A 57,671-nucleotide genomic window follows, 5' to 3' on the forward strand; every position below is an offset into this window, starting at 1 on the left:
ACTTTTCTGAGAATCCTAATTTATCCGATGACCATGTGGATGCTAATGACAAAGCATTTTTAACATCTTTCCCTTACTTGGCTTCGCCATGGTAAGATTATAAACAATACCCACTAAGGGTGTGCCTGCTATGACATGCCCTTATATTTTTTAATTACGCATACATAAAACATAAAAATTTAACATATTATGAACTCAAAACATATATTAACAGCTATTCTAACGTTGACCATTTTAATTGGCTGTACAAAATCAAACGATAAAATTACAGATACTAAAGACTACAATAGCTATTTAGAAACCAAAGAAAATACTGCGTTGGCATTAGCCAACAGAGAATATAAATTTTGGACTGAAAAACTGGAAAAAACCCCAAATCAATATCCATACTTAGGGAAAATTGCAAGTGCCAATGCACAACTTTTCTCGACTACTGGCGAAATAAACTACTTAATTGAAGCCGAAAAGAAATTACTATTGGCTAATGAAAGAACAAATTACAATAATGCGAGTTACTTAAGGGGCTTAGCAAGAAACTATATTTCACAACACAGATTTAAAGAAGCGTTAGAGCAGTTGTTAAAGGCAGAAGAAAACGGTGAAAAATTGATCCAAACGCAACAAATGTTATTCGATGTGTACTTAGAATTTGGGAATGCGAAAAAAGCAAAGTACTATTTAAACGAAGTAAAAGACCTTGGCGATTTCGGTTATTTAATTCGCCTATCAAAATGGAGTGACCATGAAGGAGATTTAGATGCTGCAATCAAATACATGGAAAAAGCAAAGGACATTGCAGAATCTTCTAAAAATAAAGGATTGATGCAATGGTCATATACCAACTTGGGAGATTATTACGGTCATGCCAATCGTATTGAAGATTCTTATCAAATGTATTTAAAAACATTGGCAATGAATCCCAATGAGGCATACGCAAAAAAAGGAATTGCTTGGATTGTGTATTCATATGAAAGAAATCCTGAAGAAGCATTGCGAATTTTAGACGCCATAAGCACACAGCATAAATCACCCGATTATTATTTGCTCAAAGCAGAAATTGCTGAATTTCAAAATGATAATGACAAAAAGGAAGAAAATATCAAGGCTTATTTAGGTGCAGTTCAAAACAAACAGTACGGAGCGATGTACAACAAATACAATGCACTATTGTTTGCGGAGGAATTGGACAACGTTGATTCTGCCTTACAAATTGCAAAAAAAGAAATTGAAAACAGGCCAACACCTCAATCGTATGATCTATTAGCTTGGTCATATTATCATAAAGGTGAAGCTAAAAAAGCTTTAGAAATTGTAGAACAACACATTGCCAATAAAACGTTTGAGCCAGAAGCTCAATACCACATGGCTGCCATTTACAAGGCGAACGGATTGGGAAAAGATGCTAACCAATTGAAAAAGGAATTATTAGAAAGTGCCTATGAGTTAGGCCCAGTTTTAGAGCAAAGCATTAAAAATTTATAAACCATGAAACCAATCATAAATAAATGTATAATAAATTTTGTGATGATGGTTTGTTGTGTAACAAATTGGGCTCAAAATAATATTGGTGCTGAATTTTTAGAAACACAAGAAAATAAAAGAAGTATTTCTTTTTACCAAAATGATGCCGATGATGAGTTTAATGTTGGAATAACTTTTGAAGGAAAAAAGAATATTGGTTTTGACTTGAAAATCTTATATGATGCTGATTTTGCCAATGATTTTGAAACCTATAGTTTAAGGGACCTTTTTGTTTTGGATTTTAACCTAGTAAAAAGCATTGGTAGTTTTGACATCATATTGTCTATAGAAAACGCTATCAATTATGGTGATACCGAAGTAACCAATGAACCTGTACTTGCACAAAATAATGACATTACGTATTTGAGTGAATTTGAACATGAGGCTGGTTTTGTAGCCCTATTAGGTATCAGCTATACCTTTTAAAAACTAATATAAATAAAATGAAAAAGCAAAAAGGAAATAAATTATTATGTTGATGTTTTGAGTTTTATGTTAGTAATGGGAAGGTGTCCGTCTTAATTGATGGACATTTTCTTTTGGGTATGGTAATCACTTTATGCTACTTTCTAGATTCTCAGATTTGCTCCTCATTTTTTCAAGAACTACTTTATAATCAGGATTGTTTTTTAAATTTTCTAATTGATTAGGGTCTTTTTGTAAATCATATAAATACTCATATGGCGGATTTTGTTCATAATAATTGGCATATACATACTGTTGCCCATGAATTCCAACATATTTTGGTAGTTTATCATGTTCCATTCTATGTTCGATAAGAAAACTATCTCGCCAAGTTTCAATTTTTTCATCTTTTAAAATAGGTAGAAGACTTTCTCCTTGATAATGTTGAGGTATAGAAACTCCAGCAAAGTCAAGTATAGTTGCCGGAATATCAATATTGAGGGCTGTTTTATTAGATTTCTTTAAAATAACATTAGTCGGCATTCTCGGATCATAAATTATTAAAGGAACTCTTAATGATTCTTCGTAATGCGTCCATTTACCTGCAAAACCTCTGTTACCCATATAATAACCATTATCTGAAGAGTAAATAATTACAGTATTTTCATCTAGATTTTTTTCTTTTAAAGTTGCAATTACCCTATTCATTACATTGTCATATCCACTAATCATGCGGAAATATGCTCTTAAATTAGATTGGTATTTTTCTTCGGTATCCCACCGCCAAAAATAACGTTCTCTGTTTAACGAATTTTTTAAAAATTCAGGATGATTTTCATAAATTTCTGAATCTGATAATTTAGGTTTTGGCATTTCTACTTTTTCATACAGTTCAGAAACCGCTTTTGGGTATGGGTAATGCCCTTCGTTACCGGGAGTTAAATTTCCATCAACTGCATGTACAGCATTAAAACTTATGGAGAGACAAAAAGGTTTTTCAGACGTTTGATTTTTAATAAATGTTACGGCATCATCACCACGAATTTCAGCTGAGTGTCGCATACTTCCATCAGCAAGTTTTTGAAAATGTGGTGTGTTTTTAAATGTAGGCTTAAAAAAATCAAACATTTCTGAAATTTTCTGGTCTTGCATTTCTAGTTTTACGCCAAGTTTGCCTGTAAAACCAGTAACGTATCCTGATTTTTTCAGCAAATAAGGATATGAATTATTGATAAACTCTTTTTTGAGTGGATTTTTACCGAACGTATAATTATGTTTACTTTCATATAATCCTGTAAGAATAGAAGCTCTACTTGCTGCACAGATAGAAGTGGTTACATATGCATTTGTAAATGTAATTCCACCTTTAGCAAGTTTGTCAACTGTTGGCGTTTTTACAATGGGATGACCTGCAGATGAAATAACATCATTGCGTTGGTCGTCAACTAATACAAATAAAATATTGGGTCTTTCTTCTTTATTTGTAGTATTCTTTTTGCATTGACTAGATACTACCAGTAGTATTGAATAAAAGAGTATTCTAAATGTATTTTTCATATTTGGTCACTTGTCATAGCAACTTTAGTCAGCGATAGCTGAATGAATTCCAACGGTTAGTGTATGCGTCGTGGTGACCGAATGGGAGCCATAATCGACATACACATTGTTCACCACTCGCCTTTTTTATCATAGCCATTTCTTTCTCTTAAAGTAAATTAACAAACCGACAAAAATAACGACTATAAATCCCCAGAATGCAAAGTATCCATACTTCCATCGAAGTTCAGGAATGTTTTCAAAATTCATTCCGTAAATCCCTGCTAAAAAAGTTAAAGGGATAAAAATCGTTGCTACCAGTGTAAGCATTTGCATGACTTGATTCATTTTAAAACTCACCTCTGAAATGTAGAGATCTTGTAAGCCGTTCAACAAATCCCGAAAAGACTCCACCGTATCCATTACTTGAATAGTGTGATCATACAAATCTCTAATAAATACAGGAGTATCTTTTTCAACTAATGGGCTATCTGTTTTAGCAAACCGCCCTATGGCTTCTCTCAGAGGAGCAATTGATTTTCGTATGGTTAGCAACTCTTTTTTGAGTCGGTGAATTGCGGATTTATTATTTGAATCTTGGTTGTCAAGCATGCGATCTTCAAGTGATTCAATTTCTTCACCTATATCTTCCAGCAAAAGAAAGTAATTGTCTACAATTACATCTATGAGTGAATAAGCAAGGTAGTCCGCACCTTTTTGTCTTATTCTACCTTTCTTACTTTGAATCCGTTTTCTTACAGCTTCAAATAAATCACTTTCAGTTTCTTGAAATGAAATCACGAAACCCTTTCGAAAACATATTGCAACCTGCTCAATGGTTATCTTTGTTTCAGTTTTGTCAAAGGCTAAAGCTTTGATAATTATAAAAATACCATTCTCATATTCTTCACATTTTGGTCGCTGGTATGTATTAGATACATCTTCGAGAATTAAAGGATGGATATTGAAGGTGTGGCCAAGTTTTTCAATTAAGACTGTATCATGAACTCCCCGTATGTCATACCAATCAACTTCCTCTTCAGGAGATTGGTGTAAGATGATTTTGTCATGATTACTAAGTGTTTTTTCTTCGAATAATTCATTATCATATTGGATATAATGAATTTGGACTTTTTCCATTTTTTTATTTCCAGTAAACACAACAGAACCAGGAGGTAATCCGATTTTATTTCTTTTTTTGCTCATAGAATTCAATTCAGATATTAGTAGGATTATTCTTGTACACAAGGGTTCTATGCGGGAACGGTATCTCTATTCCTTCATTATCAAATCTCTTTTTAATAAGCTCAAATAATTCACATTCCATTTTAAAAGCATCTACCGGATCTTTAGCCCAGGCCCAAGCTCTTAGATTAACTGATGATTCTCCAAAACCTATAATTCTAACTGGAGCTAATTCCTCGCCCTCCATCAATTGTTCCTCTGTTCTTGGGTCAATATGAAGGGGGTGTTTTAGTACTTCTTCTTTGAAGATGGCCTTTGCTTTTTTAAAATCTGAATCATAGCTTATTCCTATTTCAATCAATTTACAAATTCTCTCATCCCCATAATTTGAATTCACTAATATTTCATCACTTATTAATGAATTTGGAATGATAATCCTTTTGTTTTCAAAATCCCGAATAACGGTATGTCTCAAAGTAATATCTTCCACGACGCCCCTCAGTTCTCTTAGGTTTACTCTGTCATTTACTCTGAACGGTTTAAAGATAATTATAAAAACACCACTAATAATATTACTCAGAGCATGCTGAGAAGCAAAGCCTACGGAAACTGCCAAGATGCCCGCACCTGCTAAAAGAGAACTTGCTAGTGCTCGCAAATTTGGCATTGAGTAAATAGCTATACTAAACCCGATGATATAAATTATTGCATTGATTGCATGACGCAAGAATTTATAATTTGTTGGATCGTTTTTCATTTCTTCCGTCGAACGACGAATTAGTCGTTTGAAAAATCGATTGATCAAAAAAGCTACAACAATTGTTATCAGTAGGATACAAATAAAAATTCCGATGTATTCAATGCTGCTTAGTATTTGTTCTTTCATTGTTGATTATTTATCTAACTTTTTTTGGTGGTGCGGAACGGTTTTGTGTATGGTTAGTTCCGTGTTTCAGCAACTAATTTAGTAAACAAAAACGAACGCGAGAAAATTCCGAAGGAATTTTCCAAATAAACAACGACCAAAGCAATTAATTATACACGTTGTTGTAGCACGTTTTTATTTTACGCAACACTCAAAATATTTATCAATCCTCCAATGACAATTAAAAACAACATTGTCAAGTAACTTCGCTTGATTGAAATTTTTCCATTTATTAATTTTATTCCAAAATATAAGTTAATACAACTTAATGTAATATTTGAAAATATAACCCAGTTCGGATAGATAAAGAGGAAAGCGATGTTTGGATTTTGATAATCTATGTAAAGGGAAATTATATGATATAGCCAATAAAGAGATAAAGAAGATTGAATTAAGCCCAGAATTATGTGTATATTCTTTTTCATCTCCAATTCTTAACTCAACTTTTCATTTTCTAATTCCGAAAATTTTTGTTTGTCAGTTGGATTTACATCAATCAATTCAAATCGGTTTTTATCCAAAACATTGAAATCAACCAGACTTAAATAAAGGTCAACAACATTTCGGTCAATCATAATTTTTCCACCACCAGCCCAATGTCGGTCAGTTCCATTTTTCTTAATTCCAGAAACCCAATATTCCTCTCCAGTCTCAATATCATAATGATTACCACCTTCAATTCCCATTGCATTGGCGTTTTTCAAGGCCTTGCCATTAAAATACACAGTTCTTCCAGATTTAGAGAATTCCGCTATTCCAATCCAAGCTGGTCCATTGTCTCCAAAACCGCTTTTCAATTCAATATATTTTAATTCAGGTTTCATAGTTCCTCAAATGTGCTACAACGTGTTCGTGTATGGCTTGTTGCGTTGGCGAGAACTAAGTTAACAAAAGAAACCGAACCAGTAGGAAAATCCGCTAGGATTTTCCGAGTACACACAAAACAAGCAATTGGTTATACACGTTGTTGTACAACGTTTTTAATCAGTTTCTTTGTTAGAAAGCTCCTGTATGTATTGCTTTTCTATATATCCATTTAGAATTCTCTTTATAAAAAATAACATAGCAGGTATATCCGCAATTAGGATCTCCTAAATATGTATAATGAAATATACCAGTATTATACTTCTCAGAGAATACAACTCTTGAAAAGCCCATAAATCCAATGTTTAAAATTGTGTCTTTTTTTCCATAACTTAATGGGTTGAAACCTCTTTTTCTTGCAGAAAATTTGGTTAGAAATTCTATTCCATCTTGTTCTATTAATTCCGTTTTTAGTTTTTTAGAATTTAATTCCGTTTTAAGATTTTTGATAAAATTGAACTCATTAGATAGAGTATCAAGATATTTTAAAATATAACCTCTATTATTCTCAATATTAAGAGAAGTTAATGAATCAGGAATCGTTACGAATTTCTTTATTGTATCTCTGTCTCTTTCAGATACAAGATAACGTTTTTCCATTCTATCGATTAGGACTGAATCCGCTTTTTTAGGTATTTTTCTAATTGGATGACAGTAATCTACTTTATAAATACTATCCAACATATTACTTATAATGTTATGTTCATCATCATAAGTTATATTGCTTTCTAGTCTCGGTTCTAAAACCATTGCAATATTTTCTGGACTTTCTGAATATTTATTTTGGACATGAAAAAACAAAAAAATCACATAAGCCATTGCAGCAATTACAGCGAATGCGAAAACAAATATTAATATGTCTTTAGTTTTTCTCAAATGTTGTACAACATATGTATAACCGCATTGCGGTTATATCCGTTATAGTTGCAATATACAAATTCTGAATAATTGTTAAAAAAAAGTAAAAAAATTAAAGTTACGGTGCAGCATTTACAACCCCTAATGTATACAACTGTTCTAACGTAGGTACTTCACTACCGCCTTCAGGTTCAAGAGTAATACCAAAAGCTTCTGACTCATTATTGTTGCCTAAGGCAAATACTTTGTTTTCGTCTTCGGTAAATTGGTCTAATACACCAATGCTTGTTGGGGTAAGCGGATCCAATTTTAAAGACCAAACTTGATAGACCTTACCAGCGGGAGGGTCAGGTAGGCCTTGAACATCTACATATACTTGGTTGTCAGATTTGTTCCAATAGACCTTGGCATACGAATTTGGTGAAACGGTTTGCCCACCCAACGGAACTGCTAAAATGTCTTTATCTCTAAGAATGGTATTTAGCTTTTTTGTCTCAGCCAAACTGGAATTGGCTTTAAAAATCTGTTCTTCTAATTGTTGTTTTTCTAGTTCAGCAGATTTTAACTGTGTACTCAAATTGTTGTTTTGTACCATGGTCCAAATAAAACCACCTAATAACAGTACCGCAGCTGCCCAACCAGTGTAAGATAACCAGTTTGTAGATTTTTTGGCTAACTGAACAACTTTGGGTTCGTTGGTATTTGCATCACTTATTTTGGCTTTAATTTTTTGAAATGAAGTGTTAGAAGTAGGGGCTGTTGCTGCGGTCAATTTTAGAACAGCAGCTTCTATCTCGGCAACTTCCTTGGCAATTTCAGGATGTTTTTGAACCATAGCAAATACCTCTCGGTTTTCTTTTTCAGAAAGTACACCAGCTACATAAAGCTCTAAAATTCCGGACGCTATGTATTCTTTAATTTCCATTTCTAATTCAAAACTATAACTCTTAGTTCATTAATGCAGTTTCTGTTGCGTGTTTTAACCGTACCAATTGGCATTTTTAATGTTTCTGCCGCTTCTTTTTGGGTATATCCTTTAAAATATAATAGGTTAATTACTTCTTTACATTTTTCAGCCAGTTTATCTACAAATTTTTTAATCCCAATGCTATTTGTGGTAACATCAAGATTGTCATAAGTCTCCAATATATCTACGAAATTATCGGTACTTTGGTTTTTTTGACTGTTCTTAAAATTTTTGGATCTTGTTTTGTCAATAGCAGCATTTCTGGCAATATTTAACATCCAAGTAAAAAACCTGCCCTTACTTGAGCTGTAGGTATCTGAATTGTGCCAAGCTTTTATAAAAACATCTTGTAGTATTTCTTCAGCAATAGCATCGTCTTTAACAATTGAAAAAATAACACCTAAAAGACTTTGCTTATAATTATCATAGAGATATTCGAAAGCCTTTACATCTTTTTTCTGAAATTTTAGTACAGATTCTTCTAAGGTCATTGCCATTTTTTGGAGCTGTAATATAGCTATTTAAACTAAAACATCGACTATCTTATTTTTTCTATTCTTTTAGTGGTAAAGCCGTTGGCGGTCTAAATTCAGTCAACCCTTTTTCTTTAATAGTTTTTTCAACATCTTTAATACTTGATGGAACAAAAGCACTCATGTTTTCCACTCCCGTTTTGGTGACCACAGCCATATCTTCAATACGAATATAAAGTCTTTCATCTCGAAGCCAAATCATAGGGTCTATGGTAAAAACCATACCTGGTCTTAGTTTTACATTACCTCTTACCCTACCAACATCATGCACCGCCATACCCACAGGATGTTGAAAATGCCCACGAAATACCAAACCTTCTTGTACTGCTTTTAAATGAGATGGCTTTACAAATTTTGCACTTGCTACATATTTCTTCATGTCTTCTGCCGCTTTATCAAGTACTTCATTTGCAGTTACGCCCGGTTTAATATACTTGAAAAGAGCATCGCGATAAGCAACAATAAAATTATACAGTGCGGTTTGAGCTTTGTCAAATTTTCCGTTTACGGGCCAAATTCTTGTAACATCACTAGTATAATAGCGATAATCAGGTGCGTAATCCATCAGAACTAAATCACCATTTTTGAGCACATCTTTTTTATGGAAATAATGACCAAAGTAGGCATTAGTTCCTCCACCGATTATTGAGGCATAGCCATCGCCTCTGGCTCCATTTAAATAATATACATACTTAGCTGCTGCATCCAATTGATATTCATAAAGACCGGGTTTGGTAGATTTCATTGCCTCAATAATACCTAGACCAGCAATTTGGGTGGCTTTACGGATAAGGTCAATTTCTTCAGGACTTTTAATCAATCGCATGGCATCTAAAATAGGTGAGAGATCCCTGATTTCTACTTGCGGGAAGCGTTCTTTAATTTTTTGTTTAAATCTAGATTCTCTAGATTGTTCTCCATCCCATGGATCCGCAGCTTTTCGTGCTTGTCCGAATAGTAATTCATCACGACTGTCATTTCCGGTTTCAGCAGGACTTAATGGCGTGTAAAGAACTGCACCAGGTGGTCTGATTAAACCCGTACCAACAATATCCCTCGCTAAAAATTCAATTCCACGTACGCTATCAACTCCAGTTAATTTTTTAACGAGTTCGGCATCTTCAGCAGATAATACTTTTCCTTCTCCTTTTTCTCTACCTTCGTCTCTATGGGGTAGATAAAGTGTTGCTGTTTTATTTTTTCCATTTAACAATAAATAGGAATGAGCAGTTTCGAGTCCACAGAGGTAGTAAAAACTATTGGATTGCCTAAATACACTAAAGCCTGGTACGCCAGCAGACCCTTGTATTAATGCAACTGCATTGTCTCCAATTTCGGTGAATATTTTAAATCTTCTTTCGTTAAAATTTTCAACTGAAAAATCTGTTTGATAGTGATGTTTTTCTTGAGCTGTAGCTACAGAACTTAAAGTTATTAACAGTAAGGCTGATAAAAAGAGTGTTTTAAAATGTGTCATAGATTGGTGTGGTTATTAAAAAGAAAAAGCTGATTGTCTGCAATTTACAAATTTTAATAGATGTAAATGGACTGTATCTTACAGATTTTATTATCGTATCTTTACACACATGATAAAAGACATAAAATTAGCCGTTTTGATTGATGGCGATAATATTCCATCAAAGTATATAAAAGAAATGATGGAGGAAATTACCAAATACGGAACACCTACCATTAAACGTATATATGGCGATTGGACTAAACCGCACTTGAATAAATGGAAAAATGTGTTATTAGAAAATGCAATTAATCCGATACAACAATACGGATATACTACAGGTAAAAATGCTACCGATTCTGCTATGATTATTGATGCTATGGATATTTTATATTCAAAAAATATTGATGGTTTTTGCTTGGTTTCTTCGGACAGTGACTTTACAAAACTGGCAACCAGGTTACGAGAATCAGGTATGCAAGTAATCGGAATAGGCGAAAAGAAAACACCGGATCCGTTTATTGTAGCATGTGATAAATTTATTTACCTCGAAATTTTAGAGACATATACCGAACAACATGATGGTAAAAAAGATGCTAAAAAACCAAGTTTAGATAAAATAACCCCGAAAACAATCCGACTATTAAGACAGTCTGTAGATGATGCTGCCGATGAAGATGGATGGGCATTTTTAGGTGATGTAGGTTCGCTAATTATTAAAAAACAACCGAATTTTGACGCTCGGAATTTTGGTTTTGAAAAATTAACGCCACTTTTTAACTCCCTTAATCAATTTGAAATTGAACAAAGAGATCAGGGTAATAAACGCTTTAAACTGATTTATGTGAGGAATAAATAGATTCTTCTTGATTTGTTATAAAGCTTGTCCGTTCGAGCGGAGTCGAAACCTATTTATTATGTTCTGACCAATTAGTTCTCGAATCCGCTCGAACTGACAATATGGTTTAACCAATTCAAAGTCTAGATTCTAACATCTAAAAGTCCCCGCCAACAAGCGGGGACGGTCTAGCGTCTTTTTAATTATGCCCCACCACACACCCACACCCTGGTTGTGAAAAACTTTGAGCCGCTTCGTGCCATGGGAAAGCTTGGTTATAGTTGTTGTTTTCCCAATAGAATTTAGTTCTGTTTTTAATAGTATTACCAATTTCATTCATGGTTTCGGTATCGTATAACCTTCCATTTACCATAGTATATTTTACACTATTGGTGTTCTGAATATCCTCTAACGGATTTTTATCTAACACAATTAAATCAGCCAATTTACCTACTTTTAAAGAACCGATGTCGTTCCCCAATCCTATATATTCTGCTCCATTTATTGTCGCCGCTTGTAGAGCTTCATGATTGGTCATTCCACCTTGTTGTAGCATCCACAATTCCCAATGGGCACCTAAACCTTGTAATTGACCATGAGCTCCTAAATTCACTTTAACTCCGGCATCCGTCAAAGCTTTACAGGTTTTGGAAGTCAAGATGTGTCCATTGTCATATTCTTCCATAGGTACCATGGTTCTGTGTCTAGATCTGGCATCAACAATACTTCTTGGGGTATATTTTAACAGTTTTTCATTTTCCCAAACATTAGTAGTCTGATACCAATAATATTCGCCGCTCATTCCTGCATAATTTACAATAAGTGTTGGCGTATAGCCCGTTTTGCTATTGCTCCATAAAGTAACTACATCTTTGTAAACTGGAGCGATGGGAATATTATGTTCAATGCCCGTATGCCCATCCATAATCATAGTCATATTATGGTAGAATGTTGAGCCACCTTCAGGGACAACAAAAATACCTTCCTCACGAGCAGCTTGTAAAATTTGCTGTCGTTGTTCTCTTCTAGGTTGATTATAACTTTTCACCGATGTTGCACCAAATGCTTTCGTCCTTCTTATCGAGGATCTTGCATCTTCTAAATTGTTAACTACAGCTTTAAAATCGCCATCTGCTCCATACAGAATAAAACCAGTAGAGTATAGGCGAGGACCGACCATTTCACCACTTTTAATCATTTCGGCCAAAGTAAAAACAGTTTCGGTATTGGCAGAAGGATCATGTGCCGTAGTAACACCAAAGGCTAAATTTGCATAAAATTGCCAGTGTTTTTGATTGTTGAGACCATATCTAAATCCACCAATATGTGCATGAGCATCCACAATACCTGGCATAATAGTTTTACCAGAAACATCATAAACTCTGGTATTTGAATCAAGCTCTATATCAGCAGTTTTACCTAGAGCGGTAATTTTATTTTCTTGAATAACTATAGTTCCACTTTCAATAACTTCATTGCCTTCCATAGTAATAATTCTAGCATTGGTAAAAGCAATTTTTCCTTTTGGTTTGTCCATTTTTGAAACCAAATTAATACTCATACCTTTCTCTTTAGGAGGAGCAATACTATCTGGAGCATTTTCTAAGAATTTGAATCGTTCATTAATTTTATTGCTAAAGTACTCTTCTCCCATGGTAAAATGTATGGTTTTGCTATCTTCAGACCAATGTAAATTTGTGCCTGCATCTTTAGAAATTTGAGATACAGGAACCACTTTGGTTTTATTATCTAAGTCAAGTGTTTTACCAGTGATAGGCATAGGTGCTAAATACACTTTGTGTAGGTTGCTAAACGCTAACCACTTATTGTCAGGACTTGGCACTAATCTATTTGCATATTTTGAGGTAATTAGTGTTTTTTCATGTTGTCCGTTTAAATCAACACTTTTTAAAGATTTGGTTAAATTGCCAAAGTAGGTACCTCCAGTTTGATACAATATTTTTTTATCATTGGCTGAGAATTGCGGATATTCACCACCAACTTTTAACCATTTAGTATTTGAACCGTCTTTATTAGTAACATAAAGACCTGACTTTTTTGAAAACGTTCTGCCTTGTTCATTATTTCCTCCTTCTTTTACATAAACAATTTTACGACCATCATTACTAAACGAAGGCATTCTGTAAATGCCTTTTTGGTTGGTTATTTTAGTAGATTTCCCTCCTTTAGTTGGTATGATATGAATTGCTCCTAAATTTTCGTCATTCCAAGTTACATACACAATTTCTTTTCCATTGGTTGAAAATTGTGGTTCAGCTTCTAAGTCAGAACCTTTTGTTAATCTTTTTGGTTTGCCATTTGGTAATTTTTTAGTGTAGATATGTCCCAAAGCATTAAAAGCTATCATTTTTCCATCAGGTGAAGTAACCGCATTTCTAATTGCTTTAGCCGTAAAGTTTTCTGTAAAAGCAGGATATTCAAATTCCACCGTTTCAGCAATTTTTATATTAGCCTCTGCTTCGAAAGGAATATTAGTAACCGCTAATGTTTCAATATTTAGCTTATTAATTTTTCCGCCCGACCAAAACACTAATTCTTTATTATTGGGCATCCAGCTGAAACGTGTATAAACACCAAAAACAGCCCAAGCTTCCTGTTGGTCTTTGTTTAATTTATCATAAACAGGATATTCTTCACCAGTTTCTAAGTTATGAATGTAGAGCACTGATTTTGTTCGTACACGCTTTACAAAAGCTAGCTTCTTCCCGTCAGGAGAAATTTGAGGTCGAGCTGCTCCACCTGGCCCACCAGTAATAGTTTGGTTGCTGCCATCTTCAAAGCTATATCTTTTTATGACATAAATTTGGCTGTTTGGATCTTTGTTATATTGAAAAAAACCACCGGGATAAACATCTTCACTGTAATATAAATGCTTTCCGTCAGGTGAAATAGTAGGTTCATTTACATCTTGCTGGTCGTTTTTTCGTTTGGTCAATTGTGTTCCAGAACCTCCCGTTTTATGATACATCCATAGTTCCCCAGCTCCTAAAGAACGACCAGATGTAAAATGTTTTCTGGCCACAATATAATTTCCGTCGGGCATCCAAATAGCATTGTTTAATAATCTAAAACTTTCTTTAGTAATCTGCTTTGCTTCAGAACCATCAGTGTTCATTGTCCAAATATTATCACCACCTCCTGCATCACTTGTAAAAAGTATTTTCTTTCCGTCTGGACTAAATTGCGGTTGAATTTCAAAAGGTAGTCCTTCCCTTAAAAGTGTAGCTTTTCCACCAGAAATTGGCATTTTATAAATATCTCCCAATAGATCAAAAACAATGGTTTTGCCATCGGGACTTATATCTAAATTCATCCAAGTACCCTCATCGGTAGTGAGTTTTACTTCTTTAAAATTCCAATCGCCTTCAGGGTTTGAAACGTCCCATTTTTTAGATTTTTTGTCTTGGGCGATTAGGTTCAGTGAAATTAAAATACAAAGAATAAGGGATAGGTTAATTTTAGACATTTTGGAAAGTTTAAATTAGAAATGCTAATATAATTATAATCCACAGATTAAAAAACAATAGTACTGAAAGGCTTGTTTTGGGTAAAATTATTACTTTTGATAAAACGCAACAATCAAAACTTTATATTATGGATTTCCCTAATATTTTCACCAAAGAAATTTCGAACCAAGTTATAGGCCGAATTAATAATCTAACACCAGAAACAAAAGGACAATGGGGAACCATGAATGTGGGTCAAATGTTAGCCCATTGCAGTGTAGCTTATGAATTGCATTATGATAATAAACACCCTAAACCTAATGCTTTCACAAAGTTTATGATTAAACTGTTTGCAAAGAAAATAGTAACGGGTCCTGCACCATATAAACGAAACTCCAGAACGGCCCCCATGTTTGTGATGAAAGAGGATAAAGATTTTGAAAAAGAAAAAAAGCGATTGGTTGATTACATTCAAAAAACTCAGGAATTGGGCGAAGCTCATTTTGATGGGAAAGAGAACCTTTCTTTTGGAAAATTAACTAAAAACGAATGGAATAATTTGTTTTATAAACATTTAGATCATCATTTGAATCAATTTGGGGTTTAGAAATCGTTTACAAATAGGAGGTCATTTTGCCAATATTCACTTTTTCTGCTTTGGTAAAACAAATTTCTCGTACATATTCCATATCTCCCCAAAGGTATTTATTGCCTTTTAGACTATTGGTGGTTTTCATTCTACGTTTTAGTCTGCTGATTTCAATTTCGGTAGCTTTTCTTCTATGACCCAGTTCGCCGTATAGTTTTAGTGCGGGATACTTGTCAAATTTTACTTTAAACAAAGATTTCAGCCAAAACCACTTATTACTATTTACCCCTAAAACACATATATTATTATTGGAGTTTATGTTTTTAGGAAGTTTAGTTGGATATTTTTCAAAATAAAATCCAGTTTGATCTCCATTTAAAAAGAATGTACCAATTGGTGTTACTGTTGGATTATTTTCGGCATCAACAGAGGCAATGGATACGTGTAAATTTGAACGAAAACTCTTGTTGAAATGTGTTCTTATTGTTGACCAATTTTTTATAATATCCATAGAAATAAATTTAATACAGTAATTTGTCAGGTCGAGCGGAGTCGAAACCTAATGGATGCAAGTATAATTTAATAACCTCTCGACTCCGCTCGAGCTAACATTTAGATCAGTTAAGAATATTATACATCTACATTAAAAAACCGTTTTCACTACCCAAAATAGATGTGGTATTTAGAAAACGGCTTTAATCCACTAAACTTAAAAATTATTTGAGTGTACTATTTTTAAACAATATTATTAATGGTTGTCGATTAATTTCCTAACAGTAATAATACCCCAATTAACAATAAAACTATCCATCCTGGATGTTTGCCTTTAGTGCCCATTAACACCAATAATGCACCTACAAACATGGTATAAATGGATGATTGGATTAAAAAATTGACTATTCCAGAGTTTGGTTTAACTAATCCAAACGAAATTTTTATATATACTGCTCCAAGACACCAACCAAAAACAGAGGTTAAGTGCCATGTTGCCCAAATTATTCTTAGATGCCGTTCTTTTATATCTTCTACCGTCATTGACGGAACTAAGTTCCCTTTTTTTCTGAATTTATGGAAAATTAAATATTCACCCAAAAATGAGTGAATCAATCCCAAAAGGATTGCTAAGATTCCAGCAACGAGAAAATAAGGATTTATCATTCCCAATTGAGATTAGATTTTATGTTTACTAAATTTGTTTTCAAAAAACATCATCCGTATAAATGTAATTTATAAAATCAAGATTGATAATTAAACATAACAAACCCTAAAAACAATACTTGTTTTTCTCTGTTACTTTGTCCGCAATAATGTTTCGCAATTCGATAATATTAGGCATGTTGACATACTTGATATAACGTTTTAATCCCATTAACATCATACGTTGTTCATCACCTTCGGTAAAGGAAATTATGGAATGCTTTCCAGCTGTTTCAATAACATCAATGGCATGGAACAAATTCAGTTTTGCCATTGCAATTTGTTCTTTTACTTTGGCTTCTCCGTCTTTTTTCGCCATTTTTTCTGCACGTAAAATAGCAGATTCTGCCAGATAAATTTGAATTAAAATGTCTGATGATGCTAACATTAGTTGTTGATGCTTTTCAATTTTTTCACCATACTTTTGTAAAGCAGCACCCGCAACCATTAAAAATAACTTTTTAAGGTTAACAATTATTTGTTTTTCTTCTGCAAATAGAACTGAAGCATCAGGTGAATCAAAAGAAGGGATTCCTGTTAATTCATTAGCAACAGCTGTTGCTGGAGTTAATAAATCTACATGACCTTTCATTGCTTTTTTAATCAACATACCTATGGATAACATTCTGTTGATTTCATTTGTGCCTTCATAAATTCTAGAAATACGAGCATCACGCCAAGCCGATTCCATTGGTGTTTCTTCAGAAAAGCCCATGCCGCCAAAAATCTGAATACCCTCATCCGTACATTTTTGGATATGTTCAGAAACGGCAACTTTTAAAATTGAACATTCGATGGCATACTCTTCAACAGATTTTAACTCAGCTTCTTGATGTGTGTCTTTACCGTTATTTCTTCTAAGTTCAATTCTATCTTCAATGTTTTTAGCGGCTCTATAACACGCAGCTTCACCTACCCAACAATTGGTTGCCATTTCCGCAATTTTTTGACGGATAGCTCCAAATTTAGCAATTGGTGTTTTAAATTGAATACGTTCGTTTGCATATTTAATGGATTCAGTAACGGTTCTTCGTTGTGCATCTAAACAAGCTACCGCTAATTTTATACGACCAACGTTTAAAGCGTTCATTGCAATTTTAAATCCGTTACCACGAGTTGATAACATATTCTCTACGGGAACTTTAGTTTCATTATAAAATACCTGACGTGTGGAAGAAGCTCTAATTCCCAACTTATGTTCTTCTTCACCCATTGTAATACCGTTAGGATTATCTTTATCATATTCAACAATAAATCCTGTAATGTTTTTATCATCTTCAATTCTGGCAAAAACAATCATCAGTTTACAGAATCCTGCATTTGAAATCCACATTTTCTGTCCTGTGATACTGTAATATTTACCGTCATCAGATAACACTGCTTTTGTTTTTCCAGAATTGGCATCACTACCCGCACTTGGTTCAGTCAAACAATAGGATCCAAACCATTCTCCAGACGCTAATTTCGGAACATATTTTTTCTTTTGTTCTTCAGTTCCATATAGCGTAATTGGCATGGTGCCAATACCAGTATGAGCACCAAAGGCAGTACTAAAAGAACCTGTAGCTCCTGAAATATAATCACAAACTAACATAGTAGAAACAAAGCCCATACCCATGCCTTCATATTCTTCAGGAACAGAAACACTTAAAAAGCCTAAGTCGCCTGCTTTACGCATACACTCTTCTGTTAAAGCATAATCTTTATTTTCAAAATTTGGTTTATTAGGCCAAAGTTCACGGTCAACAAATTCGGTAACCGATTCTTTCATCATTTGCTGCTCTTCATTAAAATCTTCTGGAGTGAATATTTCATCGCTACTTATTTCCCTTACAAGGAATTGACCACCTCTTAGTAAATTATTTTCAGTACTCATTTTATTATTTTCTAAGTTATTTTAATCTTTTATTTCTAATATAATTCTAATTCAAAAATTCAAAAATTCCAGCCGCACCTTGTCCCGTACCTACGCACATCGTAACCATACCATATTTATTTTTACGTCTTCTCATTTCATTGAACAGTTGAACGGATAATTTTGCCCCGGTACAACCTAAAGGATGCCCTAAAGAAATGGCTCCACCATTTACATTAACAATATCTTTGTTCAATCCTAATTCTCGTATTACAGCTAATGATTGTGAGGCAAATGCTTCATTCAATTCAATTAAATCAATATCATTTTGCTTTAATCCAGCTTGTTCAATAGCTTTTGGAATAGCCTTTACTGGACCAATACCCATAATTTTAGGATCAACACCCGCCGCAGCAAAAGAAACCATTCTGGCAACAGGTTCAAGATTCAATTCTTTAACCATATCTTCATCCATTATCAAGACAAAAGCAGCACCGTCACTCATTTGTGAAGAATTACCAGCAGTTACACTTCCACCTTGTGCAAAAACGGGACGTAGTTTTGCAAGTGCATCAATTGAAGTTCCTCTTCGAGGACCTTGATCTTTAGCTACTGTATATTTTTTTGATTGTTTTTTACCGTCTTCACCAACAAAAACTTCTTCAATTTCAATAGGAACGATATCATCTTTAAATGTGTCATTGCCCTGAGCTCTTAATGATTTTTCGTGAGAGTTAAATGCAAACTCATCTTGATCTTCACGCGATACGTTGAATTGGTGAGCAACAGCTTCTGCTGTTAAACCCATTCCCCAATAATAATCTTCATTACCATTTTTGGCTTCTTTATAATTTGGTGTAGGTCTATAACCTCCCATAGGGATATAACTCATACTTTCTACACCGCCAGCGATAACACAATTAGCCATTCCTGACTGGATTTTAGCAACACCAATGCTAATGGTCTCTAATCCCGAAGCACAATATCTGTTGACTGTTACACCAGGCACATCTTCAATTTTTAATCCCATTAAAGAAATTAAACGTCCAATATTTAAGCCTTGTTCTGCTTCGGGCATTGCGTTACCCACAATAACATCATCAATTCTCGTTTTATCAAGACTTGGCACCTCTTTCAAAAGATGTTCGATAGTTTCTGCAGCCAATTCATCAGGTCTTTTAAATCTAAATACACCTCTTGGTGCTTTGCCAACTGCCGTTCTGTATCCTTTTACTATATATGCTGTTTTCATTTTTTTTAGTTTCTTAAAGGTTTCCCCGTTTTTAACATATGTTCTATTCTTTCTAAGGTTTTACGCTCAGTAGTCAACGACATAAAAGCTTCGCGTTCTAAATCTAGTAAGTATCTTTCCGATACATAAGTAGGTTCAGATAAGTCGCCACCCGCTAATACATAACCTAATTTATTTGCTATTTTTTTATCGTGTTCAGAAGCATAATGTCCTTTCTCTAAACTATCAGTTCCAACCAAAAACATACCTAGAGCTTGTTGTCCCATTACGTAGGCTTTTTTTGGTGTAGGTTGCGTGTAGCCATCTTCCAATAGTTGAATGGCATGACGTTTGGCTGTAGCTATTTGTCTATTTTTATTAACTACAACAATATCTTTATGCTCCTTAAAGAACCCAAGGTCAAAAGCTTCGTAAGCTGAGGTTGCCACTTTTGCCATCGCTACATTAATAAAGTAATCTCTTAATTTGTTGAGTTTTACATCGTCTTTTAGCACACCTTCAGTGGCACGTAATGCCATTTCTTTGGAGCCTGCACCACCAGGAATAATACCAACACCAAATTCAACTAAACCAATATAAGTTTCAGCAGCAGCAACAACTTTATCGGCATGTAGTGAAAGTTCACATCCACCTCCAAGTGTCATTCCATAGGGAGCGACAATAGTTGGGCAAGCTGAATAACGTAAACGCATTACGGTATCTTGAAAATATTTTACGGCGTAGTTGAGTTCGTCATATTCCTGTTCAACCGCCATCATAAACATCATGGCAAGGTTGGCACCAACAGTAAAATTAGCATCTTGATTTCCTAAAATTACGGCATCATACTCTGTTTCGGCCAAATCAATACCTTTATTAATAGCTTGTAAAACGCCACTTCCTAATGTATTCATTTTCGATTGGAACTCTACATTCAGTACACCTTCACCTAAATGCTGAATGGAAGCATCGCTATTTTTCCAAACCGTTTTAGCTTCACGGATATTATCCAAAATGATAAATGCATCTTGACCTGGAATTTGGGTGTGTTTCTTGGTGGGAATATCGTAGTAATGTTTTGCACCATCCTTTACAGTATAAAAAGAAGAATTTCCACTTGCCAACATTTCAGAAACCCATGTTGCAGGTTCATGGCCTTCGGCTTTCATCAATTCGATTCCTTTTTCTACACCAACTGCATCCCAAATTTGGAACGGGCCGTGTTCCCAACCAAAACCGGCTTTCATGGCATCGTCTATGCGGTAAAGTTCATCGGAAATTTCAGGAATTCTGTTCTGTACATAAGCAAACATCGCTGCGAAATTTTTTCTGTAAAACTCGCCAGCCTTATCTTTCCCGCCTACTAATATTTTAAAACGATCAATTACCTTGTCTACTGTTTTAGTCAATTCTAAGGTAGCAAATTTTGCTCTTTTCTTTTCTCGATATTCTAACGCATTTAAATCGAGCGTTAAAATTTGTTTACCTTCTTTTTTATAAAAACCTTTTTTAGTTTTACTACCCAGCATTTTGTTTTCCATCATAGTATTGATGAAATCAGGCAATTTAAAAAGGTCGTGTGCCTCGTCTTTGGGACAGTTTTCGTAAATGCCATTGGCTACATGTACTAAGGTATCTAATCCAACAACATCAACGGTTCTGAAAGTTGCTGACTTTGGACGGCCAATTACTGGTCCTGTTAATTTATCAACTTCCTCAACTGTCAAGTCCAATTCCTTCACTTGATGGAAGAGACTCATAATACCAAAAATACCGATACGATTTCCTATAAATGCTGGTGTGTCTTTAGCTAAAACCGAAGTTTTACCCAAGAATTTTTCACCATAATTCATAAGGAAATCGGTAACTTCTTGTTTACAATCAGGACCAGGAACAACTTCAAAAAGTTGTAAATACCTTGGTGGATTAAAAAAGTGGGTTACCGCAAAATGTTTTTGAAAATCTTCGCTTCTTCCCTTGTTCATAAACTGAATAGGAATACCTGAAGTATTAGAGGTAATTAATGTGCCCAGTTTTCTGTGTTTTTCAACTTGTTCAAAAACCTTTTGCTTAATATCTAAGCGTTCTACAACTACTTCTAGTACCCAATCTACATCTGCTATTTTGTGCAAATCATCTTCAATATTTCCTGTAGAAATACGATCTGCAAATTTTTGATTGTAAATAGGAGAAGGTTTAGATTTTAAAGAAGCCTTTAAGCTATCATTTACCAACCTATTTCTAACATGTTTGTTTTCGAGTGTAAGTCCCTTTGCTTTTTCGACATCGGTCAATTCTCTTGGAACAATATCAAGTAACAACACCTCAACGCCGATATTTGCAAAATGACAGGCAATACCTGATCCCATTATACCGGAACCTATAACGGCTACTTTTTTAATATGTCTTTTGTCCATTTAACTTATTTTTTTGTTGCTTTACGTCAACTTTCTTAAAGATTTCACGCTCGGCTATTAATTGATTTATTTTTTCGGTCACTTCAAAAAAGTGATTTAATTTTTCTTCAGATATTTTACCTTTTACTTTTTCATTAAAAGCAATAACTGTTGCTCTAGAAACTTTACGCATCTCTTTTCCATAATCGGTTAATTTTATCAGTACGCTTCGCCCATCTTCCGGATTTTTCTCTCTATAAATTGCACCTTTTTCTTCCATCGTTTTTAAAATTCTGGATAGACTAGTGGGTTCCATTCCCATTTGCGGTCCCAAAGAGGTTGATGGTGTTCCGTTTTCAAAATCTATGTTTAATAACACAAATGCTGTGGCCATTGTACTACCATGTTTGGCAGCTTGTTCATTGTACATTTTTGCAACAGCTTGCCAAGTTGCCCTGAGTGCATGGTCAATGGTAGTTTCTTTTTGCATTTTACAAATATAATAAAAATTTGTTATGCACGCATAATAAATTTTTATTTATTAATTTTGACTTCAAATGGTTTATGAACCGGATTTTTTTGTTGCACAAGGTTATTTGAAAATTTGTTGTAACAAATAGTTAAAATAGCGTCAAATCAATATCTTTGAAAAAATTTAATTAAAATATGAGCAACTTACTTATTGCCGAAAATATTGTTAAGAACTTTGGTGATTATAAAGCATTAAATAATGTTTCAATTAATGTTTCTGAAGGAAGTATATTTGGGTTATTAGGTCCAAATGGTGCAGGGAAAACAACGTTAATCAGAATCATCAATCAAATTACAATGCCAGATGAAGGTTTGGTAACCTTAGATGGTGAACCCTTAAAACCTGAACATATAAAAGATATTGGTTACTTGCCCGAAGAACGTGGTTTATATAAATCGATGAAAGTAGGTGAACAAGCTCTCTATTTAGCACAATTAAAAGGTTTGAGCAAAGCCGAAGCCAAAAAGCGACTAAAGCATTGGTTTGATAAATTTGAAATTGGCGATTGGTGGGATAAAAAAATTCAAGAATTATCTAAAGGGATGGCTCAAAAAATCCAGTTTATTGTGACCGTACTGCACCAACCTAAATTATTGATTTTTGACGAGCCTTTTAGCGGATTTGATCCTATAAACGCGAATTTAATAAAAGATGAAATTCTAAAATTAAGAGACGAAGGAGCTACTGTTATTTTTTCTACACATAGAATGGAATCCGTTGAGGAATTGTGCGATGATATTGCACTTATTCATAAAGCAAATAAAATTTTAGAAGGTAAATTAATTGATATTAAGCGTAATTATAAAGCAAATATATTTGAGGTAGGCTTGCTAACACCAAATAAAGCAGAAGTAACCCAAAATTTGAAGGAGAATTTTGAGCTTTCTGATGCTACTTTTAAAAGTTTAAATGAAGAGCTGCAGTTCAATATTAAAATTGATGATAAGACTCCAGCTAATCAATTAATTTCTCATTTAATGGCAACAGGAGAGCTTACTCATTTTGTAGAAGTAATTCCGAGTGTAAACGATATTTTTATTCAAACTGTTCAAAATAATTAATATATGAACCATTTATCTCTAATCACAAAAAGAGAATATCTTAATAAAGTAAAGAATAAGTCTTTTATAATAATGACTTTTTTAAGTCCGCTAATTTTTGTAGCTATTTTTGCTTTGATTGGTTTCTTAAGCCAATTGAATAATGAGGGTGTTAGAACTATATCAGTTTTAGATGAGAGTAATTTATTTGCGGCTGAGTTCGAAAATACCGAAAATACAAAATATGATATTTTAACAGGGGTTGACTTGGAAGCCGCAAAGAAATTAGTGCAAGAGGCTGAGAATTACGGTTTACTCTATATCCCGCCAGCTACTAATGTGGATGATGTAGCAGATAAGATTAAATTTTATTCAGAAGAATCACCATCACTTGTAGTAATGGACAATATCGAAGATAAAATTGAAGAAAAGGCAAGAGCAATTAAGCTAAAAAATTCAGGTCTAGATCCATTAATTGTAAATCAATTACGTGTTAGAGTAAGAGCCAATTTAGAAACTTTTGATGGTCAAAAAACATCTAAGGTGGGCAGTTATATGAAGTTAATTTTTGGGGGAGTTGCTGGTTACTTATTATTCATGTTTATCATAGTTTATGGTAATATGATTATGCGGAGCGTTATAGAAGAAAAGACAAGTAGGATTATTGAAATTATTATATCCTCTGTAAAACCGATAAAATTATTATTAGGGAAAATATTTGGTACTTCATTAGCTGGATTAACTCAATTTTTGGTGTGGATAATTATAGGTTCCATTTTAATGTTTGGGGTATCTGCCTTTTTTGGTGTTAACATGGCCGAAGATAGAATGGCACAACAACAGGAAATGATTCAGCAAGCAACTGGGAATAGTGAAGCTCAAGAAATGGCAACAACCGTAATTCAAGAGATTTTGAATTTGCCTTTAGCCAATCTTACTATAATGTTTATTTTATTTTTTATTGGCGGTTATTTATTATATGCTTCGTTGTATGCGGCGATCGGTGCGGCTGTTGATAATGAAACAGATACCCAGCAATTTATGATGCCGATTATTTTACCGCTCATGCTGGCTATTTATGTTGGTTTTTTTACGGTTATCGAAAACCCACACGGAATGGTTTCACAAATTTTTTCATATATTCCATTCACATCACCAGTGGTAATGTTAATGCGTATTCCTTTTGGGGTGCCTATTTGGCAGCAGTTATTATCCGTTTTAATATTATTTGTAACATTTTATGTTATGGTACTATTTGCTGCTAAAATTTACAGAGTGGGTATTTTAATGTATGGAAAAAAGCCTACGTATAAAGAATTATACAAATGGTTAAAGTACTAATTTTATAAAAGTTATGTGCATAATTTTATGGAAGAAATTTCTAACATTTTAAACTATACATTTAAGTTTTCTGATGTCATACAAATTACGGTAAAGGGACTTTTAACTGTTGTTTTAGCTCTCTTAATCACTTCTGTACTATTAAGGGTGGTAAGAAAGTTAATTACAAGAAAACTCCCAAGACAAGATAAAGTAAAATTTATTTCTCTGTTTTCTTACAGTAGATGGTTTATTTATGTCATTATTTTATTAGTCACTTTTCATAATATTGGTGTTAATGTAACGGCAATTTTTGCAGCATCAGCGGCACTTCTAGTAGGTGTAGGTTTAGCATTGCAAACTTTGTTTCAAGATATTATTTCGGGAGTATTTATTTTAGTGGATCAATCCGTACATGTAGGAGATATAATAGAATTGGATGGAAAAGTTGGCAGAGTTGAAGAAATTAAATTACGTACAACTAGGGCAGTTACGATTGATAATAAAGTATTAGTTATACCTAATCATCTATATTTAACAAATAGTTTGTACAATTGGACTGAAAATGGAACGGAAACTAGAGAAAGTGTTGGTGTTGGTGTGGCTTACGGGAGCGATGTGCAACTGGTAAAAAAACTACTTTTAAAAGCTGCAGTTCATCCTGCTGTATTATCAAAACCTAAACCAACAGTTTTGTTTCAAAATTTTGGTGATAGTTCTCTCGACTTTAAACTGATATTTACTTTAAACAATAGTTTTGAAGCAATGATACCCAAAAGTGATATTCGTTTTAAAATTGATGAATTATTTAGAGAACATGATATTAGTATTCCATTTCCTCAAAGAGATATTCATATATATAATACTGAAGGAAAGAACGCAATAACGGAATAATAGTTGCTCATGGTTTAATAAAAAATATTAAAAATAACTTCAGACTTCTAACTTGGACTTCTGATCTAAATTATAAAAAATGCCGAAAATACTAATAATAGAAGATGAAGCGGCTATCCGCAGAGTATTAAAAAAGATTATTTCTGAAGAAAATTCAACCTATGAAGTCGAAGAAGCAGAAGATGGTCTTTCTGGAATGGAATTGATAAAAAACAACGATTATGACTTGGTGTTGTGCGATATTAAAATGCCAAAAATGGATGGTGTTGAGGTATTAGAAAAAACCCAAAAAATAAAACCTGAAATACCGATGCTGATGATTTCTGGGCATGGCGATTTAGACACAGCTGTACAAACTATGCGAATGGGTGCATTTGATTATATATCTAAGCCACCAGATTTGAACCGATTGTTAAATGCTGTTCGCAATGCTTTGGATAAAAAGAATTTAGTTGTAGAAAACAAACAACTGAAAAAGAAAGTTAGTAAAAATTACGAAATGGTAGGGGAGAGCAAGGCCATTTCACATATTAAAGATATCATAGAAAAAGTAGCCACTACTGATGCCAGGGTTTTGATTACTGGACCTAACGGAACGGGTAAGGAATTGGTTGCCCATTGGTTGCACGAAAAAAGTGAACGCTCAAAGTCACCAATGGTTGAGGTAAATTGTGCTGCAATTCCATCAGAATTAATAGAGAGCGAATTGTTTGGGCATGTAAAGGGTTCGTTTACAGGAGCCAATAAAGACAGAGCAGGTAAATTTGAAGCGGCAAATGGAGGTACTATCTTTTTAGATGAAATTGGCGATATGAGCCTTTCTGCTCAGGCCAAAGTTTTACGTGCCTTGCAAGAAAATAAAATTAGTAGAGTAGGAAGTGACAAAGACATAAAAGTTAATGTTCGTGTAGTTGCAGCAACCAATAAAGACTTAAAAAAAGAGATAGCAGAAGGGAAATTTAGAGAAGATTTATACCATAGATTGGCAGTTATTTTAATTCAAGTTCCGGCATTGAATGATAGACGCGAGGATATTCCTTTGTTGGTAGATTTCTTTGCTGATAAAATTGCTGAAGAGCAAGGTAACGCTAAAAAGTCTTTTACTGCTAAAGCCATAAAAAAACTTCAAGAATATGATTGGACTGGTAATATCCGTGAATTACGTAATGTCGTAGAACGCTTAATTATTTTAGGTGGAGGTGAAGTTTCAGAAGATGATGTTAAGTTGTTTGCAAGTAAGTAAATCTTTTGCCTTATTTCTTTTCGGAAAATTCTTTAAATTGTCTTAACCATTTTTCAGCGGGCTTACTGTACATACTTGGGAAAAGAATAGATATGAGTTTTGGCATAAACCAATTGATACGCGTGTATTCATATTCGTAATGGTATCTGGTCAATTTGTCATCAAGAGCTTCAAAGGTGCATTTCATGGTATTGCCCATATGGATATGATGAAAACTGGCTTCAAACGAATTTGGAAGATTATTTTTAGTTACGGTTTCAATCAATTCCATTTCGTTTTTCCCATGCCTATAATACATTTTGGAAACTGCTCCAACTTCTCCTTCTTTACCACTTACCAATTCCTTTCTGATAAACCCATCTTGGTATTCCTTTAGGTTGTTGGGGTCTGCAAAAAGTTCAGCTACTATATTTAAAGATTGATTAATGTCAATAAAACCTTTATGTAACATAATTATTTCATATTTAGCATGTTACGAATCTAATTATTTTTCTTCAATAAGTCAAGAATAATTAATTATTAGTGTTGTATTTGGCTATAAAAAAATCTTATAATTTTATAGAAAAATTACATACTTATCATTATGATTTGAATCTTTTGCATGGTAAATTTGCACCATTGAAAATAACTAATAAAAAAACAATAAAAAAATGACATTAGTAGGTAAAAAATTTCCAGATTTAAATGTAGATGCAATGAATGAAATGGGCGATACATTTAAACTTAATGTATTAGAAGAAGCAAAAAATAATAACAAGAAAATTGTATTGTTTTGGTATCCAAAAGATTTCACTTTTGTATGTCCAACAGAATTACATGCTTTTCAAGAAGCTATGGCTGAGTTTGAAAAGAGAAATACAATTGTTATTGGAGCCTCTTGCGATACTCCTGAAGTTCATTTTGCTTGGTTAAATACTGCAAAAGATAACGGTGGAATAGAAGGGGTTACCTATCCTTTGTTAGCGGACAGCAATCGTAACTTGTCAAGTATGTTGGGTATTTTAGACATAACCAATGAAAAGTATGATGAGGCTACAGGAACAGTTCAAGTTGAAGGTGATAATGTAACTTACAGAGCTACATACTTAATAGATGAAGAAGGTACTGTTTTTCACGAAGGTATTAACCATATGCCATTGGGTAGAAACGTAAAAGAGTATTTACGTTTGATAGATGCTTATACACACGTTCAAGAAAAAGGTGAGGTTTGCCCTGCAAACTGGGAAGAAGGCAAAGATGCCATGAAAGCTGATTCTAAAAGTACCGCAGAATATTTAGCGGCTCACATGAATTAATGAAATTTAACAATTAATTTATAAGCACCAAATTCCAAATTTTACTTTGGAAATTGGTGCTTAAAATTTGAAAACAATTTAGAATTATGGTTCAAGAATTAAGTAAAGATAATTTACAAGAAATTATTGAAAATGAAGATACAGTTGTTGTGCAGTATTCTGCATCATGGTGTGGAAATTGTAGAATTATGAAGCCAAAAGTTAAAAAGTTGGCCTCTGAAATGGAAGATATTACTTTCGTTATAGCTGATGCTGAAAAATTTCCAGAGTCTAGAAAGTTAGCTACGGTTGATAACTTACCGACTTTCGCAGCTTTTAAAAAAGGAACCTTTGTAAACCAAACACAAACGAATAAGTTTGATGTACTAAAAGATTTAGTTAATGAAGTTGCCAGTAATTAAACAGTTGTCTCAATTTATTGAAGACAATGACGAAGATTTTCTTGTTGAAACTATAGAAACTTTGGAAAATCTAACAGAAGTTCCTTCATTAAAAGATGAAGAGCTAGACGTAATTGGAGAATTAATTTCTAATATGTATGGTGCTTTAGAAGTCAATAAAATGATTAAAAACGGGACGCCAAAAAAGGAAGCATTAAATGCTTTTATGCAACGGGTTATGGGATCTATCGATGCTAACTAGTATGGTAATGAAATACTAAGAATAAAAAAAGGCAGTTTAAAATTTTAAACTGCCTTTTTATTTAATTTATTATGAATGATTATTTCAAATCAAAACGATCTAAATCCATTACTTTACTCCAAGCAGAAACAAAGTCTTTAACGAATTTATCTTGTGCATCATCACTTCCATAAACTTCGGCAATTGCTCTAAGCTCAGTATTTGAACCAAATATTAAATCTGCTCTGGTTCCTGTCCATTTTAGGTTGCCCGTTTTTCTATCGCTACCTTCAAATAACTTATCATCTTTTGAAGTAGCTTTCCAAGTGATACCTAAATCAAGAATAGTTGTAAAGAAATCATTGGTAAGACTGCCTGCATTATCTGTAAAAACTCCATGTTTAGAACCATTGTAATTTGTACCCAATACACGTAATCCTCCAACCAAAACTGTCATTTCAGGAACCGAAAGTGATAAGAGTTGAGCTTTATCAACAAGTAATTCTTCTGCCGAAGCTGTTTGTTTAGGGTGTACATAGTTTCTAAAACCATCAGCAATAGGCTCAAGGTGAGCAAATGATGCTACATCAGTTTGCTCTTGAGAAGCATCTCCTCTACCAGAAGTAAAAGGAACGGTAACGTTATGCCCCGCATTTTTTGCAGCTTGTTCAACACCAACTGCCCCGCCTAACACAATTAAGTCGGCAATTGAAACATTTCCGTTAAAATCTTTTTGAATACCTTCATAAACCGCCAACACTTTAGCTAATTCATCAGGGTTGTTAACTTCCCAATTTTTTTGGGGTGCTAAACGAATACGTCCACCGTTGGCTCCACCCCGTTTATCAGAATCGCGATATGTTGACGCAGAAGCCCAAGCGGTACTTATCAACTGAGAAACTGTAAGTCCAGAAGCTAGAATATTAGCTTTAAGTGTTGCTATATCGGCATCGTTAATGCTATTACCTGCTGGAATCGGATCTTGCCACAGCAGCTCTTCTTGTGGAACATCAGGACCCAAATATCTTGAAACGGGACCCATATCTCGATGTGTTAGTTTGTACCAAGCACGTTTGAAGGCTTCTTCAAATTCTTTTGGATTTTCATGGAAACGTTTAGAAATTTTTAAATATTCTGGATCCATTTTCATGGCCATATCGGCTGTAGTCATCATTAATGGTTGTTTTTTAGATGCATCTCCGGCTCTTGGTGCCATCCTCGCATTAGATTCGGCAGTAGGTGTCCATTGGTTTGCACCAGCGGGACTTTTTGTCAATTCCCAATCATAGTTTAATAGTACATCAAAATAATCGTGATCCCACTTTGTTGGATTAGGCGTCCATGGGCCTTCTAATCCACTTGTAATTGTGTCATCTAAAACTCCCGTACCAAAAGTGTTTTTCCAACCTGTACTCATTTCCTCAATTGTTGCTCCTGCGGGTTCTGCGGAAACATAATCATCCGGATTTGCGGCTCCATGGGCTTTGCCAAAAGTATGTCCGCCAGCTGTAAGAGCTACGGTTTCTTCATCGTTCATGGCCATACGTCCAAAAGTTTCTCTAATATCATGAGCAGATCCAATAGGGTCAGGATTACCACTAGGCCCTTCAGGATTTACATATATCAAACCCATATGAGTAGCACCTAAATGCCCTTCAAGGTAACGATCACTTGAACCTTCATAACGCTTATCTTCTCCCATCCATTGGGTTTCAGATCCCCAGTACACATCTTGTTCAGGTTCCCAAACATCTTCTCTACCTCCGGCAAACCCAAAGGGTTTTAATCCCATAGATTCAATGGCACAATTACCCGCAAGAATCATAAGGTCTGCCCATGAGAGTTTGTTTCCATATTTCTTTTTGATTGGCCATAGAAGTAAACGAGCCTTGTCAAGATTACCGTTGTCGGGCCAACTATTTAATGGTGCAAAACGTTGATTGCCTGTGGCTGCACCACCACGACCGTCTCCTACTCTGTAGGTTCCTGCACTATGCCAAGCCATGCGAATCATAAATGGACCATAATGACCATAATCTGCTGGCCACCAATCTTGGGAATCGGTCATTAAATCGATAACCTCTTGTTTTAAAACTTCAAAATCTATGCTATTAAAGGCTGTGGCATAGTCAAAATCATCTTCCATTGGGTCAGATTTAGTTGCATTTTGCCTTAGAATATTTAATTTTAGCTCATTTGGCCACCAATCGCGATTTGTTTGTCCGCCCCCAGCAGTTTCTTTTAAGGCTCCGCCCATAAATGGACATTTACTTATATCGCCATTGTTAGTTTTGTTATTTTCCATGCTATAAAGTTTAAGAGGTTATCAATTCTATAAAGTTACTAATTACAAATTAATAAACACCTTTACCACATTTTAATAATTTATTTAATGATAGATAAAACTTATTTTAATTACAATAGATTAAGAAATTCTTATAAAGTAACGATTTAAAGCTATTTTTATAAGATTTTATGTAATTCTAATTACCGTTGTAGTCTTCATTTGCCCACTTTATTGTTGGTTTAATCCAATCATCTAAGGGTTTAAATAAAAATCCGTGACCCATACCTGTATTTAATTCAACCTCTTTGAAGTTCTCAATCTTGCAAGTCGAGTTTTGTTTTCTCTCGATAGCAGAAACTCCGTAAGGGTCAGATTTTTCATATATGTTTAGTATACTTCCGCAGTAGTTTATTTCAGGAATATTTTCAATATCGATATCTCTAAAACTTGCAATAAACACAAAATTCAGTTTGGGATTATTGGCTAGAGTCGAAACATATTGAGCAATATATCCACCTTTTGATGTTCCAACAACTGTTATTTTGTTTGGTTTAATTCCAATGGAAGTCAAGCTGTCAATTTGATTAACAACTCCTTGAGCGTATTCTCTAGCATTTACATTACCATTTCTTTTTTCGCTGATAACTTCAAAGCCATTTTTTTCAAATGCATTTATTATTTCTAAATATTCAGTCCGTCCAAATTCTGGATGCACTTCATTAAGTTCGTGCTCTTCAATAAAACGATTGTGAAGAAAGAAAATAAACCGATGATTATTTTTGTTTCCGCACGCAAATAAATTAGAAAACAATAGAATTCCGATTAGTAAGTTTGTTTTTATTGATTTAAGATTTTTCTCTAATAGCGGCCAACAACTGTATAACTGCATTGCGGTTATATCCTTAATAATTATATCTTAATTCAAACTCGGATTTTCTGGGGCATTTGCCCATAGTCTGTATTCACCACCAAATTTCATCAATTGGTCTTTCCAAAAAGACTGGTCAGAAATACCAAAAATATTTTGGTATTGGTTTTCAATAACTATCCACGATGTAGTTTCTAATTCACCTTGAAGTTGGTCTTTGCTCCAACCAGAATAACCTAAAAAAAAGCGAATATCATCTTTTTCAAGATCATTGTTTGCCAATAGTTTCTGTACCGCATCAAAATCACCTCCCCAAAAAATACCATCAGCTATTTCAATGCTATCAGGAATTAAATGTGGTAAGCGATGCACAAAGTATAGATTTTCTTCAGAAACAGGGCCACCTTTGTATATGATAAGATCAGATTCAATTTCGGGCAACAGGTCGCCCAACACATAGGTTGAAGGTTTGTTGATTATAAAACCGATGGAACCTTCATCATTATGTTCAGATAGCAAAATTACAGACCTGTTGAATGAAGTGTCATTTAAAATGGAGGGTTCTGCAATTAGTAATTTGCCCTTAGTTAATTTTGTTTGTTCCATAAGTTATTTAATTACTCAATAAATATAGTAATTTTTATTAGAAATTGACCAAACAAAAAAACTCTCATTTTTCAATGAGAGTTTTTAAAAATTTTAAGCTAATTTAAAATTAGTTTACAGAATTTTTTAATTCAGCACCTGGCTTAAATTTCACTACATTTTTAGCAGCAATTTTGATAGTTTTTCCAGTTTGAGGATTTCTTCCGTCTCTAGCAGCTCTTTTAGAAACTGACCAAGAACCAAAACCTACTAAAGAAACTCTTCCACCTTTCTTTAATGTTTTTTCAACATTGCCCATAACAGAGTCTAATGCTTTTTTTGCAGCTGCTTTAGAAATTCCTGCATCTGCAGCCATAGATTCTACTAATTCTGATTTGTTCATAATTTTTAAATTTAAAATTGATTAATATTTATTTGCTTGTTTAAAGCTGAACAAATATAGATTTTATAAGGCTTAACGCAAGTTTTAGCACTTAAAATGTGCATTTTTGTTGATAAAATGGGTGCAATTGTTAATAACCAAGGTTTTTTTACCTTTAAAATTTGTATAAAGCCAATGAATATGGGCGTTCCTGTTAAATATTTGTTAATCTATACTTATATACACAATATTAGTTGACATAGGCTTTTTTGTCAATTTTATATCCGTTTAACAAATCTCCAATTTTCATTTTGCGTTTGCCTGGTAATTGTAATTCTTCAATTACAATATATCCATTAATCACAGCTATTTTTAAATCAGCTTTACCTACTATTAATTTTCCAATAGCATATTGGTGGTGTTCTTTTTCTTTTTTAACATTATAAATTTTCATTTCTACCGATTCGCCATTATTATGTAAAACTGTCCAAGCCCCAGGATATGGATTTAATCCTCTAATCATATTGTAAATGTCATCTATAGATTGGTTCCAATCTATCTGGCAAGTTTCTTTAAAAATTTTTGGAGCATCTTTCAATTGATTGTCTTCAAGTAAATCTTGTTTTGTAGTTTCTGCTTTTCCTTTTTCAATTAAAGCTACGGTTTTAATTACCAAAGTACTTCCAAGCTCCATTAGTTTATCATGTAGTGTTCCAGCAGTATCATTTTCATCGATGGAGATTTCCTCCTTTAATATAATAGCACCAGTATCAATTTTTTCATCAATAAAGAAAGTGGTAACACCAGTTTTGGTTTCACCATTAATAATAGCCCAATTAATAGGTGCAGCACCTCTATAGTTGGGCAGTAAAGAAGCATGTAAATTAAAAGTACCCAATTGGGGCATTTTCCATACCACTTTTGGTAACATTCTAAAAGCTACAACGATTTGCAAATTGGCTTTGAGCTCTCTTAACTCAGCTAAAAATGATTCACTTTTTAGATTAGTAGGTTGCAAAATAGGCAGACTTTGTGCTAAAGCATATTTTTTTACAGCCGATTGATTTAATTTTCTCCCTCTCCCTGATGGTCTATCAGGAGCAGTTATAACCCCAACCACATTATAATTATTTTCAATTAAAGCTTTTAATACACCTACAGCAAAATCTGGCGTACCCATAAACACTATGCTAACATCGTTCATTTTCTTTCTAATTTATTTTGCGAATTTAAATTTATTTTATCAGTATTCAATAGGTTTTGTAGGGTCTTTAACAAGGTTGAGGAAGGTATGTTTAATTGAGAAGCTATTTCTTTGCTAGACAATTGCTTGTTTTTCTCTAATAGATCTAAAATTTGATTTGATAGACCGGAATGGGTTGCGAAACTGTTATTTGAAGACAAACAAATATCACATATTCCACAATTTTGAGTTAATTTTTCATCAAAATAATCAAGTAGTAATTTACTTCTGCAAACAGAATTGTTAGTTGCATAATTTATTATCGAATCAACTTTTTCTAATTTTACACTATTATATTGTTTGATATCCTTAGCAATACTATTGATAGTTCTGTCGTCTTCTCTGGGTACTAAAAATTGTAGTTGACTTGTATTTTTATTGTTTTTATAACTGAGCAGGCCATCTTTTTCAAGTTTAATCATTAAGCTTTTAACTTTTGGAGGTTTAGTATTTAGTTTTTGTGCTAAAAGAGATTCATTAATTTTTATAAAATGATCAAAAATACCTCCATGGGTTCTCAAAATTATTTTGATGAGGTCATTATTAGTTCTTTCGGCATAATCTAACACTTTATCTGGTGGCATTGTAAATTTTAGTGCAGATTGTTTGTTAAAACCTTCACTAAATAATAGAATCTGCTCTCGTTCTAACAACTTTAGGGTATTGTATGTTTTTAGGATGTTGGTTTTATAGGTATTGCAAAAAGTGGCCAAGTCAAATTCAAATAATTGTTCTGACTTTTCGCCATAGGATATGTAAAAATATTGATTTAGATTCTTATATATTTCTTTAGCAAAATCAACCGTTACAACGCCCTTTTCAAATTGTTTTTTTAGGTTGTTGATTGTATGGTTATTTGCAAAAATGATTGAACTTGCTTTGTTTCCATCTCTTCCAGCTCTACCGGCTTCTTGCATGTAATTTTCCAAACTAAAAGGAATGTCAATATGAACAATAAGCTCAACATTATCTTTATCTATTCCCATACCAAATGCATTAGTAGCAACTATTATGGGTGTTTTTTCTTCCATCCAATTAAAAAAAGAGCGTTGTTTTTCTTCATTGGATAATCCCGCATGATAATATGAACTTTTAAAATTATTTTTGTTCAAATAATTGCTGATTTCTTGCACTCTTCGTCTGCTATTAACATAGATAATAGCTGTGTTTTTAATAGCGTTAAGCTGTTTTTTAAGCTCAAAATAAACATCTTCATGCCTAGAAATAATAAGGGAAAGATTTTTCCTAACCAAAGATTTTTTAAAAACGACAGCATCTTGTATTTGCAGATTTTGCATCATGTCTTCTAAAACACGATTTGTTGCCGTAGCGGTTAAGGCTAATATCGGAGCTTTAATGCCCAACTCCTTTAATATCGGAATTTTTAAGTAAGCTGGCCTAAAATCATGACCCCATTCCGAAATGCAATGAGCCTCATCAACGGCAATTAAATTTATATCTAATTGTTTTAATTTTTGCTGAATAAATTCTGATTGTAATTTTTCAGGAGATAGATATAAAAACTTATAATTACCAAACTGTAAATTATCAAAAGCCTGAATTGCTTGTTCTTGATTTAAATTTGATGTTATGGCGACCGATTTTATTCCTTTTTCTTTTAGGTTGCTTACCTGATCGTTCATTAATGCAATAAGAGGCGAAACAACTAAACAAACGCCTTTTTTTAATAAGCTTGGTACCTGATAGCAAATAGATTTTCCTCCGCCCGTGGGTAAAATAGCAACTGTGTTTTTACCTGCTTTTATACTATTGATAATCTGTTCTTGAGAAGCTCTAAAATCAAAATATCCCCAATACTTTTTTAAAATAGATTTGGCAGTATCCATTAGTTGTTTTCTATATTTTTGATAATAAAATCAATCCTAAAATTAATTTCGCCAACGGGTACTTCTAAAGGCTTATAACCCAATTCGGTATAAGCATTTTTTAAATGCTGATGCAATTCAACGGCCATATCAAAACTTTCGTAACGTTCGTTATCGGTTGTATAAATTTCTTTCCATGGCGGTAGTATAAAAACACCGTCATATGTATACGTTGCACTTTTTTGGAGGTAGATGTTTGGATATTCGGTATTTGTGTGATTCATGTAGGCATGAATATCAGGAATTCCTCTATCAAAAAAGGCAAAGTTTGTATCTAAAGCTGATGCCTCCAAAAATTGTTTTTCTCTACGTTCCAACAACATTTCACTAAACAGTAACGGGTCTTTTAAAAACAAGTATTCTATTCCGTTAGCTCTTGCTTCTAAAGTTATTTGCCTTGAAATTTCAGGTATACAAGTAAAATTTCTATGCTCTAATTCTTTTATTAAAGTCGTTTTTCCAGTGCCCGGCCCTCCAGTGATTACAATTTTTTTTGGAGATTTATTTTGATTACCTTCCATATAACAAAGAAACTAAATATTATCTGTATTTTTGTCAGCTAACCGTCATTTTTCTAAATTGGTATATTAATTGTTTTATAAGTTTAAAAAAAATAATGAGCGAACAAATTGAATTTTATAAAAAATTAAAACTTAGTTTAGAAGAAACTACTGAATTTCCAACAAAATATATGTTCAAGTTTATTATTCCTACTGATGACAGTAAGGTGTTACAAATAGAAAATATATTTAATTACACTGGAGCCGTAATTGATAAGAAATCTTCAAAAACAGGTAAGTACATAAGTTTGACTGTTTTAGTGCAAATGGCTGATGCTGATTCAATTATTGTTAAATACAAAGAAGTTTCTAAAGTTGAAGGTGTTATTTCTTTGTGATATTTTTAACAGGATTATAGAGAAATATAAAATATTTTTGGGCGTTCTAAAAAATGATCAAAATACACAATAGCACACTTTTTATGAATTTTAAGAACTTGTTGATTTGTCTATTCCTAGTAAACTTCATTTATATAGGTGCACAAACCAAAAAAGATATACTATTTACCGTTGCTGAACAACCCGTTTACAAGGGGGAGTTTATGCGGGTTTTTAACAAAAACAGAGATATTGTTGCAGAAGAACATAAAAAATCTGTTGAGGAGTATTTGGAACTGTACATAAACTATAAGCTAAAATTAAAACAGGCTTATGATCTTAAATATGATACTATTTCGTCATTTAAAAATGAATTGAATTCATATAGAGAGCAGTTGGTTATTCCTTTTTTAACCGATAGTAAAATTACAGAAGCATTGGTGCAAGAGGCATTTAACAGGAGTAAGTTGGAAGTAAATGCCAATCATATTTTAGTAGGGGTTCCAGTAAAAGCATCTCCAGCTGATACGTTAAAAGCGTATAAAAAAATAATTGAAGCAAGAATGAAGGTTTTGAACGGGCAACCTTTCGAAGAAGTTGCCAAACAATATTCTGAAGATCCATCAGCTCAACAGAATGGAGGTAATTTAGGGTATTTTACAGTTTTTGATATGGTTTATGACTTTGAAAATGCTGCTTACAATACCAAAATTGGTAAAGTGTCAATGCCGTTTAGAACGCAATTTGGTTATCATATAGTAAAAGTTAATGATAAAAAAGAAGCACAAGGTGAAGTAGAAGTTGCTCATATAATGATAAAAGAAAATCCAACTGATTCATTGTACGCAAAGACTAAAATTGAAGAAGTTTATGCGAAAGTAACACAAGGAAGCCCCTTTCACTTTATGGCCAATTTGCATTCAGATGATAAAACCTCTGCATTAAATGGTGGTGCTTTGCCAAAGTTTAATGCTAATAGAATGATAAAACCGTTCTCTGATGTAGCTTTTTCCTTAAAAGAAGTAGATGATATTTCTAAACCTTTTAAGACCAATTACGGTTGGCATATTGTAAAATTATTAAAAAAACATCCTATAACCGATTTGGAAAGTAGGAGAGAAGAACTGGTTCAAAAAATTGAAAAAAATGAACGTTCAAAAAGAGCAGGTAAGTCTGTTGTAAATAAGTTAATGAACAAATATGCTATTGATATAGATCAGAATTTAAAGAATATATTTTTAAAAAATGATACAGTTCAGCTCAATAAAAATTTAGATAATACAATTTTTACGATTAATGAAGAAAAAACGAGTTTATCTGATTTAGTTGAATACAGTAAAGGTAAAACCAATAGCCAAACAGTTATTTTTAATAATTTTTTAGAAACTAAGGTGCTGGATTATTTTAAAGCTAATTTGGATAAAACAGACACTGAATTTGCTTTTACCATGCAAGAGTATAAAGATGGCTTATTGCTTTTTGATTTGTTACAAGATAAAGTTTGGAAAAAGGCTGAAAGCGACACTATTGCCTTAAAAGTATATTTCAATAAAAATTCTGATAAATATATATTGAAAAAAAGAGGCAATGTTATAATAGCATCTTGCACACAAAAAGAGAAAGCTGAATTGGTAAAAGCGATGCTAAAAGAAAACAAAAGTATTGAAGAAATAAAAACTGCTGTAAATGAAGATCCTATTATCCATGTAATATTTACTAAAGGAGTTTTGGAAGAAAATCACAAAAAGTTTCCAAAAGAATTTGTTTTAAATAAAATAGGTGTTTCTAATGTATTTGAAAAAGGTACTAATAATTTTGTAGTTATTAAAACTATAAAAATAGTACCACCGGAACCTATGGAATTTAAAAAAGCACGTGGTATGGTAATCAACGATTTTCAAGAACAACTAGAAAAAGATTGGATAGCAGATTTAAAAAATCAATACTCAGTTAATATCAATAAAAAGCTATTGAAGAAAATAATTAAAGAAAATCAGAATTAATTTGCGTAATGTATTCACATATATTATACTAATTTTCGTCATTTTTTCATGCAAACGGGCGGAAGATGAAGGTAAGCCTATTGCTAAAGTTTATGAAGCGTTTTTATACGAAAAAGATATTGAAGAAATATTACCTGAAAATATTTCAAAAGAAGATAGTATAATCTTCACTAAAAATTATATTAATAAATGGGCTAAAGAGCAATTGTTGGTTCAAAAAGCTAAAATTAATCTGCAAGAAGAAAAGGAGGAAATTAATGCATTGATAAATCAGTATCATCAAGATTTATTGATAAATAAATATAAGGAAGCTGTTGTAAAGCAAGAATTAGATACTTTAGTGACAACAGCCGATATCGAAAATTTTTATGAAGAAAATAAACAGATTTTCAAATTAAATGAAGAATTAATCAAATTCAGATATATTTATTTTGATAATGATATTAACAACGCCAAGGAATTTATTTCTTTGTTTAGAGAAAATGATTATGCTTCTGATAATGCCATTATGAAGCAGGAATTACAATTAAAATCACATAACTTAAACGATTCCATTTGGATAAAGTATGATGATGTATTAAAGAATGCATCCTTTTTAAAAAATCATAACAAGAATGATTTTTTGCAAAAAAGTAAATTTATACATAAAGAAGATTCAGCGGGTGTTTACCTAGTTAAAATTAAAGATGTATTATTGCGGAACGATACGGCTCCTATGAGCTATGCAATGCCTACTATAAAACAAATGATTTTACACAAGCGAAAGCTTGAATTATTAAAGAAAATTGAAGAAACATTAACCGAAGATGCTATTAAAAATAAAGACTTTCAAATTTATTAAGATGTTAAAAAAACTTACATTACTCATACTATTAGGATTTGTATTTACAACTCAAGCACAAGATTCTACTCAAACTCAAAAAAGAGTAAAATTAGATGGAGTTGCAACGGTAGTTGGAAAAAATATTGTACTCGATTCTGAAATTGCAGCGTATAAATTAGAATTTGAACAGCAAAGTGAAGGTAAATTGGAAATTTCTGACTGTGAAATGTTAGAGCAAATCATGGAAAGAAAATTGTTGTCTCATCATGCTGTAATAGATAGTGTTACGGTAACTGAAGCTGAGGTAAATGGTCGTGTGGAAGAAAAAATTGCTTTTTTTTTACAACAATTAGGTTCTGAAGAAAAGGTTTATACCTACTATGGGTTTAGTGATATGGCTGATTTGAGAAAAGAATTTAATGAAGTAGAAAGAGAAGCTTTTATGGTTCAAAGAATGCAACAGAAACTAACTGAAGAAGTTGATGTAACACCAGAAGAGGTTAGAAATTATTATAAAAGTTTAGAAGACGAAAATATTCTGCCCGAAATAGGTGCGGAAATTGAATTGCAACAGATTGTTTTATATGTTGAGCCCTCGGAAACTGAGACCGAGAGAGTTGTAAACAAACTGAAGGAAATTAAAAAAGATGTTGAAAACGGTAGTAATTTTAAAATGAAAGCTATATTGTTTTCACAAGATCCTGGCGTTACGCAAAACAGTGGTTTATATACCATAACTCGTGAAAGTCAAATGGTTACGGAATTTAAAGAGGCAGGTTTTAGTATGGATGAAGGTGAAATATCAGATCCATTCATATCTGATTTTGGCTATCATATTTTGCAGGTTGAAAAGATAAAAGGGAAGCAACGTGATGTAAGACATTTATTAATGCAACCAGAAGTTACCAAAGAACAAGAGAACAAAGTTAAAGACTCTTTAGAGCAAATAAGAAAGGATATTTTAACATTAAAATTAACTTTTGATGAAGCTGTGCAAAAATATTCAGAAGAGAAAGTAACAAGAGCTAACAAGGGTTTAATAATGAACCCTGAAACTAACGATTCTAAGTTTGATTTGACAAGAATGTCGGATCCCACATTTTATGCCAGAGTTAGCACTCTAAAAGAAGGTGAAATTACTGATGTATTTTACGATGTAACCAGAGAAGGAAAAAAAATGTACAAAATTATTTTAATGAAATCTAAAACTGAAGCCCATACAGCTGATTTGGTTAAGGATTATATAAAAATTCAAAGTTTAGCATTACAGAAGAAAAAAGAGGAAACCATTGCAAAATGGACAAAAGAAAAAATTGGAGATACTTACATAAAAATCAATAGAGATTATAAAGATTGTGATTTTAAAAATAATTGGAAAAAAGAGGTCTCTCAATAAACATCTAATATCTTAATTAAATATAAGTAATAATTAACATCGAATAATAATGTCCGACGTAGCAGCAGTCGAAAATTTAGTAAAAAAATATAAAAACCTTCAGCAAGAGGTTGGTAAAATAATAATTGGTCAACATGAAGCCATAGACCATGTATTACTTTCTATTTTGTGTGGTGGACATTCTTTGCTTATTGGTGTACCAGGTTTAGCTAAAACCCTATTGGTAAATACCATTTCACAAACTTTAGGGTTGGATTTTAAACGAATTCAATTCACTCCTGATTTAATGCCGTCTGACATTATTGGTAGCGAGATTTTAGATGAAAATAGACATTTTAAATTTATAAAGGGTCCAATATTTTCTAATATCATTTTGGCTGATGAGATTAACCGTACACCGCCTAAAACACAAGCAGCTTTGTTGGAAGCTATGCAAGAAAAATCGGTTACAGTTGCTGGTCATCAATATAAATTAGATGCACCGTTTTTTGTGTTGGCTACGCAAAACCCAATAGAGCAAGAAGGAACCTATCCTTTGCCCGAGGCTCAACTGGACAGGTTTATGTTTTCTATCTTTTTAGACTACCCATCTTATCAAGAAGAAGTTGATATTGTAAAAAGTACCACGACCGATGAGGTCAAACAAATTAACTCCATTTTTTCTGCTCAAGAAATATTGGATTTGCAACATTTAATAAGAAGAATTCCAGTAGCTGATAATGTAGTTGAATATGCCGTAAATTTAGTTTCCAAAACAAGACCAAATTCTACAAAAGCAGCACAAATAGTTAATGATTATATTGATTGGGGTGCAGGCCCTAGAGCTTCACAAAATTTAATAATTGCTGCCAAAGGTTATGCCGCTATTCACGGTAAATTTTCACCAGATATTGAAGATGTACAGGCTGTGGCCGAAGCTATTTTACGCCATAGAATTGTAAAAAACTATAAAGCAGAGGCAGAGAGTATAACCGAAGAACGTATTATAAAAGAGTTGTTTTAAACAATAACGTTACTCTTAACAGTATTTATGGTAATAATACAGCACTCCATGTTCCATCAGGATCTTCAATGTGTTCATAAGTACCTTGCAATGACATTCCTGTAACTGTGCCATAAAATACATGTCTAGATAATGCTGGGTCTGCATTTTCACCGATATAGGTAAGATTTTTTCCATTTAATGACCAAGTACCCAACGGTACATAACAAGTAGGACAATTATCTCTCACATATTTTGTAGAACCATCTTCATATAAATTTACTTTTGCCGAAACATCATTTCCATTATGGTCTGTCACTATAAATTGCCAATAAGTTTCTTCTAAACTTGCTGTTGTAAAAGATTTTTCTTGACTATAAGTTGTCCCAGAATTAGAAGTAGCAAATACCCTAAAGTAATATGTTGTGTTCGGGTTCAAGTTCTCAATAAGCGAACTGAAAGTTGTAGTTGTTTCTGTAATTTTATTGTTATTTATGGTTGGTTTCGAGGTTTCACTCCAACAAATACCTTTTGATACTATACCGTTATCAGATAATAATTTTCCGTTTACTTTTAAAGAAGTAAATGTAGTTTCTATATTAGCTTCGGTTGATTGAATGATTAGATTTGTATCGTAATTTGGACCATCATTGCCTGAACTGCAATTACTTACTGAAAGAGTTAATGTGAGTAAAAATGCAAACTTAAAAATGGTTTTATTAATGTTAAAAGACATTATATGTAAAGATAAAATATTAAAATTATTTCCTTTACGCTTTAACGTATAACATCTGAAATTATTATAAAAATAACTGAATTATCTATAAAATATAGGTTACGACAAAAGATCAATACAAAGGTTTGTAAGATGAATAATTGCCGCCAAAGGTTATGCCGCTATTCACGGTAAATTTCACCAGATATTGAAGATGTACAGGCTGTGACCGAAGCTATTTTACGCCATAGAATTGTAAAAAACTACAAGGCTGAGGCAGAAGGTATTACCGAAGAACGTATTATAAGGGAATTGTATTAATTTCAGACCTTATCAATCAACTTACACTAAATAGCCAGAGTAGTTTATACGTTTTAATTTTCTTATTATTCTCTTTTCAACAAATAAGTTTATTTTTGTGAGAGTAGGAGGCATGTAAACACCAAAAAAACGAACAAATGGAGCTATTCAGTAAAGTTTTGAAAATAGTTATACTAATTGTATTCTTTATTTCTTGTGGTAAAAAAGAGAAAGAGAAACTGAGAAAATTTCCAACAGTTGGTGAAATTGAAAGACTAGACAAACAACTAGACGAAGTAATTTCACCAGATGCTGTTATTGAAGTGCTGTCAACGGGACATGAATGGTCTGAAGGGCCAATTTGGATTAAAGAAGAACAAAAATTGGTGTATACAGATGTCCGCAACCAAAAAATATTTCAATGGACAGAGAATGATAGTGTAACACTTTATTTGGATATGAAAGATGGAGATAGACTAGGGCCTAGTGCACTACTAGTGGATAAGGATGACAAATTAGTGATTCTACAATATGGTCATGGTCAGGCTGTAAAAATGAATAGTCCTTTGGATAAACCTACAAATGATTTTAGTGTTTTTGTTGATAATTATAATGGTGTTCGATTCAATAATACAAATGATGCAGCCTTTCATTCTAATGGAAATATGATTATGTCTGATCCGCCTCCTGTAAAGGAAGATGGTTTAAAAGCTGCTGTATATAGCATTTCTCCTAAAGGTGAAGTAAAGATTGTTACCGATACCTTGTCTAGCCCTAATGGAATTGCTTTTTCCCCAGATGAGCGAACCGTTTATATAGCTAATGCAGATTGGAAACATGCCATTTGGATTGCTGCAGATGTCGATGAAGACGGAGACATTTCAAACGGCAGGTTATTTTTTGATGCTACAGGAAATGCTCCAAAAGAAAAAGGGCATCCTGATGGGTTAAAAGTTAATAAAAATGGAATCATTTTCGCAACTGGTCCTGGAGGTGTTTATATTTTAAACCCTGAAGGAAAGCATTTAGGAACTATTTTAAATGACGAATTTAATACGAATTGTGTTTTAGACGATAAAGAAGAAACTTTATACATTACCTCTGGCCCAAAATTAATGAGAGTAAAGTTGAAGCCCAAGTCATAATCAATCAAAAATAATTTTTAATTTTTTGTTCTCTTTTTGTAACTGAGTAACAATTTTATCAGTTGCATTTGATTTAGAAAGATATAAGCTCTTTAGGTGGATTAATTTTGGAACTACAACTAGTAGTTTTTCAGAAACTTCGGTATCATAAAGATTAAGAGATTCTAAATTCTTTAGTTTTTCTAAATGTATTAATCCGTTATCCGAAATTTTATTTTTACTGAGGTTTAGTTTAATTAGATTTTCCAATTGTCCTATTTTTTCAAGATCCTTGTCAGAAAGATTTGAATTGCTCATGTTCAGCCAAATTAATTGATCTTTTACCTCTAGAAGTATTTCAACACTATTTGTTGTAAGTTTTTTTTCACTTAAACTGAAATTTGCTTCCAAAAAATAATTGTCTTTCATCAATACGTTTAAAATATAACCATGATTGCTTAAAGAATCAATGATTTCTTTTTTTGGTGGTTGAACCTTTTCCCTTAAGAATTTATTTTTATCAAGACCTAATTGTCGGTTAACATTATCTATTATTTCTTTATCGGGGTTAAGTGCTGTAAAATAACCAGTTGAAGGAGCGTCCTTATCTATCCACCAACCAATTAGAGCAACTTCATCATCAGTTAGTGGGCGTTTTCCTTCAGTGGGCATAAAATCATCATGAGTTTCAGGAAGTGTAATTCGTCTAAACAAATCACTTGAGTTAGCATCACCTGGAATTATTACATCTCCATTTTCACCGCCTTTCATTAAATCTGAAAAAGTTGTTAACTCTAAGTCTCCTTTCTTTTTATCAGAATTATGACAACTTACACAGCGATCATTCATTATAGGAGAAATTAAGTCTAGATAAACATGAGCAGAATCTAAAACAGTCACTTTTTTACGTGGAATGGCTTTATTTGGCAAACCTGCTAATTGACGAATTGGATTTGGAGCATATTCTAATAAATAGGTTGATCCGTGTGTTAGGTTCCCACCTAAGTGTCCTGTATAAAAAATTGTAAAAACTACTAGAGTTACAAGTATCGACTTTCCATAAAATGGAATTTTAATTTGTTTTTTAGCTATATAATAAAAAATTATCGAAAACAAGAGCACTGCCACACCACTCCATTTATGCCAGAATATAGTGTCTTCGTTATAATCACCAGATAACGAAAGAAAATAGCCAAACAAAACTGCGAAAAATGCCCCGATGGCACCAAGTCCCCATATATACTGAACAAAAGGTTTTAAAGGCTCAAATTTTTTCCGTTTTGTTGAAACTTCAGCAAGAACTGCTAGTAATAAAAAACCAATAGGAAGATGAACGACTAAAGGATGGATTCTTCCAAAAAATAAAATAATATCAGAAGGAGTTTCTAAATCAATATTTAGTAATACAGTTATCCCCATTTATATTATTTGAGAGGTGTTCCTTTTATGGGTTTACCATTTGTCGTTAATATTTGAAAATGGTGAGCTCGATATTTGTCATAGATCCAAACTATATTTTTATCAGAATCTACTTCAAACATCTTAATTCCTTTTTGTGTACCATAGCTTGCAATTACAGTATTTCCATTGGGTAATCTTTGTGCCCCACAAGGATCTACTAAGGGTTTTTCTTCAAATAGCGAATTATCAATTTCCCAAACTATTTCTCCTTCTGAATCCAATTCTATAACCCTATTTCCATTAGTTAAAGTAACTAAGGTATTTCCATTCTTTGATCGAATTGCTGTGAATGGCCAAGTCTTTGCTTCTCTTCCTCCAAAGGTTGCATAATCTGTGCTAAAAGCCTTAACTACCTTTCCGTCTGGTTGATACTCTTTCACAGCAAAAGCTAAAAGGTGAGGGACCAGGTAGTTTCCGTTTTTCAATTTCCTAGCCATACGTGTTTGCATGTGAATATTATCAGTTTCTGGTTGAAGCGGTACACTTTTAACTACTTCACCCTTTTTATTTATCTCAACAATTCTTGGTTTTGTACCAGATTCAGTAATCATAGTATGTCCATTAGCAAGTCGCACAGCAGTACCTAATTCCATGGAATCTTCAGATTTTTTATAGGTAAGGATAATTTTCTTTTTCTTGTTGTATTCTCTAACTTCATCAGCCCAACAAATTAAAACGTTCCCATTTTTAAGCACATAACCATCTCTTGCTCCAGGCTTTTCTGAATTCCAAATAACTTCTCCAGCTTCACCAATAATTCCGGTAAACTGTGGGCCAGCAATAAAAAAAGAATGGCTAATACCCGATGCTGATTTTTGAGCCGTTAAAAAGAATGGGATGATTAGAAAAAGAAAAAGACTTAATTTTAATATTGATTTGTTTTTCATTGTGTAGCGGTTTAATTTTAAGCCAATATGTCTTTAATTACATGTCCATGAACATCTGTTAACCTCATATCTCGACCTCCAAAACGAAAGGTTAAATGTTCGTGATTGATTCCCATTAAATGCATCATAGTAGCATGTAAATCATGAACTGTGACTTCATTTTCAATAACTCTATAACCATACTCATCTGTTCGTCCGTATATTGTGCCACCTTTTATGCCTGCTCCAGCCATCCACATACTACATGCCGAAGGGTTATGGTCGCGTCCGTTATCTCCTTGTGCAAATGGTGTTCTTCCAAACTCACCTGTCCAAACGACCAAGGTTTCTTCCAATAATCCTCTAGATTTTAAATCTTTTAAAAGTCCAGCAATGGGTTGGTCAACTGCATGAGCATTTTTTTCATGCCCTTCCTTTAAATTTCCATGTTGATCCCATCGATCTGAACCAACATTAGGACAAGTTAATTCTATAAACCGGACACCTCTTTCTACCAATCTACGGGCTAATAAACATTGAGCGGCATAACCACGAGTATGTGGGTCGTCTGATTCAAAACCATATAGTTTTTTTGTGGCTTTCGTTTCTGCTTTAAATTCTGTCAATTCTGGAATTGATGATTGCATTTTATATGCCAATTCATAATTTGAAATGGCAGATTCTACGGCATCTACTTCTCCTATTTCTTCTAATTGTTGTTTATCTAATCGACTAATAAACCCAAGTTTTTGTTCTTGTAAATTTTTAATTTCTTCTTTGGGTTTAATATTGGCAATAGGCTGTGCACCAGCTTTTAAAACGGATGCTTGATAAGAAGCGGGTAAAAAACCATTTTTGAAATTATCTAAACCACCTGGAGGAATTAAACCACCATCTAAAACAACATATCCGGGTATGTTTTTATTTTCACTTCCTAAACCGTAGTTAATCCAAGACCCCATACTTGGCCTACCCTGAAGTCCGCTACCCGTATGTAAAAAATAATTTGCATTGGTATGTTCAGGAAATTGTGATGTCAACGATCTTATTAATGCAATGTCATCAACACAAGTAGCAATATGCGGAAAGAGTTCACTAACTGGCATTCCACATTCTCCATATTGCTTAAACTCCCAAGGACTTTTTAATATTTTACCTACATTATTAAATTGTGTGGCATCAACTTTAAATTTTTTTCTCGGATCTTGTCCATTTTCTTTAGTAAGTCTAGGTTTTGGATCAAAAGAATCGACTTGAGAAACACCACCATCCATGTAAAGAAAGATAATATTCTTTGCTTTTGGCAAATAATGTGGCCCTATGTTAAGATTTGAACTAGCGTCTAAAATTGACTTACCTGGTTGATTACAAGATGCCGGAAGCATACCGAACAAACTCATAAAAGCGAGTGATCCAAAGCCACCTTTACAAATGTCTAGCATCTCACGGCGTGACATGGGTTTTCGCAAAAAATTATGATACTTGCTCATTATATTAGGTATAAAAATTCTTTTAAGTTAAACATACTATGGCAATATTCTTTCCAGACTTCTAAGTTAACATCAGCTTCTGAGTTTACCGTACTTTTTGTTTCCTTGAGCTGTGAAATGAATTGGCTAGCATTTGAAATTTCACTCTCAGATGGTTTTCTGGAAAAAGCACGTATATAAACCCATTCAATTTTTTGATTGAAGGATAACTTGTTAATGGCTACTAATTTCTTAGCCATAATTTCAGCTTGAGCAATTACAAAAGGATCGTTCATTAAAATTAAAGACTGAGAAGGTACATTGGTTACATCACGTTTACCAAAAGTGGTAAATGGCATAGGGCGATCAAAAGTTGTCATCATAGGCTCTAAAAAATTCCGTCTCACTTCCTGATAAATACTTCTTCTACCATTTCCATCTAACGGACCAGATTCTCCCGGTCTTCCTCTTCCTTGCATAAACTCGGTAAGGTACATAGGAACTGGAGGCCCATAAATGGAATCGTTTAAGCTTTCCGATACTACTAGAATACCATCTCTAATGGCTTCTGACTCTAAACGCCTTAAAGGAAACGAAGCTAAATAGACATTGTTAGGATCTTTTTTTGAAAGTTCATCATCCGTGATTGTACTCCGTTTAAAGGCTTCAGAAGTTACAATGTATTTTATCATTTTTTTTATAGACCATCCCTCATTTTGAAATTTAATAGCAAGATGATCTAGTAGTTCAGGATGTGATGGTAATTTTCCTTGAAGTCCAAAGTTATCTACGGTCTCAACGATCCCTCTACCAAAAAGATGATGCCAAAGACGGTTTACCATAACCCTAGAAGTTAAAGGATTTTCTTTATCTAGCATGGCATTTGCTAGTTCTAATCGTCCACTGCCTTTCGATTTAAAAGCAACATCTCCTAAAGGCAATGCAGATAAAAACCTTCTAGGTATGCTATCTTTAGAGGGTTCATTATGATTCCCTCTATTGAACACTGGGCTGTTTATTGAAAAACCATCGGAAACACCATAAATGAATGAGCTATTTTGTAAATCTTTAGCTAATTTCTTTGTGCTGTAAATTGCAGTTATTAATTCAGGAAAAGAAGTCTTTATATCACCTAATTTGAGCTTAGTGTTCAGTGCCGCAATTAGAGATGTTGAATTGGTGTTCTCTACTATTTTTGAAGGCCATTCAGAATTATAAGAGATTGCGTACTGTGCCTCTATAAAAGCATCCTCAGACAAATTAAAATTATGCCGTTGGTATTCACCAGAGAGAATTTCTATATACGCTTTTTGGCCTTTCCAAGCTCCTACGTTAAACGTATAATTTTTCCAATCAGAACTGTTTACTCCTTTAGTAAGGTCTCCGTAAATAGGGTTTTGAATCAATTGAAAATTATCAATAATTACACGAACTGTACTTTTGTCTCCTCTTGCACGAACACCAATAAAATCAGAATCCAATACAAAATCAGGTGATCTTAATGTTCCAAAAATACCAGTATCTAAAACTTTGCTAGATGCCTTTCCTTTTTCAAAGGTTATTAACTTTCCAGATTTTTTGTCAATTATAGGATTTCCTAAAGTGGAATTTTTACCAAATGCAATGCCATTACTTACCCAACCATCAAAATCAGAACCTCTAAAATCACCAATCATTTTATAATCGCCAACAGGATAATTATTTAATTTTTGATTTATTTTTTTTGGTTGAACTTTACCAGAAACTATCGTTTTAATATAGTCTTGAATTTTCAGTATTTCTTTTGAGTTTAATTCTTTTGAAGTCGATAGATCCGAATCGAGCGGTGTAAAACGAGTACTTTCCATAACTCCATACAATGCATAATAATCTGCTGCCGTTATTGGGTCAAATTTATGATCGTGACATTTGGCACATGACACAGTAAGTCCCTGAAAAGTTTTGGTGGTTACATCGATCATGTTATCGATACGATTGGATTCATCTTGTTTAATATCAACAGGGCTGTGCGTACCTTCTCCAAATGTATAAAAAGCCGTTCCTAATTGAGATTCTAAAATTCCATTTTTTGTGTTGTATCGTTTTTGTGCTAACAAATCTCCTGCTAAATGTTCCTTTAACAATTGGTCATACGGAACATCATCGTTAAACGCTCTTATCAAATAATCGCGATATTTCCAAGCACCAGTAATGGTATAATCAAATTCATGCCCCTTAGTTTCTGCATATCTAACTAAATCCATCCAATGTCTTGCCCACCTTTCTCCATATGCTGATGAATTTAAATAATTATCTACCATTTTTTCATAGGCATCCTCTGAAGAGTCTGAAACATAATTTTCAATATCTTTTGGCAATGGGGGTAGTCCAGTTAATAGATATGCAACCCTACGAATAAGCGAATATTTGTTTGCTAATGGTACTTTATCTAGCCCCTTTTCTTCTAAACGTTTGTCAATAAAATAATCAATTGAGGCGTTATTTTTAAGTTCTTCATTATAAGTAGGTTTTATAAATGACCAATGCCGTTTCCATTCTGCACCTTGTTTAATCCACTTTTCTAATAAATCTTTTTCCCTTTGGGTTAATTTATTATTAGTTTCAGGCGGAGGCATCATTTGATCTTCATGCTGATGGTTAATTCTGCTTATTAATTGACTCTTATTAGGTTTTCCAGGAACCACAGCAAATCCACCTTCTTTTAAAGCAGCCGTTGCTCCTTCATAAGTATCTAGTCTTAAATCTGCTTCTCTACTACTAGGATCTGGGCCATGGCATAAATAACAATTTTGGACAAGTATTGGGCGGATATGAAAATTGAAGTCAACGGTTTTGGGAAGCGGTTCGTACGATGAATCTGAATTATTACATGACAAAATAATTAGGCACAGTATAAATAGTGTACATAACTTTTTTATTTTTTTAATAAGGTTCATGAATTAAACATTAGAATTCAGAGTATTCAGAATTTAATCTGAAACCTAAATGGACTCAAGTCAATAAATATACGAACAGTGCTTGTAATAAAAAAATATTACCGATTAATGAAGATTTAAGTTCTATGTACAGCAAAGATTATTGATTTTGCATCAAAGCACCTAAACGTATAGTGTTATATAAAATAATAGATTATTCTTAACCTAAGAATTAATCTTTAGTCAATTTACTATCATACCAATTGACATTAGGTTTAAAATTTTTATTTAAGAAATTTTTACGTTGCTTTTCCAAACTTTGAAGCATTTTAGTTCTTCTGTTTTCATATTGTTTTTTCGCTAAAACGGCATCGTATGTTGAATCTATTTGTGGGATATTCGCATTGACGCTTGATAGATACGTATCTAACTCTGTTCTCAATTTTGTTACTACGTCAGTATTACCAGCAAGAACATTTTGTTTTTCTGCGGGATCGTTTGTTAGATTATAAAGTTCATCGCGTCCATCTTCCCAATAGTGAATCAATTTCCATTCATCACGTCTTATAATACTCACAGGTTCACCTCCTTGATTTCCATAGTGTGGATAATGCCAAAACAAAGCTCTACTTTCTACAGATTCTCCTTTTAACAAAGGCACTAAACTGATTCCATCTATTTTTTGAGTTGGTTTAAATTGAACTCCTGTTAAATCCATTAAAGTAGGGTAAAAATCTACACCTGAAACTGAATAATCAATTGTTTTTGGTAGGTTTTTTAGTGTTGGTATTTTAATGAAATAAGGCTCTCTTATACCACCTTCCCATTGATAACCTTTTCCTCCTCTTAATGGTAAATTGGAAGTAGAGAATGCATCACCACTAGCTACACCTCCATTATCTGACGTGAAAACAATTATGGTATTTTCATCTAAGTTTAATTCTTTTAATTTGTCTAATACTAAGCCCACGGCATCATCCATAGTTTCCACCAATCCCGCATATACTGGATTATCTTGAACTGTTCGAATAGGTAAAACCCGTTCCATTACGAAACCAGAGTCAGGAATGCCTTGTTTTTCGGCTTTGTTTCTGTATTTGCTCCATTTATCTTCTGTGGTTTGTATGGGGCCATGTACGGCATAAAAAGATAGGAAAGCGAAAAAAGTGGTATCTTTATTATCCGTTATAAAATCAGCTGTTTCTTGAGCTAACCGCATCGTTAAACTTTCACCATCGTGTTTAGCCATCAATTTAGGATTCTCCCATGGAGCATAATATCCACCTCTAGGTGATCCTACTTTCCATCCTCCTATATTGATATCAAAACCGTTATTTTCTGGTGTTGAAGGTGCATCTCCCAAATGCCACTTACCAGCAAAAAAAGTTTTATAACCGCCTTGTTTCATGGCCTCTGCTAGAGTAAGACTATTTTGATCAAGCTCATGTTTATAAGATGCGGGTAGTAATTTAGTATTTCGGCCTTGATTTCTCCATTGTATACCTGAGGCTGCTCCTATCCAATCTGTAATACCATGACTAGCCGCAAATTGACCTGTCATAATACTGGCTCTTGATGGACTACAGACTTGGCATGCGGCATAACCTTGATTGAATACAACTCCTTCATTTGCTATACGGTCTATGGATGGTGTTTCGTAATAACTACTGCCAGTGTAACTCAGATCATTTACACCTAAATCATCCGCTAAAATAAATACTACATTTGGTTTTTTAATTACCTTTTCTATTACAGAATCTTTTTGCTTACAGCTACTTATAATTATAACTGTAAGGCAAAGACAACGTACTAAAACCAATATTTTTTTTAATTTCATAATTATTGAGTTTATAGAATCCATATAATATTTTAGGGTAAAACTAAAAAAATCTAGTTGTAATTTTATGTTTTATAAGTTATTTGCCGATACAATATGTATTAAGCCTTGTAAACACTAGGGTGTTGAGGTTGTGGGTGTAAAAAAGATGTACTCTTTTGGTTGCTTTTGTTAGATTTTTTTCTGTTAACAACTAAACTCTAATTCGATTCAGATTTTTAAGACTCTACTTTAAACGTTTTATTTTGAATCGTAACATCATGGTATAAAATTGTTCGCTAACATTCTAAAGAATTTAACTTTTATATTTTTTATTCTGATAGTTTCTCTTTATAAAGTAAAATCAACAGCGTTAAAGTGGGTTGACAACTCTTTTTTGGCCGAAAAATAAAAACTTTTTATACTGTGATTATTGAGGAAAGATATGGTAGGCTGTTTTAAATGAACCAGATAGCATATTATATAATGAATTCTTCCAAAAAAAATTCCTAACTTTAAATGGTAATTTGAGCTAGTAACATTTTTTATTTAGCCACATTAAGCTCATTATATATTGAACGTTAAACATAAGAAAGGTAATTACGAATAATTAGTATCAAAAATGTTAAGCCCGCGAAAATTCGTTATTGGAGATATACACGGTCATTACGATGAACTAATGGAACTTTTTGACCGCGTGAAATTTCAATTTAATAACGATATTCTTGTTAGTCTTGGAGATTTGGTTGACCGGGGGCCAAAACCTTTGGATGTAATAGAAAAACTGATGCAAGTAAAAAATTTCACGCATATTCTAGGAAATCATGATGAATGGTGCTATCAATATTTAAAAAACAGTCAAACCCCAATTGCATGGACATCGCAAGGTGGAGCAATCACAATGAATGCTTATAAAGAAAATCCGGAATTAAAAGAAAAGCATATTGAGTTCTTTGAAAAAGCAAGATTATATTTTATTGATACAGACTCAAGACTTTTTGTACATGGAGGATATAACCCAAGAATTCCATTTCAGCAACAAAAAAACAATAAGGAAACACTTATTTGGGACAGATCATTGATATCGACTGCTATGGAATATGAGCAGACAAATTTAAGTTTTAATGAATTCACAGAAATATTTGTTGGTCATACTCCAACTCAGTTTATTGGACAATCCACACCAACCAAAATTTCAAATTTGTGGATGCTTGATACAGGGATACATCAATCAGGTAAACTTACAATTATGAATGTGGAAACAAAAGAATACTGGCAATCGACGTCAAAAGATAATTCAATAAACATAAATAAACAGCATGGATAGTTACGCATAGTTTTATTAATATTACAAGAAAATTATTAATTCCATTGATTTTCCATTAAAATTCCATTGTGGTAACGTTATTCTTGATTTACTTTTGTTGAGAAGTTTTTTGATAAAAATACTAAAATGAATAAAAATTCGAAAACAACGAAAAGCAAATTGCCAGTAAGTCCATTTATTGTCTTATCGACGATTGAAGGTGTAGAAAGCAAAATAGTAATGAATAAGGATAAAATAATCATTGGGAGATTAGCCGATCTAAATGACATTGCACTTTTACCAGATCCGCAACAATTAGTCACACGTTATATGCACTGTTCCGTTGAAATTAAAAACTGTACTTCTTGGGTTGTGGATAATGCTAGTAAAAATGGGACTTTTGTCAAACGAAGAAGTGTTATGCAAAAAGTGAAGGGAGAATTTAAATTACAAGATGGTGATGTAATAATGATATTATGTAGCGTGGGTGCAAGTGAGCCACCAAAATACTGGGAATTACTTTATACTGATCCCTTAGCAACTGAAAATGTTGAATATTACACGTCAAGTTTAGTTTATGATTGGATTCAGGCTAAGTTGTTTATTACTAAAAAAGGAGAACTAACAGAAGTTAGTTCTTTAACACCAATGGAACATAAACTTCTAAGGTATATGGATCAAAAAAATAAATCAAATGATAGTGTTCCCGTCATGTGCACTTATGATGAAATAGTTTCTGCACTGTGGGATGATGCTTATTCGCATACTACAAATGATGTAAATCATATTGTAGCAGCGTTGCGAAAGAAAATTGAAGACAACCATAAAACCCCAAAATTTCTAATCAATATAAGAGGTATGGGGTATAGACTAAATACTAATCCATAATAATATAACTACGAATGCCCATTTTAAAAGAAGGTCAAAATATAAACGAAACTTATGAGGTTGAACGCTTTTTGGGAGAAGGAGCTTTTGCTGAAGTTTACCGGGTGAAGCATAGATTTCTTGGAAGACAGGCAATGAAAGTTTTTAAAGCCTTGGGCATGACGATTAATGAGATTGAGACTATGCTTAGCGAAGCAGTACTTTTGTCCCAGATTGGACATCCTAATATTGTTAGGGTATTTGATGCAAATATCTCAAATTCTAAAAAAGGAATTTTTGGTTTTTTTACTATGGAATATGTTGCAGGAGGTAGTCTAGATAAATTCTGGCAGTCTTATGCCGAGCGTATTATACCTGTTGGTGATACCGTACAGATAATAAAGGAAATATGCCTTGGTTTGTCCGTTGCACATAGCGAAACCCCGCCAATCATTCACCGTGACATTAAGCCTCAGAACATTCTTATTGGCTACGATGCAGAAGGAATAAGGGTCCGTGTGTCCGATTTTGGTTTAGCGAAACACGTTAATCCACTAACGCTTCTTGCGAGTGCAAAAGGAACAAGAATCTTTAAATCTCCTGAAGTTTTTAAAAATAACAAATTTGATTCATGTACAGGTGATGTCTGGGCAATTGGTTGTATTTTATATCTTTTACTGACCGATCGCTTACCATTTGCTGAAATTACAGAAACTGATTTTTTTGATTATTCAAATTTTGAAGTCCCAGTAATTCCACCAAGTAGGTTAAATTTATCCGTTAATCCATTACTCGACCAAATAACCCTGAAAGCCTTATCAATTGACCCGGCAAATAGATATATGAATGCCATGGACTTTCTAAAGGACTTAAAAAGATGGAAACCATCAAAAATTTCAGAAAATAGAAATATATACTCAAGTTCTCATGGGCTGACAAAATCTGCTCTGGGAAATCATACGCCTATTGACGAATCTGATGCGAATAATTTACTTAAACAGGCTTTAAATATCAGTAAGCATTCGAACAAATTAAATGAGGCCGCGGATTTATTAGAACAGGCCTTTTTAAAATGGCCTAATTATAAAGACAAATATGAGTACCTTATGAAATTATGGAGAAAGGGAATATCAAGATAAACTAGCTTAAATTGTATTAAATCGGAAACTATGGTATCAAATACAAACAATAGTAAAAATGGATGTGAAATCCTGATTCAAGCTGCTGTTCCAGAAATTTACAGAGTAAATGCTTTTCGAATTTCTGGTCTTAATGTAAACTCAAGTACTCGTGAAATCACTAGCCAACTTCGGAAAAACCAAATGTTCGAAAAATATGGAGATGTTTCGGTAAAAAATGATAGTCCTTTCCCAATTGTGCCGTCGCCAGACAATGACCAAATACGCCTTGCCTTGCATAGATTGCGTGACCCTGAAACTCGTCTAATCGATGAATTTTTCTGGTTTTGGCCTCATAGTTTTGATTCTGCCAATACTGATAAAGCCTTGGAGTTCTTATCGAAAAATGATATAAAATCGGCCGAGAATATATGGATCAAGGAGGAAGCTACTTTAACAGAATCAAATGTTTCAAAGCACAATTTGGCAATACTGTCACATCTACAGGCACTTGATTATGAATTAAATGGACAAGGCATCACAAATAGTAAGTTAGAAGAATATTGGGAAAATGCTTTTAAACGCTGGAAAGTGCTTTTCGACCATGAAGGATTTTGGAGTCGTCTGACAGCCAGAGTTCGAGAAATGGATGATCCTAGATTAACCACCGGATTTATTAAAAGATTAAGAGAGTCACTCCCATCTGCTATTTTGCAAATAAATGTAAAAATAGCTTTAAACGCTGCTGAAAAAGGCGACATCGCCAAGGCAAATCGCCACATCCAATTTGTAAACGAATCAGGGTTTGGTTCTGATGTGGGTTTAAGAGCAATAAATAAAGTTATTGAGCCTGTAAGAAATAGAATCAAAATCATTTGTAAAAGATTTAATGACGTACCCTATACCAATCCTCAAACTGAACTAAATGCAGGTAAAAAAATAATTGAAGAAACAAAAACTGCATTAAAAATATTGGATATTTTATTACCTGATAAAAGCCCAATACGAGAGGGTGCACATGATGAAATAGGCCTTACGGCATTAGGTTTTATTATCGCCTACAGTAATAAAACAGAAGATGATCTGGAGGACGCTCTAAAAATACTGGAAGATATTAAATCTATAGTACTTGGTGAATCTGCCGTTTCAAGGGTCAGCCAGAATTATGATATTATAAAGAAGAATTATGATTCCAAAAGAATCTACAATACCTGTTTCTTTTGCAAAACAAATAAACCTAATGGAAAATCATCGATTGAACAACCGATGCACGGTGAAATAGAAAAACAGCTCTTATATAATAGTATAACATGGAGACATTTAACCGTAAAAGTTCCTCGATGCGAACAATGTAAAAAGGAGCACCAAAAGGAAGATACTATAATCACATTAGGTGTAATTGCAAGTATTATATTAGGTATTTTGTTTGCAAGTCTTTTTTCATCATTCTGGGTATTTGTAATTCTTGCAACTATCGGAATTGTTATGAGCATAAGACTTGGTATTAAATCGAACAAAACAGCGGGTCGTAGTACTTTCAAACAATTCCCTGAAATAAAAGAACTTCTTGCCAGAGGATGGACCTGGGGAGCAAGTCCCCCTCAAAACTAAAAT

At 33.3% G+C, this 57,671-nt stretch carries 51 protein-coding genes and 1 pseudogene (1 of these 52 running past the window's edge); 23 read left to right on the top strand and 29 right to left on the bottom strand.

Annotated elements, in window-relative coordinates; translation table 11 throughout:
• The 3 genes from U5A88_RS02315 to U5A88_RS02325 all read left to right on the top strand — a co-directional run.
• Positions 1 to 95, top strand: partial view of a DUF4331 family protein gene (locus U5A88_RS02315; RefSeq protein WP_354208111.1) — the 3' portion only. 442 nt of this gene lie to the left of the window's left edge; only the last 95 of its 537 coding nucleotides appear in the window; the start codon falls outside the window, past its left edge; its stop codon occupies positions 93 to 95.
• A 94-nt stretch (positions 96 to 189) separates the two neighbouring features.
• Positions 190 to 1,482: a tetratricopeptide repeat protein gene (locus U5A88_RS02320; RefSeq protein ID WP_354203429.1), complete on the top strand. Its 1,293-nt coding sequence runs from the start codon at positions 190 to 192 to the stop codon at positions 1,480 to 1,482.
• Positions 1,483 to 1,485: 3 nt separating this feature from the next.
• Positions 1,486 to 1,947, top strand: a complete 462-nt coding sequence (locus U5A88_RS02325) for a hypothetical protein (RefSeq protein ID WP_354203430.1) — start codon at positions 1,486 to 1,488, stop codon at positions 1,945 to 1,947.
• A gap of 126 nt (positions 1,948 to 2,073) precedes the next feature.
• Here U5A88_RS02325 and U5A88_RS02330 read toward each other — a convergent pair whose 3' ends face one another.
• The 8 genes from U5A88_RS02330 to U5A88_RS02365 form a co-directional block, all read right to left on the bottom strand.
• Entirely contained in the window at positions 2,074 to 3,483 is a 1,410-nt protein-coding gene (locus U5A88_RS02330; RefSeq protein ID WP_354203431.1) for a sulfatase family protein, read from the bottom strand.
• 129 nt (positions 3,484 to 3,612) lie between these two features.
• Positions 3,613 to 4,668 (bottom strand): magnesium/cobalt transporter CorA, encoded by a 1,056-nt coding sequence (corA, locus tag U5A88_RS02335; RefSeq protein ID WP_354203432.1) that lies wholly within the window; start codon positions 4,666 to 4,668, stop codon positions 3,613 to 3,615.
• Between the two features lie 10 nt (positions 4,669 to 4,678).
• Positions 4,679 to 5,533 carry a mechanosensitive ion channel family protein gene (locus U5A88_RS02340; protein WP_354203433.1) on the bottom strand — a complete coding sequence of 285 codons (855 nt, stop codon included), beginning with the start codon at positions 5,531 to 5,533 and terminating at the stop codon, positions 4,679 to 4,681.
• 473 nt (positions 5,534 to 6,006) lie between these two features.
• Entirely contained in the window at positions 6,007 to 6,396 is a 390-nt protein-coding gene (locus U5A88_RS02345; RefSeq protein ID WP_354203434.1) for a mannose-1-phosphate guanylyltransferase, read from the bottom strand.
• Between the two features lie 172 nt (positions 6,397 to 6,568).
• The gene (locus U5A88_RS02350; RefSeq protein ID WP_354203435.1) at positions 6,569 to 7,312 is read right to left on the bottom strand and encodes a hypothetical protein; all 744 of its coding nucleotides are present in this window, start codon (positions 7,310 to 7,312) and stop codon (positions 6,569 to 6,571) included.
• 100 nt (positions 7,313 to 7,412) lie between these two features.
• Positions 7,413 to 8,219 carry an anti-sigma factor gene (locus U5A88_RS02355; protein ID WP_354203436.1) on the bottom strand — a complete coding sequence of 269 codons (807 nt, stop codon included), beginning with the start codon at positions 8,217 to 8,219 and terminating at the stop codon, positions 7,413 to 7,415.
• A 2-nt stretch (positions 8,220 to 8,221) separates the two neighbouring features.
• Positions 8,222 to 8,752, bottom strand: a complete 531-nt coding sequence (locus U5A88_RS02360) for an RNA polymerase sigma factor (protein ID WP_354208113.1) — start codon at positions 8,750 to 8,752, stop codon at positions 8,222 to 8,224.
• Positions 8,753 to 8,813: 61 nt separating this feature from the next.
• Positions 8,814 to 10,271: an aminopeptidase P N-terminal domain-containing protein gene (locus tag U5A88_RS02365; protein ID WP_354203437.1), complete on the bottom strand. Its 1,458-nt coding sequence runs from the start codon at positions 10,269 to 10,271 to the stop codon at positions 8,814 to 8,816.
• 109 nt (positions 10,272 to 10,380) lie between these two features.
• Here U5A88_RS02365 and U5A88_RS02370 point away from each other — a divergent pair, with 109 nt between their 5' ends.
• Entirely contained in the window at positions 10,381 to 11,109 is a 729-nt protein-coding gene (locus U5A88_RS02370) for an NYN domain-containing protein (protein ID WP_354203438.1), read from the top strand.
• Positions 11,110 to 11,287: 178 nt separating this feature from the next.
• Here the strand turns inward: U5A88_RS02370 and U5A88_RS02375 are convergent, their stop codons facing one another.
• The gene (locus tag U5A88_RS02375; RefSeq protein ID WP_354203439.1) at positions 11,288 to 14,575 is read right to left on the bottom strand and encodes an amidohydrolase family protein; all 3,288 of its coding nucleotides are present in this window, start codon (positions 14,573 to 14,575) and stop codon (positions 11,288 to 11,290) included.
• A gap of 77 nt (positions 14,576 to 14,652) precedes the next feature.
• Here U5A88_RS02375 and U5A88_RS02380 point away from each other — a divergent pair, with 77 nt between their 5' ends.
• Entirely contained in the window at positions 14,653 to 15,162 is a 510-nt protein-coding gene (locus U5A88_RS02380) for a DUF1569 domain-containing protein (protein WP_354203440.1), read from the top strand.
• A gap of 7 nt (positions 15,163 to 15,169) precedes the next feature.
• On the opposite strand, the gene U5A88_RS02385 is transcribed toward U5A88_RS02380, so the two are convergent.
• From U5A88_RS02385 to U5A88_RS02410, 6 genes are all read right to left on the bottom strand, one after another.
• On the bottom strand, positions 15,170 to 15,655 hold the full coding sequence (locus tag U5A88_RS02385) for a pyridoxamine 5'-phosphate oxidase family protein (protein ID WP_354203441.1): 486 nt from the start codon (positions 15,653 to 15,655) through the stop codon (positions 15,170 to 15,172).
• 251 nt (positions 15,656 to 15,906) lie between these two features.
• Positions 15,907 to 16,302: a hypothetical protein gene (locus U5A88_RS02390; RefSeq protein WP_354203442.1), complete on the bottom strand. Its 396-nt coding sequence runs from the start codon at positions 16,300 to 16,302 to the stop codon at positions 15,907 to 15,909.
• 106 nt (positions 16,303 to 16,408) lie between these two features.
• The gene (locus U5A88_RS02395; protein ID WP_354203443.1) at positions 16,409 to 18,217 is read right to left on the bottom strand and encodes an acyl-CoA dehydrogenase family protein; all 1,809 of its coding nucleotides are present in this window, start codon (positions 18,215 to 18,217) and stop codon (positions 16,409 to 16,411) included.
• Between the two features lie 46 nt (positions 18,218 to 18,263).
• Entirely contained in the window at positions 18,264 to 19,448 is a 1,185-nt protein-coding gene (locus U5A88_RS02400; RefSeq protein WP_354203444.1) for an acetyl-CoA C-acyltransferase, read from the bottom strand.
• Positions 19,449 to 19,453: 5 nt separating this feature from the next.
• Positions 19,454 to 21,844, bottom strand: coding sequence for a 3-hydroxyacyl-CoA dehydrogenase/enoyl-CoA hydratase family protein (locus U5A88_RS02405; protein ID WP_354203445.1), 2,391 nt, complete (start codon positions 21,842 to 21,844; stop codon positions 19,454 to 19,456).
• On the bottom strand, positions 21,825 to 22,313 hold the full coding sequence (locus U5A88_RS02410; RefSeq protein ID WP_354203446.1) for a MarR family winged helix-turn-helix transcriptional regulator: 489 nt from the start codon (positions 22,311 to 22,313) through the stop codon (positions 21,825 to 21,827). The genes U5A88_RS02405 and U5A88_RS02410 overlap by 20 nt, the downstream gene beginning before the upstream one ends.
• A gap of 176 nt (positions 22,314 to 22,489) precedes the next feature.
• Between U5A88_RS02410 and U5A88_RS02415 the strand changes: the two genes are divergently transcribed.
• The 4 genes from U5A88_RS02415 to U5A88_RS02430 all read left to right on the top strand — a co-directional run bounded on the left by U5A88_RS02415 (position 22,490) and on the right by U5A88_RS02430 (position 26,852).
• Positions 22,490 to 23,416, top strand: coding sequence for an ABC transporter ATP-binding protein (locus U5A88_RS02415; RefSeq protein WP_354203447.1), 927 nt, complete (start codon positions 22,490 to 22,492; stop codon positions 23,414 to 23,416).
• Between the two features lie 3 nt (positions 23,417 to 23,419).
• Positions 23,420 to 24,736 (top strand): ABC transporter permease, encoded by a 1,317-nt coding sequence (locus U5A88_RS02420; protein WP_354203448.1) that lies wholly within the window; start codon positions 23,420 to 23,422, stop codon positions 24,734 to 24,736.
• Positions 24,737 to 24,763: 27 nt separating this feature from the next.
• The gene (locus tag U5A88_RS02425) at positions 24,764 to 25,609 is read left to right on the top strand and encodes a mechanosensitive ion channel family protein (protein WP_354203449.1); all 846 of its coding nucleotides are present in this window, start codon (positions 24,764 to 24,766) and stop codon (positions 25,607 to 25,609) included.
• A 79-nt stretch (positions 25,610 to 25,688) separates the two neighbouring features.
• A complete protein-coding gene (locus U5A88_RS02430; RefSeq protein WP_354203450.1) occupies positions 25,689 to 26,852 on the top strand; it encodes a sigma-54-dependent transcriptional regulator in 1,164 nt (387 codons plus the stop codon).
• Positions 26,853 to 26,862: 10 nt separating this feature from the next.
• Here the strand turns inward: U5A88_RS02430 and U5A88_RS02435 are convergent, their stop codons facing one another.
• Complete coding sequence (locus U5A88_RS02435) at positions 26,863 to 27,303, bottom strand: SRPBCC family protein (RefSeq protein WP_354203451.1); 441 nt, start codon at positions 27,301 to 27,303, stop codon at positions 26,863 to 26,865.
• Between the two features lie 199 nt (positions 27,304 to 27,502).
• Between U5A88_RS02435 and U5A88_RS02440 the strand changes: the two genes are divergently transcribed.
• From U5A88_RS02440 to U5A88_RS02450, 3 genes are all read left to right on the top strand, one after another.
• Entirely contained in the window at positions 27,503 to 28,147 is a 645-nt protein-coding gene (locus tag U5A88_RS02440; protein WP_354203452.1) for a peroxiredoxin, read from the top strand.
• 86 nt (positions 28,148 to 28,233) lie between these two features.
• Positions 28,234 to 28,548, top strand: coding sequence for a thioredoxin family protein (locus U5A88_RS02445; protein ID WP_354203453.1), 315 nt, complete (start codon positions 28,234 to 28,236; stop codon positions 28,546 to 28,548).
• Entirely contained in the window at positions 28,529 to 28,789 is a 261-nt protein-coding gene (locus U5A88_RS02450; protein ID WP_354203454.1) for a DUF6952 family protein, read from the top strand. Before U5A88_RS02445 ends, U5A88_RS02450 begins: the two co-directional genes overlap by 20 nt.
• Before the next feature lie 79 nt (positions 28,790 to 28,868).
• Here the strand turns inward: U5A88_RS02450 and katG are convergent, their stop codons facing one another.
• The 7 genes from katG to U5A88_RS02485 form a co-directional block, all read right to left on the bottom strand.
• Positions 28,869 to 31,073, bottom strand: coding sequence for a catalase/peroxidase HPI (gene katG / locus U5A88_RS02455; protein WP_354203455.1), 2,205 nt, complete (start codon positions 31,071 to 31,073; stop codon positions 28,869 to 28,871).
• 178 nt (positions 31,074 to 31,251) lie between these two features.
• A complete protein-coding gene (locus U5A88_RS02460; RefSeq protein WP_354203456.1) occupies positions 31,252 to 31,944 on the bottom strand; it encodes an alpha/beta hydrolase in 693 nt (230 codons plus the stop codon).
• A 27-nt stretch (positions 31,945 to 31,971) separates the two neighbouring features.
• Positions 31,972 to 32,529: a YqgE/AlgH family protein gene (locus U5A88_RS02465; RefSeq protein ID WP_354203457.1), complete on the bottom strand. Its 558-nt coding sequence runs from the start codon at positions 32,527 to 32,529 to the stop codon at positions 31,972 to 31,974.
• 109 nt (positions 32,530 to 32,638) lie between these two features.
• Entirely contained in the window at positions 32,639 to 32,911 is a 273-nt protein-coding gene (locus U5A88_RS02470; RefSeq protein WP_354203458.1) for an HU family DNA-binding protein, read from the bottom strand.
• 229 nt (positions 32,912 to 33,140) lie between these two features.
• Positions 33,141 to 34,094: a methionyl-tRNA formyltransferase gene (gene fmt / locus U5A88_RS02475; protein WP_354203459.1), complete on the bottom strand. Its 954-nt coding sequence runs from the start codon at positions 34,092 to 34,094 to the stop codon at positions 33,141 to 33,143.
• Positions 34,091 to 35,980, bottom strand: a complete 1,890-nt coding sequence (locus U5A88_RS02480) for a RecQ family ATP-dependent DNA helicase (protein ID WP_354203460.1) — start codon at positions 35,978 to 35,980, stop codon at positions 34,091 to 34,093. Before U5A88_RS02480 ends, fmt begins: the two co-directional genes overlap by 4 nt.
• On the bottom strand, positions 35,980 to 36,540 hold the full coding sequence (locus U5A88_RS02485; protein ID WP_354203461.1) for an ATP-binding protein: 561 nt from the start codon (positions 36,538 to 36,540) through the stop codon (positions 35,980 to 35,982). The genes U5A88_RS02480 and U5A88_RS02485 overlap by 1 nt, the downstream gene beginning before the upstream one ends.
• A gap of 95 nt (positions 36,541 to 36,635) precedes the next feature.
• Here U5A88_RS02485 and U5A88_RS02490 point away from each other — a divergent pair, with 95 nt between their 5' ends.
• Genes U5A88_RS02490 through U5A88_RS02510 form a run of 5 tightly spaced genes read left to right on the top strand, consistent with a single transcriptional unit; the run spans position 36,636 to position 42,121 of the window.
• The gene (locus tag U5A88_RS02490; RefSeq protein ID WP_354203463.1) at positions 36,636 to 36,917 is read left to right on the top strand and encodes a DUF493 family protein; all 282 of its coding nucleotides are present in this window, start codon (positions 36,636 to 36,638) and stop codon (positions 36,915 to 36,917) included.
• Between the two features lie 53 nt (positions 36,918 to 36,970).
• The gene (locus U5A88_RS02495) at positions 36,971 to 38,899 is read left to right on the top strand and encodes a peptidylprolyl isomerase (protein WP_354203465.1); all 1,929 of its coding nucleotides are present in this window, start codon (positions 36,971 to 36,973) and stop codon (positions 38,897 to 38,899) included.
• 1 nt (position 38,900) lies between these two features.
• Positions 38,901 to 39,740 carry a peptidyl-prolyl cis-trans isomerase gene (locus U5A88_RS02500; RefSeq protein ID WP_354203467.1) on the top strand — a complete coding sequence of 280 codons (840 nt, stop codon included), beginning with the start codon at positions 38,901 to 38,903 and terminating at the stop codon, positions 39,738 to 39,740.
• Between the two features lies 1 nt (position 39,741).
• On the top strand, positions 39,742 to 41,118 hold the full coding sequence (locus tag U5A88_RS02505; RefSeq protein WP_354203469.1) for a peptidylprolyl isomerase: 1,377 nt from the start codon (positions 39,742 to 39,744) through the stop codon (positions 41,116 to 41,118).
• A 49-nt stretch (positions 41,119 to 41,167) separates the two neighbouring features.
• A complete protein-coding gene (locus U5A88_RS02510) occupies positions 41,168 to 42,121 on the top strand; it encodes an AAA family ATPase (protein WP_354203471.1) in 954 nt (317 codons plus the stop codon).
• Between the two features lie 25 nt (positions 42,122 to 42,146).
• Here U5A88_RS02510 and U5A88_RS02515 read toward each other — a convergent pair whose 3' ends face one another.
• Positions 42,147 to 42,836, bottom strand: a complete 690-nt coding sequence (locus U5A88_RS02515) for a fibronectin type III domain-containing protein (protein WP_354203473.1) — start codon at positions 42,834 to 42,836, stop codon at positions 42,147 to 42,149.
• A gap of 136 nt (positions 42,837 to 42,972) precedes the next feature.
• On the opposite strand from U5A88_RS02515, the pseudogene U5A88_RS02520 reads away from it, so the two are divergent.
• Positions 42,973 to 43,136, top strand: a pseudogene (locus tag U5A88_RS02520) (AAA family ATPase); the annotation flags it as partial.
• 137 nt (positions 43,137 to 43,273) lie between these two features.
• Positions 43,274 to 44,260 (top strand): SMP-30/gluconolactonase/LRE family protein, encoded by a 987-nt coding sequence (locus U5A88_RS02525; RefSeq protein WP_354203476.1) that lies wholly within the window; start codon positions 43,274 to 43,276, stop codon positions 44,258 to 44,260.
• Here U5A88_RS02525 and U5A88_RS02530 read toward each other — a convergent pair whose 3' ends face one another.
• From U5A88_RS02530 to U5A88_RS02550, 5 genes are all read right to left on the bottom strand, one after another.
• Positions 44,261 to 45,658: a c-type cytochrome domain-containing protein gene (locus U5A88_RS02530; RefSeq protein ID WP_354203478.1), complete on the bottom strand. Its 1,398-nt coding sequence runs from the start codon at positions 45,656 to 45,658 to the stop codon at positions 44,261 to 44,263. It abuts the gene before it with no gap.
• Positions 45,659 to 45,663: 5 nt separating this feature from the next.
• The gene (locus tag U5A88_RS02535) at positions 45,664 to 46,587 is read right to left on the bottom strand and encodes a beta-propeller domain-containing protein (protein ID WP_354203480.1); all 924 of its coding nucleotides are present in this window, start codon (positions 46,585 to 46,587) and stop codon (positions 45,664 to 45,666) included.
• Between the two features lie 17 nt (positions 46,588 to 46,604).
• Positions 46,605 to 48,056 (bottom strand): DUF1501 domain-containing protein, encoded by a 1,452-nt coding sequence (locus U5A88_RS02540; RefSeq protein ID WP_354203482.1) that lies wholly within the window; start codon positions 48,054 to 48,056, stop codon positions 46,605 to 46,607.
• A complete protein-coding gene (locus U5A88_RS02545) occupies positions 48,056 to 50,971 on the bottom strand; it encodes a PSD1 and planctomycete cytochrome C domain-containing protein (RefSeq protein ID WP_354203484.1) in 2,916 nt (971 codons plus the stop codon). The genes U5A88_RS02540 and U5A88_RS02545 overlap by 1 nt, the downstream gene beginning before the upstream one ends.
• Before the next feature lie 211 nt (positions 50,972 to 51,182).
• The gene (locus tag U5A88_RS02550; protein ID WP_354203485.1) at positions 51,183 to 52,787 is read right to left on the bottom strand and encodes a sulfatase; all 1,605 of its coding nucleotides are present in this window, start codon (positions 52,785 to 52,787) and stop codon (positions 51,183 to 51,185) included.
• A 601-nt stretch (positions 52,788 to 53,388) separates the two neighbouring features.
• Between U5A88_RS02550 and U5A88_RS02555 the strand changes: the two genes are divergently transcribed.
• From U5A88_RS02555 to U5A88_RS02570, 4 genes are all read left to right on the top strand, one after another.
• On the top strand, positions 53,389 to 54,093 hold the full coding sequence (locus U5A88_RS02555) for a metallophosphoesterase family protein (protein WP_354203487.1): 705 nt from the start codon (positions 53,389 to 53,391) through the stop codon (positions 54,091 to 54,093).
• 126 nt (positions 54,094 to 54,219) lie between these two features.
• A complete protein-coding gene (locus U5A88_RS02560) occupies positions 54,220 to 54,960 on the top strand; it encodes a winged helix-turn-helix domain-containing protein (protein WP_354203489.1) in 741 nt (246 codons plus the stop codon).
• A 14-nt stretch (positions 54,961 to 54,974) separates the two neighbouring features.
• The gene (locus tag U5A88_RS02565; protein ID WP_354203491.1) at positions 54,975 to 56,078 is read left to right on the top strand and encodes a serine/threonine-protein kinase; all 1,104 of its coding nucleotides are present in this window, start codon (positions 54,975 to 54,977) and stop codon (positions 56,076 to 56,078) included.
• Between the two features lie 30 nt (positions 56,079 to 56,108).
• On the top strand, positions 56,109 to 57,668 hold the full coding sequence (locus U5A88_RS02570; RefSeq protein ID WP_354203493.1) for a hypothetical protein: 1,560 nt from the start codon (positions 56,109 to 56,111) through the stop codon (positions 57,666 to 57,668).
• Positions 57,669 to 57,671 lie beyond the last annotated feature (3 nt).

The sequence above is a fragment of the Aureibaculum sp. 2308TA14-22 genome, assembly GCF_040538665.1.
In the GTDB taxonomy this organism is placed as follows: Bacteria; Bacteroidota; Bacteroidia; order Flavobacteriales; family Flavobacteriaceae; genus Aureibaculum.

Excerpts from the sequence above, each read along its gene's own strand:
- U5A88_RS02320 (WP_354203429.1), top strand. The coding sequence starts at position 190 with ATGAACTCAAAACATATATTAACAGCTATTCTAACGTTGACCATTTTA.
- U5A88_RS02325 (WP_354203430.1), top strand. The coding sequence starts at position 1,486 with ATGAAACCAATCATAAATAAATGTATAATAAATTTTGTGATGATGGTT.
- U5A88_RS02330 (WP_354203431.1), bottom strand. The coding sequence starts at position 3,483 with ATGAAAAATACATTTAGAATACTCTTTTATTCAATACTACTGGTAGTA.
- corA (WP_354203432.1), bottom strand. The coding sequence starts at position 4,668 with ATGAGCAAAAAAAGAAATAAAATCGGATTACCTCCTGGTTCTGTTGTG.
- U5A88_RS02340 (WP_354203433.1), bottom strand. The coding sequence starts at position 5,533 with ATGAAAGAACAAATACTAAGCAGCATTGAATACATCGGAATTTTTATT.
- U5A88_RS02345 (WP_354203434.1), bottom strand. The coding sequence starts at position 6,396 with ATGAAACCTGAATTAAAATATATTGAATTGAAAAGCGGTTTTGGAGAC.
- U5A88_RS02355 (WP_354203436.1), bottom strand. The coding sequence starts at position 8,219 with ATGGAAATTAAAGAATACATAGCGTCCGGAATTTTAGAGCTTTATGTA.
- U5A88_RS02360 (WP_354208113.1), bottom strand. The coding sequence starts at position 8,752 with ATGACCTTAGAAGAATCTGTACTAAAATTTCAGAAAAAAGATGTAAAG.
- U5A88_RS02365 (WP_354203437.1), bottom strand. The coding sequence starts at position 10,271 with ATGACACATTTTAAAACACTCTTTTTATCAGCCTTACTGTTAATAACT.
- U5A88_RS02370 (WP_354203438.1), top strand. The coding sequence starts at position 10,381 with ATGATAAAAGACATAAAATTAGCCGTTTTGATTGATGGCGATAATATT.
- U5A88_RS02375 (WP_354203439.1), bottom strand. The coding sequence starts at position 14,575 with ATGTCTAAAATTAACCTATCCCTTATTCTTTGTATTTTAATTTCACTG.
- U5A88_RS02385 (WP_354203441.1), bottom strand. The coding sequence starts at position 15,655 with ATGGATATTATAAAAAATTGGTCAACAATAAGAACACATTTCAACAAG.
- U5A88_RS02390 (WP_354203442.1), bottom strand. The coding sequence starts at position 16,302 with ATGATAAATCCTTATTTTCTCGTTGCTGGAATCTTAGCAATCCTTTTG.
- U5A88_RS02395 (WP_354203443.1), bottom strand. The coding sequence starts at position 18,217 with ATGAGTACTGAAAATAATTTACTAAGAGGTGGTCAATTCCTTGTAAGG.
- U5A88_RS02400 (WP_354203444.1), bottom strand. The coding sequence starts at position 19,448 with ATGAAAACAGCATATATAGTAAAAGGATACAGAACGGCAGTTGGCAAA.
- U5A88_RS02405 (WP_354203445.1), bottom strand. The coding sequence starts at position 21,844 with ATGGACAAAAGACATATTAAAAAAGTAGCCGTTATAGGTTCCGGTATA.
- U5A88_RS02410 (WP_354203446.1), bottom strand. The coding sequence starts at position 22,313 with ATGCAAAAAGAAACTACCATTGACCATGCACTCAGGGCAACTTGGCAA.
- U5A88_RS02415 (WP_354203447.1), top strand. The coding sequence starts at position 22,490 with ATGAGCAACTTACTTATTGCCGAAAATATTGTTAAGAACTTTGGTGAT.
- U5A88_RS02420 (WP_354203448.1), top strand. The coding sequence starts at position 23,420 with ATGAACCATTTATCTCTAATCACAAAAAGAGAATATCTTAATAAAGTA.
- U5A88_RS02425 (WP_354203449.1), top strand. The coding sequence starts at position 24,764 with ATGGAAGAAATTTCTAACATTTTAAACTATACATTTAAGTTTTCTGAT.
- U5A88_RS02430 (WP_354203450.1), top strand. The coding sequence starts at position 25,689 with ATGCCGAAAATACTAATAATAGAAGATGAAGCGGCTATCCGCAGAGTA.
- U5A88_RS02435 (WP_354203451.1), bottom strand. The coding sequence starts at position 27,303 with ATGTTACATAAAGGTTTTATTGACATTAATCAATCTTTAAATATAGTA.
- U5A88_RS02440 (WP_354203452.1), top strand. The coding sequence starts at position 27,503 with ATGACATTAGTAGGTAAAAAATTTCCAGATTTAAATGTAGATGCAATG.
- U5A88_RS02445 (WP_354203453.1), top strand. The coding sequence starts at position 28,234 with ATGGTTCAAGAATTAAGTAAAGATAATTTACAAGAAATTATTGAAAAT.
- U5A88_RS02450 (WP_354203454.1), top strand. The coding sequence starts at position 28,529 with ATGAAGTTGCCAGTAATTAAACAGTTGTCTCAATTTATTGAAGACAAT.
- katG (WP_354203455.1), bottom strand. The coding sequence starts at position 31,073 with ATGGAAAATAACAAAACTAACAATGGCGATATAAGTAAATGTCCATTT.
- U5A88_RS02460 (WP_354203456.1), bottom strand. The coding sequence starts at position 31,944 with ATGCAGTTATACAGTTGTTGGCCGCTATTAGAGAAAAATCTTAAATCA.
- U5A88_RS02465 (WP_354203457.1), bottom strand. The coding sequence starts at position 32,529 with ATGGAACAAACAAAATTAACTAAGGGCAAATTACTAATTGCAGAACCC.
- U5A88_RS02470 (WP_354203458.1), bottom strand. The coding sequence starts at position 32,911 with ATGAACAAATCAGAATTAGTAGAATCTATGGCTGCAGATGCAGGAATT.
- fmt (WP_354203459.1), bottom strand. The coding sequence starts at position 34,094 with ATGAACGATGTTAGCATAGTGTTTATGGGTACGCCAGATTTTGCTGTA.
- U5A88_RS02480 (WP_354203460.1), bottom strand. The coding sequence starts at position 35,980 with ATGGATACTGCCAAATCTATTTTAAAAAAGTATTGGGGATATTTTGAT.
- U5A88_RS02485 (WP_354203461.1), bottom strand. The coding sequence starts at position 36,540 with ATGGAAGGTAATCAAAATAAATCTCCAAAAAAAATTGTAATCACTGGA.
- U5A88_RS02490 (WP_354203463.1), top strand. The coding sequence starts at position 36,636 with ATGAGCGAACAAATTGAATTTTATAAAAAATTAAAACTTAGTTTAGAA.
- U5A88_RS02495 (WP_354203465.1), top strand. The coding sequence starts at position 36,971 with ATGATCAAAATACACAATAGCACACTTTTTATGAATTTTAAGAACTTG.
- U5A88_RS02505 (WP_354203469.1), top strand. The coding sequence starts at position 39,742 with ATGTTAAAAAAACTTACATTACTCATACTATTAGGATTTGTATTTACA.
- U5A88_RS02510 (WP_354203471.1), top strand. The coding sequence starts at position 41,168 with ATGTCCGACGTAGCAGCAGTCGAAAATTTAGTAAAAAAATATAAAAAC.
- U5A88_RS02515 (WP_354203473.1), bottom strand. The coding sequence starts at position 42,836 with ATGTCTTTTAACATTAATAAAACCATTTTTAAGTTTGCATTTTTACTC.
- U5A88_RS02525 (WP_354203476.1), top strand. The coding sequence starts at position 43,274 with ATGGAGCTATTCAGTAAAGTTTTGAAAATAGTTATACTAATTGTATTC.
- U5A88_RS02530 (WP_354203478.1), bottom strand. The coding sequence starts at position 45,658 with ATGGGGATAACTGTATTACTAAATATTGATTTAGAAACTCCTTCTGAT.
- U5A88_RS02535 (WP_354203480.1), bottom strand. The coding sequence starts at position 46,587 with ATGAAAAACAAATCAATATTAAAATTAAGTCTTTTTCTTTTTCTAATC.
- U5A88_RS02540 (WP_354203482.1), bottom strand. The coding sequence starts at position 48,056 with ATGAGCAAGTATCATAATTTTTTGCGAAAACCCATGTCACGCCGTGAG.
- U5A88_RS02545 (WP_354203484.1), bottom strand. The coding sequence starts at position 50,971 with ATGAACCTTATTAAAAAAATAAAAAAGTTATGTACACTATTTATACTG.
- U5A88_RS02550 (WP_354203485.1), bottom strand. The coding sequence starts at position 52,787 with ATGAAATTAAAAAAAATATTGGTTTTAGTACGTTGTCTTTGCCTTACA.
- U5A88_RS02555 (WP_354203487.1), top strand. The coding sequence starts at position 53,389 with ATGTTAAGCCCGCGAAAATTCGTTATTGGAGATATACACGGTCATTAC.
- U5A88_RS02560 (WP_354203489.1), top strand. The coding sequence starts at position 54,220 with ATGAATAAAAATTCGAAAACAACGAAAAGCAAATTGCCAGTAAGTCCA.
- U5A88_RS02565 (WP_354203491.1), top strand. The coding sequence starts at position 54,975 with ATGCCCATTTTAAAAGAAGGTCAAAATATAAACGAAACTTATGAGGTT.
- U5A88_RS02570 (WP_354203493.1), top strand. The coding sequence starts at position 56,109 with ATGGTATCAAATACAAACAATAGTAAAAATGGATGTGAAATCCTGATT.